The sequence below is a fragment of the Pseudomonas sp. SMN5 genome (genome assembly GCF_052041925.1).
In the GTDB taxonomy this organism is placed as follows: domain Bacteria; phylum Pseudomonadota; class Gammaproteobacteria; order Pseudomonadales; family Pseudomonadaceae; genus Aquipseudomonas.
In genome coordinates this window covers 55,889-98,875 of the sequence record NZ_JBKGGX010000023.1, presented here as the reverse complement: position 1 = coordinate 98,875, position 42,987 = coordinate 55,889, and the positions used below count along the sequence as shown (strand labels likewise).

The following is a 42,987-nucleotide window of genomic DNA, read 5'->3' as shown; positions in this document are numbered from 1 at the left end:
CAGGGCGGAACCATAAGCAGCCGTTACCGCAGCAATGGATATGTACTCCGTCAACAGCACCAAGAAGAGCGGTGTGTCAGCATTCAAGCCCCGCCAGATACCCCCACGGATAAACCCCCCGCTCATGCCCATCACTGAACACCAACTGAACCCCATACCCCTGGCCATTGACCGCAACCACCCGGATCCGCGGAACAACCTGCACCGTCATCCCCCGCAGGCGAAACGCCCGGCATTGCGAGCAAGGGCACTGACGGCGCAGTTCAGCGTGCCCCAGCCGCTGTTCGCGGCCATCGGGCCAGGCCAGGCGCAGTTGCCCTTTATCCTGGGAATTACCCAGCGCCAACGGACTCATTGCAACTGGCCCAAGGCAATGCGCACAGCCTTGCGCACTTCGGGGTCGCCATCGTCCTGGGCAGCCTGCAAGGCCACCACAGCATTTCGATCATTCAGCTCACCTAACGCCAGCGCCGCTTCCTTGCGCAAATTGCTGATGCGATGCCCCAGGGTTTCGATCAAGGCCGCCAGCGCCGGGACGTAGCGCAAGCGACCGAGACTGCGGGTGGCCCGCAGGCGCACCTGCCAATAATCATCGGCCAACGCTTCGATCAGGGCCGGGCCGGCCTCGGCGTGACCGACCTTGCCCAGCGTGGTGGCGGCCTCTTCGCGCACCGCCCAGGCGGGATCGCACAGGGCCTGGCGCAGGGCCGGCAGGACTTGCGCATCCGACGCCAGGCCAAGGGCACCGGTGGCCGCACGCCGCACCTCGGTGTCCGGATCATCGCTGGCGAGTCGCGCCAGGGCTGGCAGCGCGTCAAGGTGCTTGAGCCAGCCCAGCACGCCCACGGCCTCGCGACGCACGCCCGCATCGCTGTCGGCCAGGGCAGCGAGTGCGGCCGGCGCTGCATCGGCCAGGCGCAACTCACGCAAGGCCCGGAACGCCGCCACCCGCACGTTGACGTCCCCGTGGGCGACCCACGGCAGGATCACCTTCCCCGCCGCCTCGCTCTTGAGCAGGCTCAGGCTCTGCGCCGCAGCGGCCTGTACCGTCGCCGACGGATCGGTCAGGGCCTGGCACAGGGCCTCAACCACCGGTGCATCTTCCCAGGCTTCGAGCAAGCGCGCGGCTTCGGCCCGCACCTCGGCACCAGGGTCTTGAGCCAGGCGATCCATCAGCCACAGCAGGCCTTCGGGCTCTTCCAGGTCGGCCAGTTCGATCAAGGCGATGCGTCGCACGCCAGGGTCCTCGTCCGTCAGGCGCGGTTGCAGGGCGAGGATGTCATCGTTGTCGGTGTCTTCGAATAGAGAGGTCATAGGGCAAATCGCGGCAAGGAGGTTTCAGGGAGCCCGAGGGGATTGAGGCGCGGCAATTGCCGGCCTTCTTCATGGCGCAGCAACTCGAGGCAGTGACGTTTCAAGCGAGAAAACTCGGGACTGGTCACCAGTTCGGTGGTCCGTGGACGAGCAAAATCCAGGCGCAGGTCCTCGATGATCCGGCCGGGTCGTGGGCTCATCACCAACAGTCGATCGGCCAGGAACAGCGCTTCGTCGATGTCATGGGTGACGAACACCACGGTGGTGCGAATGCGCGTCCAGATGTCCAGCAGCAGTTCCTGCATGTTCAAGCGGGTCAAGGCATCCAACGCGCCAAACGGTTCGTCCATCAGCAACAGGCGTGGGCGGTTGACCAGTACCCGGGCGATCTCGACCCGTTGCTGCATGCCCCCCGAGAGCTGGTCCGGCCAGTGCCCGGAAAAGCCTTCCAGGCCCACCAGGGCAAGGATTTCATCGGCGGCCCGATGCCGCTCGGCCTTGCCCAGGCCACGCATTTTCAAGCCGAAGGCGACGTTGTCGCGCACGGTGCGCCACGGGAAAAGCGTGTGCTGCTGGAACACCATGCCGCGCTGGGGCGACGGACCGGACACCGCCGTCCCGTCGACATTCAACGTGCCGGTGCGCGGTTGCAGATGCCCCGCCAACGCGCCCAGCAATGTGGATTTCCCGCAACCGGACGGCCCCAGGACGCAGACGAATTGACCGGCCTCGATCTGGCAATCCAGGCCCTGCACGGCTTCGAACGCCTGGGCGCCCTGGCCCAGGACAATGGACAACTGACGGATATCGATCCGTCCTTCTGGCGCTTGCATCACGCTCATCAGGCTTTTCCTCGTGGTCGATGCCAGGGCGTGAACAGCCCGCCGAGGCGTTTGATCAACAGGCTGCTGCCCATGCCCAATACGCCGATCAGCAACATGCCGACCACGATGTCGGGGTAGTTCTGCACGGTGTAGGACGCCCAGGTGTAGTAGCCGATGCCGTACTGGCCGGCGATCATTTCCGCCGTCACCAGGCAGAACCAAGAGGTGCCCATGCCAATCGCCAGGCCGGTGATGATGCTCGGCGCGGCGCCCGGCAAAATCACTTCCTGCAGGATTGCCCGGCGTCCGGCCCCCAGGCTTTTCGCCGAAGCGATCAAGCGCCGGTCCACCCCTTCGACGCCGTGCACGGTGTTGAGCAGGATCGGAAACAGCGCACCGGTAAAAGTGATGAACACCATCGACAGTTCCGACGATGGAAACATCAGGATCGCCAAAGGAATCCAGGCCACCGCCGGGATCGGCCGCAGCACTTCCAGCGGCGGCAACAGCAGGTCTTCGGCCCATTTCGAGCGGCCGATGGCCAGCCCCAGCGCCACGCCAATTAACAACGCCGCGCCATAACCGGCGAAGACCCGGCCCAGGCTGCTGCCCAGGTGCCGGCCAAGGCTACCCGACTCCCCCAGGCCGAACGCAGCCTGGATTACCGCCAGAGGCGTCGGGACGTTGGCAAAGGTCACCAGGCCCAGGTCCCAGTGATGAGTGGCGGCGAGCTGCCAGAACAGCAGGCAGAGCACCAGGGAAGCGGCTCGCAGGAGCCAGCGAAAATAAGATCGGGACACAACTTTTTCCTCTGTGCGTACCCCTGTGGGAGCGAGCTTGCTCGCGATAGCGTCAGGTCAGTTGAAGTTCATGTGACTGACGTACCGCTATCGCGAGCAAGCTCGCTCCCACAGGTCATTGGCCAGGCTTATCGGGTAGCAACCGATTGGGCCGTGGCTTCACTGAAATCCAAAACCTTACCGCCCTGGGCCGTGGCAAATTGCTGGGCCTGGCCCTTCAACAGAAAGGCGCTGAGCTGGCCCTTGGCATCGCTGGCAAACCAAGCCTGCTCGGCCAGCAGCTTGATCCCGCTGTCACTGGCCTGGGCATAGACGGCGCGGATACCCTTGCCTTCCTGCTTGAGGCTCGCCAACGCGGCAAAGGCCGATTGCGCCGAGGCGTAATGGCGGACTTTCGGCTCGCCTCGCACCCAGATCTCGGCCACGCGCCGCAAATCGGTGATCGCCTGGCCCGTCGCGGCATCAGTAGTTCTCAGCGGTGTCTGGGCGTAATCCGCCAGTTGCGCGTTGTAATCCAGGTGCGAGGCCTTGAACGCGGCACGGATGTACTGGTCATCAATGAAAGTGTTGAGATCCAGGCCGCGATCAGCTTTTTTCAGCAGCTTGAGGGTGTCGATGGCAGTGCCGACGGCTTGCCGGTATTCCGGCTTCCAGGTCAGGTCGCGGGTCTGCACGCCCAACGGGCCGTGGAACAGGTAATTGACCTCGGCATCCACCCCGGTGACCTGGGCGATCAGCTCGCTGTATTTCTCAGGCTCAGCGGCCAGCAACTGGTTGGCCTCGATGCTCGCTCGCAGGTAGGCGACGACGATTTCCGGGTACCTGCGGGCATAGGCCTGATCCACCAGCGCGCCATGGAACGTCGGCGCGCCGGCCTGGGCGCCGTCGTAGATCTTGCGGGCAAACCCACGGCTGGGGAACAACTCGGCGAACGGCACGAAGTCGGCATGGGCGTCGATCTTGCCCGCTTGCAGCGCCGAGCCGGCCACCTCCGGCGGTTGGGCGATGATGTTCACGTCCTTGAGCGGGTCCCAGCCCTGGGCCGCGACGGCGCGCAGCAACATACCGTGAGCGGTGGAAGCGAACGGCACGGAAATGGTCTTGCCCTTGAGCTCGGCCAGGGACTGCACACCCGAGGCGCTGGGCACCACGATGCCGTTGCCGCTGCCCTGGGTGCTGCCCGACAGCACACTGATGAACAGGCTGTGCTTGCCGGCGGCTTCAAACGCCACGCCGTTGAACGAGCCGGGGAAATCGGCCATGGCGCCGAAGTCGAGTTTGCCGGCGACCATCTCGTTGGTCAGCGGTGCGCCGCTGGTGAAGTTCTTCCACTGCACATCATATTGGGCGTTCTTGTAGGCGCCGTCATGGGGCAGGTATTTGTCCAGCAGGCCCAACTCACGAATCAACAACCCGCCGGCGGCGCAGTTGATGGTGGTGTCCTGGGTGCCGATGGCGATACGGATGGTTTCTGCCTGGGCAGGCAAGGTCAATGAAGCCAGTACCAGACCGGCGAATGCTGCACGCAACAACATGGGTGTGTCCCCTCGAATCATTATTGGGAGGTTCGTCTCCGCCACGATCAGGGCGTGGTGGGAAACGAGGGGTGTCTTCTGGATCGGGCGTCCGGGGGTGGCCGGATGGCTTTTGGGTGTCAGGTCTGACGCTATCGCGAGCAAGCTCGCTCCCACAGGTTTGTGGGTGTAACGATAACCGCGACTCGACTCGATCCACTGTGGGAGCGAGTCTGCTCGCGATGAGCGGTGTCTCGGTCAACGCAACAAGTAAGGAATCTCCACCTTCACCGCCCCCGTCGGGCAGTCCTTTTCACAGGGCATGCAGTACCAGCATTCATCGAACGTCATGTAGGCTTTCTGGGTCGCCGGGTTGATTGCCAGCAGGTCCATGGGGCAGACGTCGACGCAGACGGTGCAGCCTTTGTCGGCGATGCATTTGTCCTCGTCCACCGTGACCGGGGCGTTGGAGCGAAAGAATATTTCCTGGGGTTGATAGGCCATGGGCGTTCTCTCTGGATGGACGGTTCACGCCGCGTCGGCACCGACCCGCAGCCGGTCGTAGGCCTGCAGTTCGTCGGCATCGAGGGCGATGATGTAGGGCTCGACGGCTTTCTTGAATGAGGTCATCGCGCCGTCATCGCCTTTCTTCAGGTGGCAATGGCAGAACCACTCGCTGTCGTTGCGTTGCGGATGGTCGACCCGATAGTGGTACAGCCCCCAACGGCTTTCGGCGCGGAACAGCGAGGCACGGGCGGCCATTTCGGCGCAGTCGCGGATCACGCTGACTTCCATGGCGCGCATCAACTCATGGGCGTTGTGAGCCTTGATCTGATCCAGGTCGCGCTGGATATCGTCGAAGCGTTGCAGGCCGATCTGCATCTTCCTGGTGACCTTCGGCGGCTGCAGGTAATCGTTGACGAAACGGCGCAGCTTGTATTCCACCTGGGCCGGCGGCAGGCCGTGCTCACGCTCCAGCGGCGCAAAGACTCGGTTCCGTTCCCGTTCGATCTGCCCGGCATCCAGCGTCGAAAAATCCTTCCCGGCGACAAAGTCCGCCGCGTTGTTGCCAGCGAACCAGCCATAGGTGAACGCCCCGAGCATGTAGTTGTGCGGCACCGCCGCCATGTCGCCGGCCGAGTACAAGCCCTTGACCGAGGTTTCCGCCCGCTCGTTGACCCACACCCCCGACGCCGAATGGCCGCTGCAGAAGCCGATCTCGGAGATGTGCATTTCCACCATCTGCGTGCGGTAGTCGGTACCGCGATTGGCGTGGAATTGGCCGCGACTGGGGCGCTCGTTGCTGTGCAGGATTTGCTCGATGTTCTGGATGGTTTCCTCGGCCAGGTGATCGAGTTTGAGGAACACCGGGCCGTTGCCGCCTTCGAGCTCCTGGTGGAACTCCCACATCATCTGCCCGCTCCAGTAGTCGCATTCGATGAAGCGCTCGCCCTTGTTGTTGGCGGTGTAGCCGCCCAACGGGCCGGTGACATAGGCGCAGGCCGGGCCGTTGTAATCCTTGATCAACGGGTTGATCTGGAAGCACTCCAGGTTCGCCAGCTCGGCGCCGGCGTGGTAAGCCATGGCATAGCCATCGCCGGCATTGGTGGGGTTCTCGTAAGTGCCCATCAGGTAGCCGGAGGCCGGCAAACCCAAGCGCCCCGCGGCGCCGCAGCAGAGGATCACGGCCTTGGCCTTGATCACCTGGAAATCGGCGGTGCGGCAGTCGAAGCCCATCACCCCGTTCACCGCGCCCCCTTCGTCGGTCAGCAATCGGGTGCAGACCAGCCGGTTGGTGATGCTCACCCGCGCTCGCTTCAACTGGCGATACAAGACCTTCTTGATGTCGTGCCCTTCCGGCATCGGCAGCACGTAGGCGCCCATGTGATGGACTTTTTTCACTGCGTAGTCGCCGGTCTCGTCCTTCTCGAACTTCACACCCCAGCGGTCCAATTGCTCAATGGTTTCGAAACTGTGGGTGGCGTAGGCGTACACCGCCGCCTGATTGACGATGCCGTCGTTGGCGATGGTGATTTCCTTGGTGTACTGCTCGGCGGTCGAGTGGCCGGGGATGATGGCGTTGTTCAAGCCGTCCATGCCCATGCTGATGGCGCCGCTGCGCTTGACGTTGGCCTTGTCCACCAGCAGCACGCGCAAATCACGGTTGCGCTCCTTGGCCTTGATCGCCGCCATGGGCCCGGCGGTGCCGCCGCCAATGACCACAATGTCGTACTCCTGCTCCAGCGTCGTTCGGGTCATGCGTGCGTCCCTTTCTGTCGGTCGATTCGCAAGCGGTACTGGAAGGCATCGCCGCGGTAGTAAAGGTGTTCGAAGTCCAGCGGCTGGCCGCTGGCGTCATGGGTCAGGCGTTCGATGCGCATGATCGGCGAGCCCGCCTCGACCTCCAGCGCCTGGACCAGGTCGCTGTCGGCCAGCACCGCATCGATTGCCAGGTCGGCGTGGCCCAGGGTCAAGTCACAGTCGTTTTCCAGGATCAGGAAAATGTCCCGGGTCACCAGGTCGGCTTTTTCCAGTCGCTCGCCGAGGGCCTTGGGCAGGTAGGTGATTTCCAGGGAAATCGGCTCGCGATTGATCAGCCGCACCCGCTTGATCTGCGCCACGGTTTCCCCTTCGGCGACGTTCAGGCGTTCGGCCACCCGCTTGTCAGCGGCGATGAATTTGAAACTGTGCAGGCGGTTGATCACCTCGAAGCCACGTCCGGTCATGGATTCGGCCAAGCCCTGAAGCGTGCTGACGTTCTGGAACGTCTTGGGCTTGGCGACGAACGTGCCCTTGCCGTGGATCTTGAATATCAGCCCTTCCTTTTGCAGATCGCCCAGGGCCTGGCGCACGGTGATACGGCTGACGCGAAACAGCGCGCCCAACTCGCTTTCCGAAGGCATCTGGCTGCCCTGGGGGTATTCGCCATCGAGAATGCGAGCCCGCAGCACGTCTCGCAGTTGGGTGTGCAGCGGCACGCTGCTGAGGGAAAGAATGTTGTCAGACATGACGCCTTATCACTTGTCATAACGAGTTATGACGTGATCTTAGGAAACCCGCCCCAGGCCTGAGAAATACCGTTTGGACATATCCTTAGAGCCGCGCCTCGACGCCCTCATTACGAAACGCACTGGGGCTCATGCCGGTCCAGCGCCGGAACGCCCGGCGAAAGCTGCGCACATCGCTGTAGCCGACTTCTTCGGTAATGCGTTCGATGGACAGCTCGGGGTTGGCCAGCAGATTGAGGGTCCGGCCACGGCGCACCTGTTCCAGCAAGGCCTCGAAGGTCAGGTTGTGTTCGGTCAGGCGCCGGCGCAGGGTGCGACTGCTCATGTTGAGGTCGGCGGCGATTTTCTCGATGTGGCTGCCACGGGTCAGGTCCCGGGCAATCGCCCGTTCCACAGCCTGAATCAGGTCGATCTTCTGGTGAACCTCGACCGCCTCCTGCTCCAGCAGGGCCAAGGCCTGGCGCAGGGCCAGGGGGTGGTGATTGGGCAGGCGCACGTCCAGCCAGCGGACATCGATCAGCATGCGGTTGTGCCGGCAGCCAAAGCGCACGTCCGGCCCGAGTATCCGCTGGTACTCCTGGGCATAGGACGGCGCGGCATGCATGAACTCCACCGCCTGGGGTTTGAATTCGGGGCCCGCCAGAGCCCGGCCATAGACCATCAGGCTGGCGAAGAACTCTTCCACGGCGAACACCTGAACCTCGGCAAAAGGCAGGCGGCAGGTAGCCTCGACCATGATCCGGTCAGTGGCTTGCTCGACACTGGTCACGGCGATGCCACCGGTGGTGTGCTGATAGCGAACCCCGAGGGCGAAGGCATCGCGCAGGGTTTCGCAGAGCGACAAGACATGCCCCAGCAGGCCCAGGGTGCCAAGGACGTTGCGATCGCCGACCCACAGCCCCAGCCCGCGATCGGGCAACAGCTTGAGCGCCCGCTGAATCATGATCACCGCCTGGCGGTAGGAAATCCGCTGGGCAGGATCCTGCAGGTCCTCAAGGCCGAATCCCAGGCCACGACACAAGCTGGCGGCATCGAAGCCTTTGTCCTTCACCACCTCGGCCAATGTCTGCAACAAGAACGGCGATACCAGCGCCAGTTCATAGGTGGGGTCGATGACTTTCATTTGCATGGCGGGTCCCGGAGCACGTTAGGTGGCGTTTTTGTAACCGGTTGTTTCATGAACGTTAGCATGCGCCAATGCAATGGGGGACACAAAATCTGGCCGCCCAAGTCCCCTGCGTGGCCGCCAATACCCTGCCCTGGTGGCGGCGAACGGCTTATTTCTATGGCTCGGACTTTCGGTGTATCGCCAACAATAATAATGAGCCCCCACATGAACCCGATCCGCACGACACTCGCCTTGCAACTGACCCTGGGCCTGGCTTTGAGCCATGCGCTACCGGCTCTCGCCACTGAATCCGGCGTGGACAACATCGGCCCCGGCACCGACGGTTTCTTCGTGTTGCCGCTGGAGGTCGACAGCCTTCCGGACAACATGGTCGCCTTCAACCTCTACTACAACCATTACAAGGCGCGCAAATTCAACATCAGCTCGCTGGGCGGGGAACTGCCGAATGTGGAAATCGAATCCACGGCAGTGGTGCCGCGCATCGACTACCTGAGCCCGTTGCGGGTGGCCGGTGGCCGAGTAGGGATTTACATCGCCCAGCCCTGGATCAAGCAGGAAGTCTCGGTGTTCGGCCTGCATGACACCCGCGAGGGCATGGGCGACACCACGATCTCGCCGATTGTGCTCTGGGACATGGGCAAGAACCTGACCCTGGCCGCCGCCGTGGAAATCACCGTACCGACTGGCGAATACGACGCGGATCGCCTGGCCAACACCAGCAACAATTTCTACACCTACAAGCCGCTGTTCTCCTTCACCTGGCTGCCCTCGGAGAGGACCGAGGTGTCGATGAAAAGCACCTACAGTTTCAACCACGAGAACAAGGACACCGATTACCGCTCGGGGCAGATTTTCCACTTCGATTATTCGGCCAGTTACCGACTGACCGACAACCTGCGCCTGGGTCTCAACGGCTACTACCTCAAGCAGACCACCGACGACAAACAGCACGGCCGCACCGTGCAGTTCGCCGGGCAGGATGTGGACGACGGCGTACGCGGCCAGGTCTTCGCCATTGGCCCGGCGCTGCACCTGACCTTTCTCAAATACGCCAGCGCCGAGATCCGCTGGGCCAAGGAATTCGACGTGGAAAACCGCCCGGAAGGCGAGATGCTCTGGGCCAAGATCAGTATTCCGTTTGCGTTCTAAAGCCCGACCAAACACCCGTGGCGAGGGAGCTTGCTCCCGCTCGGCCGGTCCGACGCCTCGGGCGCAGCCGTCGTGAAATCTGCCAACCGTTTATTCCAGATACACGGTGTCGTGTGGTTTTGGGGCTGCTGCGCAGCCCAGCGGGAGCAAGCTCCCTCGCCACGGGTTTTGCGTACGGCGCGGCTGAATCAGCTATAAACCGGCCAGCGCTCGACAATCCTGCCCGCACGCACCGCCAGCAGATCACCAAACTGCAGCAACACCGACTCAGTCTGGGTCGGCCGCAGGAACACCTGGTCCTCCAGCCCCAGCCCCACAGCTTCGGAGCCGTTGACCATTTCCTGGTTGGAACTGCGGCCATAAAGGTTGTTGCTCTTCAAGCCGGGTGGGGATTCGAAGTCGGCCATCCAGTTGCCGCCATAGATGAAAAACGTGGCGCGCTGGTTCACGTCCCACCAGGACAGGATCCGTGACTTTTCGTCCAACGCCGGGATATTCACCGCGCCGGTGCGCTTGAGTACCGGCGTGGCGATGTACGCTGCCGGCACGTGTTCGCTCAGCGACGGTAGGTCGTAGTGGCTGGGCTTGAGCATGGCCGTGCCCACCGAGACTTCGGTGCTGAGGTTTTCCTGTTCATGCAGGCGATAACTGGGGCTACCGGCGGTGTTGAGCGTCAGGCTCGGATGCCACAGGTCGGGATAGCGCACGCGCAGGAAGTCGACCCGGGCGTTATAGATCGCCATGACTCGCGCCAACAAAGTTTGCGGTGTCGCCAACAACTCGGGCACGCCCATGCCCACGAACGGGTCGTAGCCCATGAACCCGGCAAACTCCAACTGAGCCGGATGAGCACGGATCAATTTGAGCATTGCGTCCAGGGCCGCCTCATCGGCCACCCCGCCGCGGTGCAGGCCCACGTCCAGTTCGATATTGACTCGCAGACGCGTGCCCAGCCCCAGGGCCAGGGCGCGGTATTGCTCCAGCCGTTCGGGCGTATCCAACAACCATTGCAATTGCCGTGACGGATCGAACGGCCCCTTGTGCTGCTGATAAAACAGCTCGGCGGAACGCACCGGCAGCGGTTTGCCGAGCAGAATATCGGCCTTGGGGAACTGCACCGCGTCGTGGTTGAGAAACGGCTGATGGAATGACATCAGTCGCCCCGTCTCCGCCCGCTGGCCGATGTAGTCGAGCAACCTGGGCGACGGCAGTGATTTTTCCACCAGTCGCAGTTGCTTGCCGCCGCGCCGGACCGACGCCTTGACCACATCGATGTTGTGATCGAGGCGATCCAGGTCCACCAGCATCACCGGACGCATCGGCCCGTTGGCCTTGAGTTCGCGGTTCAGCTGGCTGAAGTATTCAGTGTACGACCCGCCCCGATCCTGCGGTCGCAGCCAGGCACCGACGCCGGCCAGCACCACCCCGGTGCCCAGCGCGCCCTTGAGAAAACCGCGGCGATTGAAGCCCATCAGCTCACCCCCAGAATCGATGAAAGATGCCCGTTGAGGAACTTGCCGGTGGGGTCCAGCGCCTGGCGCACCTGGGCGAACTCGTTCCAGCGCGGGTACAAGGCCTGGAGCGCCTTGGCGTTGAGGCTATGCAATTTGCCCCAATGGGGACGGCCCTGGTATTTCCAGAAGATCGGCTCGACGGCGGCAAAAAAGTTGTGATGATCCATCTGGTAATGCTGGTGCACCGAGATCGAGCAACTGTCCCGCCCTTCGAACATGCTCAGGGCAATGTCGTCGGCCTTCACATAGCGGTATTCGATGGGAAACCAGGTGCGCAGGTCCTTGTCGCGGATCAGCGCGAGAATTTCGCGCAGGCACGCCGGGCCCTGTTCGGCCGGCACCGAATACTCCATCTCGTTGAAGCGCACAGTGCGGGCGTTGGCATAGATGTCGTGAGAGTCACCGACCCGGTCATCGAAATCGGCCACCAGTCGCATGCTGTTGAGCAACATCCGCCGGGTCGCCGGAAAGTCGCTGCCGTACTTATCGAGCTTCTCGATCAAGGTAACGAACTCGTTGCCGCCCTCCTCCTCGGGGCTGATGGGCGGCGTGGCCGGGTCGGTGGTTTCGTTCAGGGCAATCGACAACGCATAGTCGGAGTGAGTCACCACCTGCATTTCCCAGTGTTGGTTATCGCGGGTGTTGGTTTGCACCTCCTCCAGCAGCTCTTCGGTCTTCGCCACCCATTGCCGCTCACGCAAGCGGTAGGCCGGGCGATTCTGCAGGCGCACCCGGGTCACCAAGCCCAGGGCACCCAGGGACACCCGGGCGGCCCTGAAGACTTCGGGATGACGCTGGGCATCGCAATCGAGCACCTCGCCACTGGCCGTCACCAGCTGCAGGCCAACCACTTGGGAAGCGTAGGAGCCGAACGCCTTGCCGGTGCCATGGGTGGACGTGGCAATGGCGCCGGCCAGGGTCTGGTAATCGACATCGGCCATGTTCGGCAGCGCTTGGCCGATTGCCTTGAGTGCCGGTCCCATGCGGGACATTGGCGTACCGCCACCGAACTCGGCTTGCAGGCTGGCGACGTCGTGATCCAGCAGACCGCTGAAAAAACTCAGCGACAACAAGGTTCCGTCAGTGGGCACCAACGCGCTGAAGGAATGCCCGGAGCCCACTGGCCGAATCCGCCCCTCGGCGCGGCGCACCACCTGCACCAGTTCATCCAGATCCTTCGGCGCCAGGCGTGCCGCCGGCAGGCAGCTTTGCCCGCCGGACCAGTTGCGCCAGGGGATCAGGCGCGGCGCGCGCATGAGGTCGGCCAGCGCGCTGTGGCTATCCAGGGCCGCGAAGGCCGCGACAACGCCAGCCTGCTGGAGCAAGCGGCGGCGTGAGTAATCCATCGTCATGCCATAGTCCCCCGGATGGTCATTGGAAATGCTCGCCGGACATGAACGCGATCAGCGCCAGGAACTGCTCTTCGGAACAATGCATGCACAGGCCCATCGGCGGCATACCGTTGTAGCCGTTGATCGCGTGGTCCAGCAGGGTCTCGGCGCCCTGGGCCACCCGCGGCGCCCAGGCGTTGGTGTCGCCGGTCAGCGGCGCACCGGCGGCCGGGTTGGCATGGCAGAGTTTGCAACTGCTGTCGTAGACCTCAGCCAGCGCCGCGTCGGCGGGCATGGCCGTGAACACCGTCGGCGCGGGGGCCTTGGCCTCTTCACCACAGCCGCTGAGCAAGACGCCGAGCAGCACGATGGAGACCGTGCGAAACCAGGTTGGATGGGTGAATACCGGCATGGGTCCCTCTTGGCGGCGCTCAAGGCGCGGCCTTCTTGTTGTGGGTCGGACAGTTCCCACGTTAAGGCACGCCGGCGTGGCGGCTGAGGGCATTGGGGGCCAGAAAAGGGGGCTTGGGCGGCCAGGACCTACACACCGCACATCCTGTGGCGAGGGAGCTTGCTCCCGCTCGGCTGCGAAGCAGACGCCGTCCGGTCTGTGGATGATGGTTATTGGGGCTGCTGCGCAGCCCAGCGGGAGCGAGCTCCCTCGCCACAGGGGATCAGCTCTGGTCCAAAAGGTGGCGCGGCTAGGGCAACAATACCCCCTGCTCCCGCTCGCACAACTGCACCACATAATCCCACAACACCCGCAACCGCACGGACTTGTGTAATTCGCGGCGGGTGCTGATCCAGTAGCTGCGGCGGATGGTTTCGTCCGGCAGCAAGGGCACCAGCGTCGGGTCGCCGCCGGCCATGAAACAAGGCAACACAGCAATGCCCAGGCCTGAGCGGGCGGCCTGTTGCTGGGCGATCACGCTGGTGCTGTGGAACACCACCCGAGGCTTGCGGCAAAAGCTGTTGAGGAACATCAGTTCCTGGCTGAACAGCAAGTCATCGACGTAGCCGATCCAGGCATGGCGGGCCAGATCCTCGCGGCTGCGCAACGGCGGTGAGCGGTCCAGATAGGCCTGGCTGGCGTACAGCGCCAGGCTGTAGTCGGTGAGCTTGCGGGTCACCAGCAGATCGGCCGCCGGGCGTTCGAGGTGGATGCTGATTTCCGCTTCGCGGTTGAGGATGCTGACAAAGCGCGGCACTGCCACCAACTCCACTTCCAGTCCCGGATAACGCTGGAACAACCCATCCATGCGGCTGGCGAGGAACATGATGCCCAACCCCTCGGTGACGCCCAGGCGGATCTTGCCCAGGGGCGCGCTGGACTGCGTGATGTCTTCCTGGGCCAGCAACGCCACGTTTTCCATGGCCTCGGCATGCTTGAGCAGCCTTTCACCGGCCGGGGTCAGTTCATAGCCCTGGGCATGCTGGACAAACAATGCGGTACCCAGGCTCGTTTCAATGGCCTCGATGTGCCGGGCCACTGTGGCATGTGTCGTGTTCAAGCGCCGGGCAGCAGTCAGCAGGCGGCCGCTGCGTTGCAGTTCGAGAAAATAACGCAGGTCATTCCAGTCGAACATCGGGCGTTCCTTGAGCAGCGCTGTTTATAAACACACAGCCGTTGCGCAAAAACTAACATTCTTTTAACGAAAACTAACAACTAGGATGTTCCGACAAGAACAAAAAATGAGGTCGCGAATGCAACCTGTCGTCGATGAATACGATTACGTGATCGTGGGCGCCGGCCCTGCCGGGTGCCTGCTGGCGAACCGGCTTTCGGCCGACCCGCAACAGCGGGTGTTGCTGCTCGAAGCCGGTGGGCGCGATAACTATCCGTGGATTCACATCCCGGTCGGCTACCTGTTCTGCATCGGCAACCCACGCACCGACTGGTGCTTCAAGACCCAGGCGCAACCCGGCCTGCAAGGGCGCGCTCTGAGTTACCCGCGCGGCAAGGTGCTGGGCGGCTGCTCCTCTATCAACGGCATGATCTACATGCGCGGCCAGGCGGCCGATTACGACGGCTGGGCCGCGCAGGGCAATCCAGGCTGGAGCTGGAAGGACGTGTTGCCGTTGTTTCGCCAGAGCGAAAACCATTTCGCCGGGGAGTCGGAACTCCACGGTGCCGCCGGCGAATGGCGGGTCGAACGCCAACGCCTGTCCTGGCCGATTCTCGATGCGTTCCGCGACGCCGCCGAGCAGAGCGGCATCCCCAACGTCGACGATTTCAACGGCGGTGACAACGAGGGCTGCGGCTACTTCCAGGTCAACCAGAGGGCCGGCGTGCGCTGGAATGCCGCCAAAGCCTTTCTCAAACCGATTCGCCAGCGTGCCAACCTCACGGTGCTGACCGAAGTCGAGGTCGACCGGGTGTTGTTGCGCGACGACCGGGCCCACGCCGTCAGCGCCCGCTGGCAAGGCAAAGGCATGACCTTCAAGGCCCGCAAGGAAATCGTCCTGTGCGCTGGCGCCGTTGGCTCGCCCGGCATCCTCCAGCGCTCGGGGATCGGCCCCCGTGGTCTGCTGCAACGCTTGGGGATAGGCGTGACGCATGAACTGCCGGGCGTGGGCGGCAACCTGCAGGATCACCTGCAACTGCGGCTGATCTATCAATTGGAAAATGCCCGCACCCTGAACCAGATCGCCGGCACCCTGTGGGGCAAGATGGGCATGGGTTTGCGCTACCTTTACGACCGCAGCGGCCCACTGTCCATGGCCCCCAGCCAACTGGGCGCGTTTGCCCGCTCGGGTCCGGAACAGACTTCGGCCAACCTCGAATACCACGTGCAACCGTTGTCCCTGGAGCGTTTCGGCGAGCCGTTGCACAGCTTCCCGGCGTTCACCGCGTCGGTCTGCGATTTACGCCCGCAAAGCCGTGGACGGGTGGACATCGGCTCGGCCGACCCGCAGACAGCGCCAGTGATCCAGCCCAATTACCTGAGCCATCCCGAGGATCTGCGGGTCGCCGCCGATGCGATCCGCCTGACGCGCCGGATCGTTGCGTCCCCGGCACTGAGCCGTTTCAAACCGGTGGAGTACCTGCCGGGAGCGAGCCTGCAAACCGAGGAAGAGCTGCACCAGGCCGCAGGCCGCATCGGCACGACCATCTTCCACCCGGTCGGTACCTGCCGCATGGGCCAGGATCGCGACGCCGTGGTGGATGCGCAACTGCGCGTGCACGGCATCAAGGGCCTGCGCATCGCCGACGCCTCGATCATGCCGAACATCACCTCGGGCAACACCTGCTCGCCGACGCTGATGATTGCCGAAAAGGCAGCGCAGATGATGCGCGAGCCACAGACCCGGAGCGCCGCCATCGAAAAGGAAACCGCCTCAGTCTAAAGAACCACATTATCCCCTGTGGGAGCGAGCCTGCTCGCGATAGCGCCGGCACATCCAGCATCCAGGGTGACAGACAGACCGCTATCGCGAGCAGGCTCGCTCCCACAGGGCCTGCATGAATTCAAGGAATGCAACACGCAACAAACGCCCACACCGGCGTCGACAGTGGAACAACAAAAACAATCACTGTGAGGGATACCGCTATGTCGGAACATGTTCAGCCCCTGGAAGCCACGCTCAGCGCCGGCACCAGCCGGGACACCCAGAAAGTCATCTTCGCCTCGTCCCTGGGGACGGTCTTCGAGTGGTATGACTTTTTCCTCTACGGCGCCCTCGCGGCGGTCATCAGCAAGCAGTTCTTCGCCGGGGTCAACGACACCACGGCGTTCATCTTCGCCCTGATGGCGTTCGCCGCCGGCTTCATCGTGCGACCGTTCGGCGCGCTGGTGTTCGGCCGGTTGGGGGACATGATCGGGCGCAAGTACACCTTCCTCGCGACCATCGTGCTGATGGGTCTGGCGACGTTCTGCGTCGGCCTGCTGCCCAACTACGCCAGCATCGGCATCGCGGCGCCGATCATCCTGGTGGTACTGCGCATGCTCCAGGGCCTGGCCCTGGGCGGCGAGTATGGCGGCGCGGCGACCTACGTCGCCGAACACGCGCCGATGGGCAAGCGCGGTTTCCACACCAGCTGGATTCAATCGACCGCCACCCTCGGGCTGCTGCTTTCGCTGCTGGTGGTCCTGGGCTGCCGTTACTTCACCGGCGATCAGTTCGAAGTCTGGGGTTGGCGCATTCCGTTCCTGCTGTCGATCCTGCTGCTGGGTATCTCCACCTGGATTCGCCTGAGCCTGCACGAATCGCCGGCCTTCCTGAAAATGAAAGAAGACGGCAAATGCTGCAAGGCGCCAATCCGTGAATCGTTCGGCCAATGGGAAAACCTCAAGGTGGTGCTGATCGCGCTGTTCAGCATCAATGCCGGGCAAGCCGTGACCTTCTATGCCGCGCAGTTCTACGTGCTGTTTTTCCTCACCCAATTCCTGAAAATGGACCCCGCCCTGGCCAACAGCCTGCTGATCGTCAGCGTGGTGATCGGCGCACCGTTCTTCATCTTCTTCGGCTGGCTGTCGGACAAGGTCGGGCGCAAGCCGGTGCTGATGATCGGCCTGCTGTTGGCGACTGCGTTGTATTTCCCGATCTTCAAGACGCTGGCCCACTATGCCAACCCGGCCATCGACCTGGCGAGCCGACAGGCACCGATCACCGTGACCGCCGACCCGGCCACCTGCACCTTCCAGTTCGACCCGGTGGGTAAAGCGCGTTTCGACAGCCCCTGCGACAAGGTCAAGACGTTTCTGGTCAAGCAAGGCCTGCCCTACAACAGCGTCGCGGCGCCGGCCGGCAGCAATGTTCAAGTCAGCATCGGCGACGTGAAAATCGACGGTTACGACGAAGCCGCCCTGCGCGGCGCCGTGACCTTGGCAGGCTACCCGCAACAGGCCGATGCCCAGCAGATCAACCGGCCGATGATCGTGGTCCTGATCGTGGCGCTGATCATCATCTCCGCGATGTGCTATGGCCCGCTGGCGGCGTTGATGGTCGAACTGTTCCCGACCCGGATCCGCTACACCTCCATGTCCCTGCCCTATCACATCGGCAACGGCTGGTTTGGCGGCTTCTTGCCTACGGTGTCCTTCGCCCTGGTGGTTTATACCGGGGACATTTTCTATGGGCTGTGGTACCCGGTGGTGATTACCGGGGTGAGCCTGGTGGTGGGGATGCTGTGCTTGCGCGAAACCCGCAATGTGGATTTGGACAAGAACTGAAGACCTGCACCCTGTGGCGAGGGAGCTTGCTCCCGCTTGAGTGCGCAGCGCTCACAAAAAAAGCGGGCCGCTACGCCCGAGGCGTCGGACCGTCCCAGCGGGAGCAAGCTCCCTCGCCACAATAGGTTCGCTCGTCGCAGGGGTATTCATCAATGCACCTGCCGGTTCTTCACCGTGCTCTCCACCAGGTCGAGCATCTGCCCCAGCGCCCATGGCTTGGCGATAAACGAGGCGTGGTGCTTGATCCCGGCGCTTTCCGGCGTTTCGTAGCCGGACATGATCAGCAAGGGGATCTGCGGCCAGCGGTCCCCGGTCAGATTGGCCAGGTCCGCGCCGTCCATGTTGCCCGGCATGGTGATATCGGTGAGCAGCAAATCCACATAGTCGGCGCTCTGCTCAAGAAAGGTCAGCGCCGAGTCGGCGCTTTCCCGAGGTTCGACGACAAACCCCTCGTCCTCCAGGATCTCGCACAGGAACTCCAGGATGGTCGGATCGTCTTCCACAACTAGAATCAAACGGGTGGACGCCTGTCCGTTGCCCTTCGGCATCAAATTCATGAAAGTGACTCTCCTTGACTCATTAACTTTGCGGTTTCAGCCGCTCTGCAAGTTATGAGCGACGCCTCTGCAAGAAATTCAGTCTGCGTGAAAATACCCCGCCGAACGTCATCCCAGCAGGGTCTGGCAACGCTTTGTCTGTATATCCATACAGATAAAGCTTGCTCCCGGGACGATCCCTGACCATGCTACCGCCCCATGAAATCTGTTCAGGAAGAGGCGTCATGCGGCTGTACCTGTGTGAAAAACCGTCCCAGGCCAAGGACATCGCTGCCGTGCTCGGCGCCACGCGCCGTGGCGACGGTTGCTGGCTGGGGGCGAACGTCACAGTGACCTGGTGCATCGGCCACTTGCTGGAAACCGCTCCGCCCGACGCCTACGACGCGCGTTACAAACGCTGGGTATTGGCCGACCTGCCCATCGTCCCGGCGCAATGGAAAATGACCGTCAAGCCCAAGACCGCCAGCCAGTACAAGGCGGTCAAGCGCCTGCTGGGCGAGGCCAGGGAACTGGTGATCGCCACCGACGCCGACCGTGAAGGCGAGATGATCGCCCGCGAGTTGGTGGAGCATTGCCGCTATCGGGGACCGATCCAGCGGCTCTGGCTGTCGGCCCTGGACGAAGCGTCGATCCGCAAAGCCCTGGCGGCGCTCAAGCCGGGGGCGGAAACGTTCAACCTGTACCACTCCGCCCTGGGCCGCTCCCGGGCCGACTGGCTGATCGGCATGAATATGAGCCGCCTGTTCACGCTGCTCGGGCGCCAGTCAGGTTATCAAGGCGTGCTGCCGGTGGGTCGCGTGCAGACACCGACGTTACGCCTGGTGGTGGATCGCGACCGCAGCATCGCCGATTTCGTGCCGGTGGCCTATTGGGCCATCGACGTGCAGCTCAGTCACGACGGCACCGCGTTCACCGCCCAGTGGCGCGCCGACCCGGATGCCTGTGACGACCAGGAGCGTTGCCTGAACCAGGCTTTGGCGCGGGAAGCTGCCCAAGCCATGGGCAACGCCGGCAGTGCCCGGACCCTGAAAGTACGCACCGAGCGCCTGCGCGAAGTCGCGCCGTTGCCGTTCGACCTGGGCACTCTGCAGGAGGTCTGCTCGAAAAAGCTCGGCCTCGGCGCCCAGGAGACCCTCGACATCGCGCAATCGCTCTACGAAACCTACAAGCTGATCACCTACCCGCGCAGCGATTGTGGCTTCCTGCCTATGAGCCAACACAGTGAAGCGCCGGCCATTATCTCTGCCCTCACCCAGGCCGACCCGAGCCTCGCGCCACTACGCGACCATCTACAACCGCAGCGCAAATCCCGAGCCTGGAACGATGCCAAGGTCAGCGCCCACCACGGGATCATCCCCACGGCGGCGGCCAGGAACCTCGACAAACTCGCCGGCAAGCAGCGCGCTGTCTACACGCTGATCCGCGCACGCTACCTGGCGCAATTCCTGCCCGACCACGAGTACGACCGGACCCAGGCCGACTTCGACTGTGCCGGCCAGGCGTTGCGTGCAGTGGGCAAGCAAATCGTCGAGCCCGGTTGGAAACGCGCCCTGCCCGAAGCCCTGATGCCGGCCCGAGGCCGTGAAGCCCCCGCGCCACAGACGCTCCCGGCACTGACCGAGGGCCTGGACTGCACGGTCGACGAGGTGAAGCCCAAGGATCTATGGACGCAGCCGCCCAAGCCGTTCACCGAAGGTGATTTGATCAAGGCAATGAAAAACGTTGCCAGACTGGTGGAGGACCCGCTGCTCAAGCAAAAGCTCAAGGAGACCACCGGCATCGGCACCGAAGCGACCCGGGCGTCGATCATCCAGGGCCTGCTCGATCGCGGTTACCTGGTGAGAAACGGCAAGGCGCTGTCCGCCACTGCGGCGGCCTTCAGCCTGATCGACGCCGTGCCCCGGGCCATCGCGGACCCAGGCACCACGGCCATCTGGGAGCAGGCCCTGGACATGGTGCAAAGCGGCGAAATGAGCCTGGAAGAATTCGTCACCCGGCAAGCTGCCTGGATGAGCAAGCACATCGCCCGTTGCCAAGGCATGAGCCTGACCATCACCGGCCCCGCCAGCCCTGCGGGCCGTGGCGCAACGCCCTGGAAAAACAAACGCAAGCCGACCAAGCGCAAAGCCGGTGGCGCACCGCGCAAGGCGACAAAAGCCAAGGCAACCTGAGCGATCTCACCTGGTGTCCGGACCAGACAGGCTCCCGTGGCGAGGGAGCTTGCTCCCGCTGGGCTGCGCAGCAGCCCCTGCTCCAAGCCACATCAAGACCCGAACATGCAGATTCATCAGGGCCGCTCCGCGGCCGAGCGGGAGCAAGCTCCCTCGCCACAGTGATCGGCTGAAGATGGGTTTTCATACCCAAACCGTTTTGTCCGACAATATGTAGTGACCAAAAATAATCACTACAAAACCGTTGACGCCTCCGATTTGCCCTTGCATGATGCAGACGTCTCCCCGATCGGGAGTACAGGTAACCGTTTGAGCAAGCTCGTCTGACCGCCGAGCTGTTTTTTGGATAAGGGACTGCCCACAAGGCAGATTGAAGGTGCTGACCTGGCCTGACCGTCCGGTAACAACGACGAGAAACGTCGGCGAAGATCCTCATGACGCAGGTGGTCGACCCTCGGACGTTGACGCTGGCTGAAAGAATCTTCGCTGTTTCTCATCGTTGTCGCGCGTTTGCGTAGCAACCCTTCGATAACACTACACAACCGATGCACGCGCCCGCCGAAGTTTGACGGACAGCTGCTGACGACCTGGTTTCGGTACCAGGTGGGTACTTACCCAATAGCGAAGTTTTTGCGAACCACCAGACAGATCAACCAAATGGTCAAGGGGCTTACACATGAATCTGAATAATCAACCATCTATTGATGAACTGGCTCGCATGTTCGCAGCGCACAAGGACACTCTCGACAGCCATATCCTGTGGATCAGCAAGACCGGCCAGGTTCATATGGATTGCCTGTCGCCCTTCACCCATGAAGAAGAGTTCGACAAGAACACTCAAGACCTGTGTGCCCGGCTGAAGATGTACCGCCGCGGCCAGGGCTACGTGGGCAAGAAGGCTGCGGCCGACAAAGATTTCATCGGGCGCGTGTTGCAAACGCTGACCCAGGCCTGGCAATCGTTGCAAGGCACTTCGCAAGTGCAGGTCATCGACCGCTTCTGCTGATTGCACATGAATGAAAAAAGGGCCCGTTCCTCAACCAGGAACGGGCCCTTTTCATTCAAGCAAAGCGGTCTAGAACACTGACCAGCCGATCCGCTGGCTGAGCAGCTCCAGGGCCGCCATCCCTGCCAGGGAGTTACCCGCCGCGTTGAGCTCAGGCGACCAGACGCACACCGTGAACTGCCCCGGCACCACCGCGACAATCCCTCCCCCTACTCCACTCTTGCCGGGCAGGCCGACCCGATAGGCGAAATTGCCCGCCTCATCGTACAGCCCGCTGGTGGCCATGATGGAGTTGACCTGCTGGGTTTGCCGGGCACTGAGGATCTGTTCGCCGCTGTGCTTGCAGAACCCGTCGTTTGCCAGGAAGCAGAAAGCCCGGGCCAGGTCGATGCAGTTCATGCGCAAGGCGCAGTGGCTGAAATAGCTGCGCAGTACCGCTTCGACGTCATTGTGAAAGTTGCCGAACGACTGCATCAGGTAAGCCATCGCCGCGTTTCGGGCGCGGTGCTGGTATTCCGACTCGGCGACCTTGCCATCGACCATCACCTGGGGATTACCCGACAGGCGCCGCACAAAATCGCGCATGGACAACGCCGGCGCAGCGAAGCGCGACTGATTGATATCGCAGATCACCAGGGCACCGGCATTGATGAACGGATTGCGCGGCCGGCCGCGTTCGAACTCCAGCTGCACCAGGGAATTGAACGGCTGGCCGGACGGTTCATGGCCGAGGCGCTCCCAAATAGCTTCGCCGGAATGCTCGATGGCCTGCACCAGGCTGAACACCTTGGAAATACTCTGCACCGAAAACGGTGTTTCGGCGTCACCTGCGCAATACATTTCGCCGTCGTTGCTATACACGGCAATGCCCAACTGGTTGGGCGACACGGTGCCCAGGGCCGGAATGTAATCGGCCACCTTGCCCTGGCCGATCAGGGGGCGAACCGCATCGAGAATCTCGTTCAACAGTGCTTGCATAGGTGCGGGGGTCCAGTCATTCCCCGTTCGAGTGCGGGGATACAGACGCTAGACGCTGGAGGACGCAGTCAAAGCACACTGAATTGAATCGACACTCATTTGTGGTGAAAGAGCTTGTTGTGGCGAGGGAGCTTGCTCCCGCTCGGTTGCGCAGCAACCGCAAAAGCTTAAGGTCTGCTTCGCAGCCCAGCGGGAGCAAGCTCCCTCGCCACAGGGGGTCTGTGTACATCGTGAGTCTTGCGCAAATCCAACGGTCTATAGTTCAAAGGATGAGCCTGCAGGAGTACACGATGCGTCAGATCATGCAGAAAGAGCCCTGGTGGGCTTCGCCACCCCGGCCCGGGCAGGACGAAAGCGAGTTGGAATGGGGCTGGCTGGTGATCTACAGCGAAGGCGAGCCACGCTTCGAATTCATCAAGGAACGCCCGTCGGACGAGCAGATCCGCCAGCGCAAGGGCTGCCGTGTGACCCTCGCAGCGGATTGAGCGAGCGTTTCACGGCTCGATGTCCGGCAACACCACCGTTCGGTTGGCCAGCTCCGTCTCCACCAGATTGCCTTCGATCTCGTCGTCCAGGTAGTACACCGGCGCCATCACCCCGCTGAGAGGATGCTTGAGAGACTTGAACCAGGCCTCGTCGAACGCGGCGCTCAGGCTCTTGCGGATCTGGGCTTCCATTTCCGGCCGCTCGCCTTCGTGGATGATCGCGCGGATCCCGGCCACACCCACGGAAATCACTGCCCCTGCCACCTTGCCGGCCACGGCCGCCGCGGCACCGGTTGCGCCTCGCGTGGCGAACTGCGCCTGGATCTTCTCGCTGGTGTCTTGCGCGACCTTGGCGATCACCGCCTCCGACGGGCCTGCGCCGGTGGGGGCGGCTTTGTTGACGTGGTCGATCAACGCGGCGTAGGCCGGCAAGGTATCGAGCGGTTGGGTGTGAGCCACTTCATACAAGGACGCATTGCGCGCTGCCGGCGGACCGAGGTTGATCGCAGCAATGCCATGCAGGCGGCGACTCATCAGCTCGGTCGGTATCCCATGGCGTTGAGCAATCACCTGGACCTGCTGGTCGAGCAGGCGCAGGTAATATTGCGTCGCGCTGGCCCTGATCGCCTCGGGATCAATCTCGAGCGCCACGGGCGCCAGGACCTTGTCGCGATATTGCTCCTGCAGATAAACCGCCAGGCGCCTGGCCGAGGTGTCCGCTTCGCCTTCGGCACTGGCGGAATACCAGCCGACCTTCATCGCCAGCCATTCCTGGGTCCAATAGCTGCTGAACCAAGGGATAAATTCGGCCTCGGTGCGCTCGTACACCAATACCCGCCAATGCTCCATCGACCCGCGAGCATAGACGCCGGCTTGTTCGAGAGCATTTTTCGAGGCAGCGATGATCTGCCGGTCGACCTGCCGCCAGGTTTCCTGGGGAATCGCCAGCGTAGCGCCCGACTGGCCGCGCGGCGTCGTGGCGCACCCCGCCAGAACGATCAACACCGCCAGCACCAGCGAACGCAGCACGATTGCACCACCCCGGGTTCAGCTCATCCACCAGGTTGAGTATAGGTGCTGCAAAAGCATCACTTCCCACAGGGGATCCGGGGTGGACCATGGCTTTGTGATCAACGAAAAAATCAGTGTGGGAGCGAGCCTGCTCGCGATTGCGGTGCGCCAGTCAACATCAGTGTGGCGGGCATATGGCAATCGCGAGCAAGCTCGCTCCCACAGGGTCTTGCGTTGTTGCTTGCTTAAGAGGTTCCCAGCCCTCCGGACAGGTCCGTGCCCGAGCGCGCTTGAGGGCTAGGTGTCGGGTCGTCGCGATGCTCGGTAGTCTTGCTCACCGTGTCGCGCACCGTTTCATAGCCCTGCCGCGCCGTGCGCTTGGCCTTGTCGGCCAGGTCGGCACTGGTACGGCCCATCACCCGCTGCTCGGTGGAGGAAGTGGGCAATGCCGCACCCAGCATGGCGCCCAGGGCGATGCCGGCCGCAGCCATCATCAGCGGCTGCTCCTTGAGCAAGCGGCTGAACTGATCGCCCAGCTCCTGGGAAGTCTGGGCCACGCGCTCACCGGTATGCCGGGTACTGTGCCGGGCGTGACTGGCACTCGCGCCCAGGCCGTCGGCCAGATGCGAAGCCTTGTCCTTGAGTTGATGAAAGCCGTCACGCAAGGAATCGGTGGTGTCGTGCAGATGCTCCCTGGCGCTGCCCAGACCACTGGCAAGCCCCTCGCCCCAGCCCGTGGAATCCTGGTCTGGCCCGACGCGGTAGCCGACCCGTGGCGGATGGTTCTGGCCGAGCATCAGCCAGCACAGCCCGACGGTGGTCAGCACGGTGGGCACCGGGTTATTGCGCACGGTAGTGCCCAGGTTGCCGAAGAACTGCGAGCCGTTGCCTTTGACCAGGGTCAGCGCCTGATCGAGCATCTGCCCTGGGGTGAACTTGCTGCCCAACGCATCGACGATGTGGCTGATGTGAGCCCGCTGTTCGTCGATCTCGCGCTCGATGGTTTCCGGGCTCTTTTCGGATTCGGTTTTGAATTCATCCTTCATGAGACTTTCCTCCGCAGGGCTTCCTGGTCTTTGTTCAATGCGTCGAGCGTGCGATCAGGCTTGAAGTGGGACGGTTCGAATTGCTTCTTGCCCGACTGGACCATGACGAAACCGATGATCATGACCACCACGCCAACGATCAGCGCTGCGAGCCAAGGCTGCATGATCGTGCTCAAGCCGTAGACCACGGCCATCAGCAGGATAATGAAGCCGGCGAGCAGCACGATGGCGCCGCCGGCCACCGCCGCGATGCCGGCTTTGAGGGTATTGAGGCTGGCCTGGAACTCAGCCTTGGCCAGCGCCAGCTCTTTGGTGAACAGCGAGGGCACTTCCTGGGTCAGCTGCTTGAGCAGTCCCATCACCGAAGCATCGTTGTCGGATGCAGTGGCGCCGATAGGACGCTGGATCTCAGGGTCTGGTCGATTCATTACAGTTCTCCTCGAGTATTGGCCGAACCCGGCAGCGAGCCGGTGGCAGCATCGCTGGGATGGTCCTGGACGCTGGGCGATGTGGGCGTGACGCCGGTGGCCAGGCCACTGGACTTCTCGGAACCTGCGCCGATGGGATCGGGAGTCGGTTCGAAAGGTCCACGTGCGGCGAACCCTCCGGAAGGCGGGTTGGAATGACCGGCGGCCGGGTCTTCGACTTCAGCGGCGACCGGCGAGCTGCCGGCCTTGAGGAACCGCGAGAGCCCGAAGCCCACTGCCACGCTGCCGGCCAGAAACAGCCCGGGGTTTTCTCGTGCCAGCCGGGAACCGTCGTGCAGCATCTGCTCGGCGCTCATATTGCGCAGCTTGCTGGCCAGGCCGGTCATCGAGTCGGCCATGTCCGCCAGGTAATGGGACAGGCCCAGAGTATCGTTGGCTTCGAATTCGGACATCGCCGACTTGGCGCCGCGAGCCAGCGCATCGATCTGGTCCGCCGCCGTGTCGCGGTACTGGCCAAAGTGTGCGTCGGCCTGTTCGCGGGCACTGCCGATGGCTTCGTTGACGTCTTCTTTGATGTGATTCAGGGGGTCCTCGGGCCGGGTCTGGCCTGAGGCGCGGTTGTGTCGCTCGGGGTTGTTGTCCGGGATAGTCATGTCTGTCTACGCCTGCGTGATGGGAAAAAAACCAACACGGGCAATCACCGCAGCGATGCCCGACTACGTGTTTCTCAGTACAAGTGACGGGGCGCGGCGCAGGGGAGTTCAAACGGATTCGGCCGGTGGACGCTGTGCGGTTGGCATCGCCACCTGAGCGCGTGCGGACCAAAAAAAAGATCGGGCGCAGGCGCATTGGCCAGGCCCGATCAAGGGATACCTGAATCACTCGTGGCGAGCAAGCTTGTGTGGCGAGGGAGCTTGCTCCCGCTCGGTTGCGCAGCAACCGCAAAGAAAGCGGAGGTCTGCTTCGCAGCCCAGCGGGAGCAAGCTCCCTCGCCACAGAAGCTTCCCCACCAGAGCAAGCTTCCCCGCCACAGCATGCTCCTTGTCAAGAAGCTCGCGTGGCGCTGCTCATCCCAACGCTGTATCCAGAAACATCATCACCGCAAACCCCATCATCAATCCCAAGGTGGCCGGAGTCTCATGGCCATTGCGGTGGGTTTCGGGGATCACTTCATGGGACACCACGAAGATCATCGCCCCGGCCGCCAGGCCCAGGCTGATGGGATAGGCCACGGCCACGCCCGAGGACATGCCTAGGCCAATCACCGCCCCCAATGGCTCCATCAAACCCGAACCCACGGCAATCAGCGCGGCGCGCAAGGTGCTGATCCCGGTCACCCGCAGCGCCATGGCGATGGCGAGTCCCTCGGGAATGTCCTGGATGGCAATCGCCGTGGTCAGCGGCAGGCCGACCTTGAAATCGCCATCGGCAAAACTGACACCGATGGCCATGCCTTCCGGCAAGTTGTGCAAAGTGATCGCCAGCACGAACAACCACACCCGGTTGATCCGCTCGGCCTGTGGGCCACGCCGCCCGCTCAGCTCATGTTCGTGGGGCACGAAGCGGTCGAGGCCGATCATCAGCGCAACACCCAGTGCCAGCCCGACCACGACGACAAACGCGGCCAGCAATTGGTTGCCACAGATGACCTGGGCCGCGGCGATGCCCGGCAGGATCAACGAGAAGGAACTGGCCGCGAGCATCATGCCGGCGGCAAACCCCAGCATGATGTCCTGGGTGCGCGACGAGATGTCCCGCAGCACCACCGCCATCACCGCGCCCAACGCCGTGGCGGCGAAACCGGAGGTTCCACCCAGCACCGCGTAGCCCAGGTTGTGTCGGTCGGTGCCCACCAGGGCGTTGTAGCCGCTGTACAGCAACAGCACCGCGACCACCGCCAACCCAAGCCAGAAACTCAACCCCAGCAACGGATTGTTCTGCACCGGGTCCAGCCAGGTACGCCAGGAGGATCGGATCCGGGAAGTGGGCTGGTCCATCGAATGTCCTTAGTGTCTAGCCTTGCCAGGGTCGATCGTCCTCGCCGCAGCGCAAACGATCAACCGAAATGATCAGGCGAGGAAGCCCTGCTCCCTCGCCGTTATATTGCGATTACAGTTTGTCACCTTGCATCCCTGAACCCAAGTCGGCACCGGTCATGGGATCGCTTTCCGGGTTGGACATCGTCCGCGCCTTCATGTCCATCAGCAGCGCTTCGTCTTTTTCACTCAGCTGCACGCTGGCCATGCCATCGCCGCCGTCCACCGCCGGCGTTGGGTTTTCGACAAACTCCCAATCGTCGCCCTGATTCCATGGACCGCGTACCGTCGGCTCGCCCTGGGACATGTTGAAGTACACGTTGGTGAACTCCGGCATGCCAGGTAGCTTACCTTGGGGGAAGTTCGGCTGGATCGAGTGCAGGGCTTTTTCGAACGACATCTGGTGAGCGATTTCGCGGGTCATCAAGAAGCCCAGCGCTTCCTTCACGCCCGGGTCGTCGGTGAGGTTCATCAGCCGCTCGTAGACGATTTTGGCCCGCGCCTCGGCGGCAATATTGGAACGCATGTCAGCGGTAGGTTCGCCAATGGTGTCGACATAGGCTGCGGTCCAAGGCACACCGGCGGAATTGATCAGGGGCGCACCGGCACCATAGAGCAGGCTGGTGACGTGGGAATCGTTGCCGGCACCGTTGATGTCCCGGTACAACTGCCCTTCCTTGTCCACGCCTTCGGCCATCTTGCCCTTGGCACCCTTGTTCAGCATCACGATGATCGAACCGATGATCTCCAGGTGGCTGAGCTCTTCGGTAGCAATGTCCATCAGCAAATCCTTGCGACCTGGATCATCCTCGGCCAAGGCCTGGGTGAAGTAGCGCGACGCCGCCGCAAGTTCGCCCTGCGGACCACCGAACTGTTCCAGCAACAGGTTGGCAAGGCCCGGATTGGGCTCAGCGACTCGAACGGTGTACTGCAGTCGTTTGTTATGTAGAAACATGATCAAGCTCCTCATTCGGGACACGGCTCATGAGCACGCCGTTATTAGCAGGCCCATAAAGGTCTGAAGAAGTAATAGGAATAAAATTTATCTTTTCTTCAATAAACGAGACGAACGGCCACCTCTATAGAAGCGTATAAAGCTGCGCCCATTGAATATTGAAGCGATTAACGAAGCGGCCTGAAAACTATAAATCGTTGAAGTGATTCATTTATCAAGACCGAAACAGGCCCCAGGCCAAATGCCTGGGACCCGTAATTCAGCGATCAGGATTTACGCCCGCCGCCATTGCTGTTCTCGCCACCCTTCCTACCGGCTTCGGAGGCTTTCTCCCGGTCGTTGGCAAAGTTGCCACCCGAGGCCTGGCCACCCTTCTTGCCTGCCTCGGAAGCGCGTTCAGGATCATTGGCAAAATTGCCACCGGAGGCTTGCCCGCCCTTGCGGCCGGCCTCTGCGGCACGTTGCGGGTCATTGGCAAAGTTACCGCCCGAAGCCTGGCCGCCCTTGCGCCCTGCCTCGGATGCGCGTTGCGGGTCATTGGCGAAATTGCCACCCGATGCCTGGCCGCCTTTCTTACCGGCTTCCGATGCTTTCTCACGATCGTTAGCGAAATTGCCAGGGTTGTTATTGCCTGTGTTAGCCATTTCATTCACCTCGTTAGTTGCTGTTTCGCGAACCAGTTGGCTCGTAGTATTCGGAAAACCCGGCGCCGCCAAGGTTTTAACAAACTGCACCAGGCGGCGACGAACGGTCAGCACTTTTTAGTTCAGCTTATTTATGACAAAGGCCAACGCCTTGCATGACAACAAGCTATCAAACCAGCGCTAACCTTAACTTATTAAAACCGGAAGTATCGTGAAGACGGGTCGGCCCAAGACACGGCAATACCTCGGCTAGCCGATTGCCGTGCCAGGGGCAAACCCGTTTCCACGATATAACCAGTGCGTGTCTTTCCACGCTGTCTGCCAAAGGTCGAATGACGCCGGCACCCCATTGCACCGGTCTCGTCACCCCGGCCTCGCGCCGTTCCAGGAAGCCAAAACTCGCGGGCTGCCGGTGTTATCCTGCACCACCGCACTGACCGGCTTGCGGTGTCCGGATACCCTGTCACCGATATCCGGATCAAGAGACGTGCTTATTCAGGGAGAAATCGGGTCGCTGGCCGGAAAGGTTTCTTCCAGGGCGTCATCCAGCTGATTATTGGTGATGTCCCGCTCGTCGACCTTGCCACTGGCCTCGCAGTGGCAGTCGGGAGCAGGACAGGGTTCGCCATTGGGATGTTGCTCAGCGCAGGCCTGGCTGCAATACGCCTCACCGTCATGATTGAACACCCGCTGCGGATCGACATCGCAATGGCAGTCGGGGCAGCCACATTTCAATTCACTCATGTTCGTTCTCCGCTTGACGTAGATGCCTCACGACCCCACCAGCAACTGGACTTCCAGATTGGCCGCCGCGACGCCGTGATTGGCCACATACACCTCGGCGGTCCAGCCTTTGGTCCGGTTGCGATAGGACTGGGTGCCCAGCGCCGTACCGCTGTCCCACTCGATGAGGTCACCGATGTCGATGTCATTGGCCGAACCCAGTTCGAATACCGTATGACTGTCCTCCCGGGCCACGTACACCCCCACCATTGCGCTCTGGCGATTGATGGCTCGTACTTCACCGATGGTCTGTTTCATAGGCTCACTCAACGCTTGGCTTCGGTGTGCGGGTTGGCCGACCGCTCAAGGAATGCCTGGGTAATCTGGGGCAAGTGCTCGCGCAGCCAGTCGGCCATGGCGATTTCCTGCGGCAGGATCTGCTCGCACGCCCGTTGCGTCTCGGTATCGCCAGCCACCTTCGCCGCTTCAATCAGCACCGTGTAGGAGGCGATTTCCAGGTTCTCGAACACATAGCCACTCATGGCGCCCTTCACCACTTCGTCGCTCATGGTCATGCCGCCCACCGCCTGACCGAAAGCCATGAGCTTGCCGGCCATGTCCTTGAGCATCGAGGTGCTGCCGCCCAGGCGCTGAATGCATTGCTCCACCAGCTTCTGCTGGCCGAGGGTCTCCTGCAGATGCTCTTCGATCCGGGCCTTGAGGACCGGATAATGTTCCAGGCGTTCGGCTTGGGCCTTGAGCATTTTTTCCGCTTGTTGCTCCATGGCATGGGCATCGTTGAGCCAGTCCAGCAGGTTCTCTTTAGGCGTCGCCATTTCCATCTCCTTACGCTTGGTTGTCACTGCAGCGCAGCGACGATTCTGAAGTACCGCACATAGAGGTGGATGGCGCAGGGCCGGGGAAAGTTTGAAGCAACCACAGGCCAGGGCGACGAAAGGCATCGCCACCGCCATGCGGCGCGATCAGGATGCTAATCTCATCGACTCCAGGCCAATGGAGACTTGCAGATGCCCGACGATTTTCACCCCGGTCCGCTCGATCAACTGCTGGAACAGATGGCCGGGCGCCGCTTCCTGGTGCTCACCGGTGCAGGCATCAGCACACCGTCGGGCATCCCCGATTACCGGGACAGCGAGGGGGTACGCCGGGGACGGCAGCCCATGATGTACCAGGAATTTCTCGCCAGCCCCGAAGCGCGCCGGCGCTATTGGGCACGAGCCATGCTGGGCTGGCCACGGGTGCGCCAGGCCCGACCCAACGCGGCTCACGAAGCCCTGGCCGAGTTGCAGGCACGCCAGCGCATCAGCGGCCTGATCACGCAGAACGTCGACGCGTTGCATGACCAGGCCGGCAGTCAGGCTGTGATCGAGCTTCACGGCAGCCTGCATCGGGTGTTGTGCCTGGACTGCGCCGAGCGCAGTGATCGGCAACAGATCCAGCAATTGATGGAAGCGCACAATCCTTACCTGACGGGGGTCGACGCAATCCAGGCCCCCGACGGCGATACACTGCTGGACCCGGCGTTCGAAGCGCGCTTCGAAGTACCCCACTGCCCTCAGTGCAACGGCGATCGATTGAAACCCGACGTGGTGTTCTTCGGTGAAAACGTCGCCGCCGCTACCGCTGCCCGCGCCACCCAGGCAGTGGCGCAAGCCGAAGGCTTGCTGGTGGTGGGCTCGTCGCTGATGGCGTACTCGGCGTTTCGCCTGTGCCGGGCGATCAAGGACCAAGGCAAGCCGCTGCTGGCGATCAACCAAGGCAAGACCCGGGCCGATGAGTTGCTCGATCTGAAAGTCGAGGAGCCTTGCGAGCGGGTGTTGCCGTTGCTCGTCGGAGGCCAAACCCGATGATCACCGCAGATCCCCTGTGGGAGCGAGCTTGCTCGCTCCTACAAGGGATGGGGTTCAACCTGCCGCCAATTGCACGCCCAATTGCTGATCCTTGAACGTGTCGAACAACGCCTGCGCCGCCGCCGACAGTTCATGCCCCGGCTTGGTCAATACGCCAATGGCGCGTTCGATCACCGGATCGCTCAGGGTGATGCAACGGGCGCCCAGCTCATGCATCTGCCCGACACACAGCGCCGGCACCGCGCTCACGCCGAGCCCGCTGGCAACCATTCGCCCGACCGTCGCCAACTGATGGCTCTCGAATTCCACCGGCAGCTTCATGCCGCGGGCTTGCAGGTGCTCTTCCAGCATCACCCGTACGGTGGACGGTCGCTGCAAGGTAATGAATGGCTGTTCCAACAATGTGTGCCACTGGATGTCCGCCAGCCTGGCCAGCGGTGAATCGACCGGCACCACTGCGACGAAACGGTCCAGGTACAGCGGCGTGAAAGCCAGGGATGAACCCTGCAACGGCTCGAACGCCACCCCCAGTTCGACGTGACGGTCGCGGACCATCTCCAATACTTGTTCGTTGATCACGTCATTGACCGTGACGTTGACATTCGGGTACCGGGCGCGGAAGGTCTTGAGGATCGGCGGCAGCAGGTTACCGGCGAACGACGGCATCGCCGCCAGCGTCACCCGCCCTCGTTGCAAGGTGAAGCGCTGGCGCATTTCGTCTTCGGCGTTGTCCCAGTCGGCGATCAGCCGTCGGGCCAACGGCAAGAGAGATTCACCTTCGGGGGTCAGCGCCACGTTACGGGTGTTGCGACTGAACAGGCGGCCACCCAGACCTTCTTCCAGCGCCTTGATCGTCAGGCTCAAGGCCGACTGGGACAGATGCAATCGTTCGCAGGCCACGGCGAAACTCAGGCTCTGGGCCACGGCCAGGAAAGCGCGGATTTGCTTGAGGGTCATGGGGGTCGCTTCGCTCCAGTGGCTAGCTGTAGGTTTCGAGCCGCAAGTGAACGGCGGAAACTATTGAGTTTTATCAATCAATCCAACCTAAAAATCAACTTAACAAATATATGACTTGGCGCAACACTGCATCTCATTGCGACCCCATCAAGAATAAAAGAGGTGTCTATGGCAGGTTTCGACAAACGCGTGAGCTCTTATGAAGAAGCGCTCGAGGGCTTGAAGGACGGCATGACCGTCATTGCTGGCGGCTTCGGCCTGTGCGGCATTCCGGAAAACCTGATCGCCGAGATCAAGCGCAAGGGCATCCGCGACCTGACCGTGGTCTCCAACAACTGCGGCGTCGATGGCTTCGGCCTCGGCGTGCTGCTGGAAGACCGGCAGATCCGCAAGGTGATCGCTTCCTACGTGGGCGAGAATGCACTCTTCGAGCAGCAGTTGCTCAGCGGCGAAATCGAAGTCCAGCTCACCCCCCAAGGCACCCTCGCGGAGAAAATGCGCGCCGGCGGCGCAGGCATCCCGGCGTTCTTCACCGCCACCGGCGTCGGCACGCCCGTGGCCGAAGGCAAGGAAGTGCGTGAATTCCATGGCCGCCAATACCTGATGGAAGAGTCCATTACCGGCGACTTCGCCATCGTCAAAGGCTGGAAGGCCGACCACTTCGGCAACGTGGTCTATCGCCACACCGCCCAGAACTTCAACCCGCTGGCGGCCACGGCGGGCAAGATCACCGTGGTGGAGGTCGAGGAAATCGTCGAGCCCGGCGAGCTGGACCCGACACAGATCCATACCCCCGGCATCTACGTCGACCGGATCATCTGCGGCACGTTCGAAAAGCGCATCGAACAGCGCACTGTGCGCAAGTGATCCCCAGCCCCCGGCCCGAATGAAGGAATAACGACATGGCACTTTCCCGCGAACAAATGGCTCAACGCGTCGCCCGCGAAATGCAGGACGGCTACTACGTGAACCTGGGCATCGGCATCCCGACCCTGGTCGCCAACTACATCCCCGAAGGCATGGAAGTCATGCTGCAATCGGAAAACGGCCTGCTCGGCATGGGCGCCTTCCCCACCGAAGCGGAGGTCGACGCCGACATGATCAATGCCGGCAAGCAGACCGTCACCGCGCGCATCGGCGCCTCGATCTTTTCTTCGGCCGAATCGTTCGCCATGATCCGTGGCGGCCACATCGACCTGACCGTGCTGGGCGCATTCGAAGTCGATGTGCAAGGCAACATTGCGTCGTGGATGATCCCTGGCAAACTGGTCAAGGGCATGGGCGGCGCGATGGACCTGGTGGCCGGTGCCGAAAACATCATCGTTACCATGACTCACGCATCCAAGGACGGTGAGTCGAAACTGCTGCCGCGTTGCAGCCTGCCGCTGACCGGCGCCGGATGCATCAAGCGCGTGCTGACCGACCTGGCCTACCTGGAAATCCAGGACGGCGCCTTCATCCTGAAAGAACGTGCCCCGGGCGTCAGCGTCGAGGAAATCGTCGCCAAGACCGCCGGCAAGTTGATCGTGCCGGACCACGTCCCTGAAATGCAGTTCGCTGCCCAGTGAGGAGAGATTCGATGCAAGAAGTCGTGATTGTCGCCGCCACCCGTACCGCCATCGGCAGTTTCCAGGGTTCGCTGGCTTCCATTCCCGCACCGGAGCTCGGTGCGGCGGTGATTCGTCGCCTGCTGGAGCAGACCGGCCTGGCCGGCGAGCAGGTCGATGAGGTGATTCTCGGTCAGGTGCTCACTGCCGGCTCGGGCCAGAACCCGGCTCGCCAGGCGTCGATCCTCGCCGGCCTGCCCCACGCCGTTCCGGCACTGACCCTGAACAAGGTCTGCGGCTCGGGCCTCAAGGCGCTGCACCTCGGCGCCCAGGCGATCCGCTGCGGCGACGCCGAGGTGATCATCGCCGGCGGCATGGAGAACATGAGCCTGGCTCCCTACGTGTTGCCGGCTGCGCGCACCGGCCTGCGCATGGGCCACGCAAAGATGATCGACAGCATGATCACCGATGGCCTGTGGGATGCCTTCAACGATTACCACATGGGCATCACCGCCGAGAACCTGGTGGATAAATACAGCATCAGCCGCGAGGAGCAGGATGCCTTCGCTGCCGCTTCCCAGCAGAAAGCCGTCGCCGCCATCGAAGGCGGCCGGTTCGCCGATGAGATCACGCCAATCCTGATTCCTCAGCGCAAGGGCGATCCGGTGGCCTTCGCCACCGACGAACAACCGCGCGCCGGGACCACCGCCGAATCCCTGGGCAAGCTCAAGCCTGCCTTCAAGAAGGATGGCAGCGTCACCGCAGGCAATGCATCCTCGCTCAACGATGGCGCCGCCGCCGTGATCCTCATGAGCGCGGAAAAAGCCAAGGCCCTGGGCCTGCCGGTGCTGGCGAAGATCAGCGCCTACGCCAACGCTGGCGTCGATCCGGCGATCATGGGCATAGGCCCGGTCTCGGCCACCCGCCGCTGCCTGGACAAGGCCGGCTGGTCGTTGGAGCAACTAGACCTGATCGAAGCCAACGAAGCCTTTGCCGCCCAGTCACTGGCAGTGGCGAAGGAACTGAAGTGGGACATGGACAAGGTCAACGTCAACGGCGGCGCCATCGCCCTGGGCCACCCTATTGGCGCTTCAGGCTGCCGCGTGCTGGTATCGCTGCTGCATGAGATGATCAAGCGCGACGCCAAGAAAGGCCTCGCGACCCTGTGCATTGGCGGCGGCCAGGGCGTGGCGCTGGCGCTGGAACGCGCATAGCCCGCAACGGGTTCAACGGTGGTCGCGCGGTCCCACGAATGGCCGCACAGCCACTGGCAACATCACCGGCACAACTTCGGTTGTGCCGGTTTTTTTTGCCTGTCTGTTTATCGGGAAACTTCACGGGCCTATCGCGAGCAGGCTCGCTCCCACAAGGGATCGGTGGTGGCTGCAAAGCGCAGGACACATCACAGATCCCTGTGGGAGCGAGCCTGCTCGCGATGCGGTGAGTCAGGCGATGAGGCCGTCAGGACCTGGCGCCAAACCGGTCGCGGCTGTTGGTCAGGTGCAGCCACATGGCGGCGCGGGCGGCGTCGGGGTCCTGGCGCTTGATGGCGTTGAAGATGGCCTCGTGTTCAAGATTGGCCAGTTGCGCCAGTTTGCCCAGGTCCGCCTGGCCGCGCTCAGCGACGTTGACCCGGGTCCGGGGGATCATCGCACTGCCCAGGTGCTGCATGATCTCGACAAAACAGGTGTTGTCCGTGGCTTCGGCAATCAGCAGGTGAAAACGCCGGTCGGCTTCGACGCAGCTGTCGTTGTTGCTCAGCAGCCGCTGGTAGTCGTCCAACGCCTGGCGCATCTGCTGTAGCTGGTGCTCGCTACGCCGCTGGGCGGCCAGGGCGGCCGCCTGGGTTTCCAGGCCCATGCGCAACTCCAGGATCCCGCGTACCCCCGCCGCCGTATCAACGTTGAGCCGCAGCCCCGGCTCACCGGTCTGCTCCAGCACAAAGGTGCCGATGCCGTGGCGGGTTTCCACCAGGCCCGAAGCCTGCAACTTGGAAATCGCCTCGCGCACCACCGTTCGGCTGACGCCGTGCTCCTGCACGATAGCGCCTTCCGATGGCAATTTTTCACCCGGTTTCAGCTGCCCCAACAAGATGCTCTGGCTCAGCTTCGCCACCAGGTCGTGGGCCAGGTTAGGAGTACGCTTGCGCCGAGGCGCGTCGGTGTCTTGCATGCCAGGGTTCCTCGAAAACAGGCCTGGCGATGCTACCACCAGTAGGCCCGCCCGTAACGAACAATGAACACTCAACTTGTATGACAACACACAGTTCATCAGAGATACGACCCGCGTATAGCAACTCCTCCACGCCGGTTACGCTGCATAAAACGCTTTAAAACAGCCGCGCATAACTGAATAGATACGGCATAAAAAGCGCCCTACGGCAATCCAAACGTGATCAGAAACTTCTTGTCATCTAAAAAAATCGAGTTGTATGATGTCTATCAACATCGGCACCTGCACGATGCCCCGCATAAAAATAACGAGTGGGAGAAATCCAGTGAACACATCCAGCCTCCAGGCGAATGCCGGCGCGGATCCGGTGCTGCTGTCGGCCATTGCCAAGGTCAAGCGCCACATCCTGCCGCTGTTCGTCATCATGTTTATCGTCAACTACATCGACCGAGTGAACATCGGCTTCGTGCGCTCGCACATGGAGCATGACCTGGGCATTGGCGCTGCCGCCTACGGCTTTGGTGCCGGCCTGTTCTTCATCGGTTATGCGCTGTTCGAAGTACCCTCCAATATCTTGCTGCAACGAATCGGCGCACGGATCTGGCTCACCCGCATCATGCTCACCTGGGGCCTGGTGGCCGCCGGCATGGCGTTCATCCAGAACGAAACCCACTTCTACATCCTGCGTTTCCTACTGGGCGTGGCCGAAGCCGGTTTCTTCCCCGGGGTGATCTATTACTTCACCCGTTGGTTGCCCGGCGCCGAGCGTGGCAAAGCCATCGCCATTTTCCTCAGTGGCTCGGCCGTCGCCTCGCTGATCTCCGGCCCGCTGTCCGGCCTGCTGCTGCAAATCAACGGCCTGGGCATGCACGGCTGGCAGTGGATGTACTTCATCGAAGGGATGTTCTCGGTGTGCCTGTGCGTCTTCGTCTGGTTCTGGCTGGACTCCAAGCCCCACGACGCCAAATGGCTCAACCGCGAGGAACAGGACGCGCTGGTCAATGCCATCGACGATGAACAGCGCGCTCGTGAAGCCGCCACGCCGATCAAGCTTTCCATCGGCCAATTGCTCAAGGATCGCCAGATCATCCTGTTCTGCCTGATCTATTTCTTCATTCAACTGACCATCTATGCCGCCACCTTCTGGCTGCCGAGCATCATCAAGAAAATGGGCGAGCTCAGCGACCTCCAGGTCGGGATGTTCAACTCCATTCCCTGGCTACTGTCGATTGTCGGCATGTACGCCTTCGCCTCGCTGTCGGCGAAGTGGAAATTCCAGCAGGCCTGGGTCGCCACTGCCCTGCTGATCGCCGCGGCCGGAATGTTCATCTCCACCACCGGCGGCCCGGTCTTCGCCTTCGTCGCCATCTGCTTCGCGGCGCTGGGCTTCAAGTCGGCCTCGTCGCTGTTCTGGCCGATTCCCCAGGCCTACCTGGACGCACGGATCGCCGCCGGGGTGATCGCACTGATCAACTCCGTGGGCAACCTTGGCGGGTTCGTCGCGCCGACCACATTCGGCCTGCTGGAACAGCACACCGGTTCGATCCAGGGCGGGCTCTATGGCCTGGCAGCAACCTCGATCATCGCCGCGATCATCGTCTTCGCCGCACGCAACACGCCCAAGCCCAAATCCGCAACGACGCCGGCCACCCCTGCCACCAGCCACGTCTGATCATCGATTCGTCCAAGGATAAGTGCACATGAATCCACAAGAAGCCAGCAAAGCCCCGATCATCACCAGCATGCAGATCGTGCCCGTGGCCGGTCATGACGGCATGCTGCTGAACCTCAGCGGCGCCCATGGCCCGTTCTTCACTCGCAACATCGTGATCCTGAAAGACAACGCCGGCCGTACCGGCGTGGGCGAAGTGCCCGGTGGCGAACGCATTCGCCAGACGCTTGAGGATGCCCGCGCCCTGGTGGTCGGCAGCCCCATCGGCACCTACCAGAAGATCCTCAACAGCGTGCGCCACGCGTTCGCCGACCGCGATGCCGGGGGCCGCGGCCTGCAGACATTCGACCTGCGCATCACTATCCACGCGGTCACCGGGCTGGAAGCGGCCCTGCTGGACCTGCTCGGGCAACACCTGGACGTACCGGTCGCCGCCCTGCTCGGTGAAGGCCAGCAGCGCGATGAAGTGAAAATGCTCGGCTATCTGTTCTATGTGGGTGATCGCCAACAGACCGACCTGCCCTACCGCAGCGAGCCGGATGCCGACAACGACTGGTTCCGCGTACGCCACGAAAAAGCCCTGGACGCCGACGCCGTGGTGCGCCTGGCCGAAGCTGCCCATGCGCATTACGGTTTCCAGGACTTCAAGCTTAAGGGCGGCGTGCTCAAGGGCGACGAAGAAATCGAAGCCGTCACGGCCCTGGCCGAGCGTTTCCCCCAGGCGCGCATCACCCTGGATCCGAACGGCGCCTGGTCACTCAAGGAAGCGATCCGCTTGTGCCGCGACCAACACAAGGTCCTGGCCTATGCCGAGGACCCTTGCGGCGCGGAAAACGGTTACTCCGGGCGTGAGGTGATGGCTGAATTCCGCCGCGCCACGGGCCTGAAAACCGCCACCAACATGATCGCCACCGACTGGCGCGAGATGGGCCATGCGATCACCTTGCAGTCAGTGGACATCCCACTGGCCGATCCGCATTTCTGGACCATGCAGGGCTCGGTGCGGGTGGCGCAGATGTGCAACGAATGGGGCCTGACCTGGGGTTCTCATTCCAACAACCACTTCGACATTTCGCTGGCAATGTTCACCCACGTGGCCGCCGCCGCACCGGGCGACATCACCGCGATTGACACCCATTGGATCTGGCAGGACGGCCAGCGACTGACCAAGGCGCCGCTGCAAATCCGCAATGGTTGCGTGCAGGTGCCTAAGAAACCGGGGTTGGGGATCGAGCTGGACACCGACCAACTGGCCAAGGCCCATGAGCTGTACAAAGGTATGGGCCTGGGGGCGCGGGACGATTCGGTGGCGATGCAGTACCTGATTCCGGGTTGGACCTTTAACAACAAACAGCCTTGCCTGGTGCGCTGAGGGATACGGCAATGCCCGCTGTGTGGCCGCGGGCTTGCTCGCTAAAGCCTCGGATCAGCCAACCCAAGAGCAGCTGAAAGTCCGCCTGAGCAAGAAGCCCGCACAATTGGAGTGAGGTCCGACCGCAGAACCAGGCCAGCTGTAAGGCCGCCATCGCGAGCAGGCTCGCTCCCACAGTTGAGTTGGGGTACAACCGGGAGAGCCAGGGCGGCCGTCAGGCCGTCTTCGCGAGCAAGCCCGCTCCCACAGTTTGAGTTGGGGTACAACCGGGAGAGCCAGGGCGGCCGTCAGGCCGTCTTCGCGAGCAAGCTCGCTCCCACAGTTTGTATTGGGGTACTCCAGGAGAGCCGGGTCGGCTGTCAGATCACCTCGCGGGCAAGCTTTGCTCCCACAGATGAGTCCAGACACAACCGGAAGAAAAAGGCCGGCCGTCAGGCGGCCTCGCCTTTGCTTTGCTTTGCTTTGCTTTGCTTTGCTTTTGATCTTGGACGCCCCATCAACCACAAGGGCCGAACGCAGGCATTGCGTCGTGGGCAACCCGGCATGGATGCCGGGTTAGCCGCGCAGGGCCATGGAGGGCCCATCGCGGCGGGCCCACGGAGCAATGCCGGAGTGAGGGAACACCGAGCCTTGGCGAGGTGCCCAGTGGTGGGGCGAGGCGCTTTTGGTTACTTTTGGCGCCCTTTCAAAAGTAACCCGCCGTAAGGGCGGAACCCTAAGCAGCCATTACCGCAGCAACGGATATGCCCCCAATCAACAATCCCAGGCTTAATTAAGGCCGCCATCGCGAGCAGGCTCGCTCCCACAGAAAAATCCCCACAGAGTCTGTGAGAACCTGCAACTTAGCCCTCAGGCCGCAGGATCAGCACCGCCAACGGCGGCAGATTCAGCTCAAGCGACAGAGCCTGCCCATGGCTGGGCACGGCTTCGGTGGAAGCTCCGCCGCCATTGCCATAGTTGGATCCCGCATAAGTGTCGGCATCACTGTTGAGCAACTCCACCCAACGCCCGGCAAACGGCACGCCTACCCGATACGCCTCACGAGGTACCGGCGTGAAGTTGGCCACCACCAGCACCGGCCGCCCCTCCTTGCTCCAGCGCAGCCACGCATAGACGCTGTTCATTGCATCGTCGCCAATCAACCACTGGAAACCCTGCGGCGCATCATCCTGATCATGCAGCGCCGGCTCCTCGCGATACAGCCGGTTCAGGTCGCTCACCAGTTTTTGCACCCCACGGTGCTCGGCGTATTGGGTCAGGTACCAATCCAGCTGCTGATCGTGATTCCACTCGCGCCATTGACCGAACTCGCAGCCCATGAACAGCAGCTTCTTGCCCGGATGGCCCCACATGAAGCTGAGATAGGCTCGCAGGTTGGCGAATTTCTGCCAGCGATCACCGGGCATCTTGTCGATCAGCGAGCGTTTGCCGTGGACCACTTCGTCGTGGGAAATCGGCAGCACGAACCGTTCGGACCAGGCGTACACCAGGCCGAAACTCAGCTCGTTGTGATGATGGGCGCGGTACACCGGGTCTTGCTGGATGTAGTGCAGCGAATCGTGCATCCAGCCCATGTTCCATTTGTAGGCAAAGCCCAGCCCGCCCTGCTGCGTGCTCTGGCTGACGCCCGGCCATGCCGTGGACTCTTCGGCGATGACCAGCGCGCCAGGGGTTTCCAGCGCCACCACGTCGTTGAGGTGCCGCAGGAAATCGATGGCTTCCAGGTTCTCGCGCCCGCCGTGCCGGTTAGGCACCCATTCGCCGGCCTTGCGCGAATAGTCGCGGTACAACATCGAGGCAACCGCGTCGACACGCAGGCCGTCGATGTGAAAATGCTTCAACCAGTGCAACGCCGACGCCAGCATGAACCCATGGACTTCGGTGCGTCCCAGGTTGTAGATCAGGGTGTCCCAATCCTGGTGGAAGCCTTCCAGTGGGTTGCCATACTCGTATAACGCGGTGCCGTCGAACTGGGCCAGGCCGTGGGTGTCGGTGGGAAAATGCGCCGGCACCCAGTCGAGGATCACACCGATGTTCGCCTGGTGGCAGGCATTGACGAACGCGGCGAAATCGTCCGGCGAACCGTAACGCGCCGTCGGGGCGAACTGCGACAGGGGTTGGTAGCCCCAGGAGCCGCCAAACGGATGCTCCATGATCGGCATCAGTTCGATGTGAGTGAAGCCCAGCTCCTTGACGTAAGGGATCAGCCGTTCGGCCAGTTCATGCCAGTTGTATTGGCGTGACACCTCCCCCGCCTCGTCGATTTCGCATTGCCAGGATCCGGCATGCAACTCGTAGATCGACAATGGCGCACCCGGCAGCTGGCGCTCGCGCCGATGCTGCATCCATTCATCGTCCTGCCATTGGATCTTCAGCGGCGTGGCGACCCTGGACGCGGTGTCCGGCGGCATCTGGCTGGCCAGCGCCACCGGGTCGGCCTTGAGCGGCAGAATCCCGTGGGCGCCGAGGATTTCATACTTGTAGGCCTCCCCCGCGCCGAGGCGCGGGATGAACAACTCCCAGACCCCGGATGGATAACGGATGCGCATCGGATGGCGACGTCCGTCCCAGACGTTGAAGTCGCCGACCACCGAGACCCGTCGCGCATTCGGCGCCCATACGGCAAAACGCACACCCTCGATGCCATCCACCGTCGTCAGTTGCGCACCGAGGCACGAGCTGAGATCGCGATGATTGCCCTCGGCGAACAGGTAAAGATCCATCTCCCCCAGCAGCGGCCCGAAGCTGTACGGGTCTTCGGCGACTTGTTCGCCACCGGCCCATCGGGTGCGCAGCCGATAGGCCTGGGTGTGGTCGAAATGCCCGACGAACAGGCCCGGGGTTTCGCTCAGTTGCAGCTCACCGAGTACTTCGTCGCTGTCAAGGGCCAGTACCTGCACGCTCAGCGCGCCGGGCAGATAGGCCCGGATAAATTGCCCGCCTGCACCGTCGCCATGGGGGCCCAGGATGGAAAACGGGTCGTGATGTTCGGCGCGCACCAGCGCGTCGATGTCACGGGGCGACGGCAGCAGTGAAGCTTTAGCCTGCCCTTGTGGTTCTTTGTTCGAGACACTCATGATTCTCTCCACTAAATCGGTCCGGCTAAGTCGGAAAAGGGTTCCAGCCCACTCAATAATCCGTACAGACCGTGCAACGGCACGGGCAGCCAGGCGGGGCGATTCTCGGCTTCATAGGCCACTTCATAGGCCGCCTTCTCCAGGCCGAACAACGCCAGTGCGGCGTCTTCGCCTTCAGCATCCTTCCACTCATGGGCAAGACTAGCTGCCGCCTGCCGATATGCCTGGACAAATGCCTGGCGGGCCTCTGCCAGGTAACGATCGGCCACCCGTTGCCGGGCCGCATCGGCGTCGGCGGTGCTGTCGACGGTGTGCAAGTGAATCGCCATCGCCGCCGCGTAATCAAAGGAACGCAACACGCCGCTGACGTCCTTGTAAGGGCTGTGCTTGCCTCGGCGTTCATTCAGTGGCCGTGCCGGCTCGCCTTCGAAGTCGATCAGGTAGGCATCGCCCTTGATCACCAGCACCTGCCCCAGGTGCAGGTCGCCGTGGACACGGATGCGCAAGCCACCGACAGCCTTG

General features: G+C 62.3%; 41 protein-coding genes (1 of these 41 running past the window's edge). 12 read left to right on the top strand and 29 right to left on the bottom strand.

Annotated elements, in window-relative coordinates; genetic code table 11:
• Positions 1-76: 76 nt before the first annotated feature.
• The 9 genes from ACLEJR_RS21365 to ACLEJR_RS21325 all read right to left on the bottom strand — a co-directional run bounded on the left by ACLEJR_RS21365 (position 77) and on the right by ACLEJR_RS21325 (position 8,589).
• A complete protein-coding gene (locus tag ACLEJR_RS21365) occupies positions 77-355 on the bottom strand; it encodes a DUF971 domain-containing protein (RefSeq protein WP_440816269.1) in 279 nt (92 codons plus the stop codon).
• Positions 352-1,314 carry a HEAT repeat domain-containing protein gene (locus ACLEJR_RS21360; protein ID WP_440816267.1) on the bottom strand — a complete coding sequence of 321 codons (963 nt, stop codon included), beginning with the start codon at positions 1,312-1,314 and terminating at the stop codon, positions 352-354. Before ACLEJR_RS21360 ends, ACLEJR_RS21365 begins: the two co-directional genes overlap by 4 nt.
• Complete coding sequence (locus tag ACLEJR_RS21355) at positions 1,311-2,156, bottom strand: ABC transporter ATP-binding protein (RefSeq protein ID WP_440816264.1); 846 nt, start codon at positions 2,154-2,156, stop codon at positions 1,311-1,313. Before ACLEJR_RS21355 ends, ACLEJR_RS21360 begins: the two co-directional genes overlap by 4 nt.
• Positions 2,156-2,938, bottom strand: a complete 783-nt coding sequence (locus tag ACLEJR_RS21350) for an ABC transporter permease (RefSeq protein WP_440798351.1) — start codon at positions 2,936-2,938, stop codon at positions 2,156-2,158. The genes ACLEJR_RS21355 and ACLEJR_RS21350 overlap by 1 nt, the downstream gene beginning before the upstream one ends.
• Positions 2,939-3,066: 128 nt before the next feature.
• A complete protein-coding gene (locus tag ACLEJR_RS21345) occupies positions 3,067-4,473 on the bottom strand; it encodes an ABC transporter substrate-binding protein (RefSeq protein ID WP_440816261.1) in 1,407 nt (468 codons plus the stop codon).
• A gap of 237 nt (positions 4,474-4,710) precedes the next feature.
• The gene (locus tag ACLEJR_RS21340) at positions 4,711-4,956 is read right to left on the bottom strand and encodes a 4Fe-4S dicluster domain-containing protein (protein ID WP_440816258.1); all 246 of its coding nucleotides are present in this window, start codon (positions 4,954-4,956) and stop codon (positions 4,711-4,713) included.
• 24 nt (positions 4,957-4,980) lie between these two features.
• Positions 4,981-6,711 (bottom strand): fumarate reductase/succinate dehydrogenase flavoprotein subunit, encoded by a 1,731-nt coding sequence (locus ACLEJR_RS21335; protein ID WP_440816255.1) that lies wholly within the window; start codon positions 6,709-6,711, stop codon positions 4,981-4,983.
• On the bottom strand, positions 6,708-7,460 hold the full coding sequence (locus tag ACLEJR_RS21330) for a GntR family transcriptional regulator (protein WP_440798345.1): 753 nt from the start codon (positions 7,458-7,460) through the stop codon (positions 6,708-6,710). Before ACLEJR_RS21330 ends, ACLEJR_RS21335 begins: the two co-directional genes overlap by 4 nt.
• Positions 7,461-7,545: 85 nt before the next feature.
• Complete coding sequence (locus ACLEJR_RS21325; protein WP_440816252.1) at positions 7,546-8,589, bottom strand: AraC family transcriptional regulator; 1,044 nt, start codon at positions 8,587-8,589, stop codon at positions 7,546-7,548.
• 204 nt (positions 8,590-8,793) lie between these two features.
• Between ACLEJR_RS21325 and ACLEJR_RS21320 the strand changes: the two genes are divergently transcribed.
• Positions 8,794-9,738, top strand: coding sequence for a SphA family protein (locus tag ACLEJR_RS21320; RefSeq protein ID WP_440798341.1), 945 nt, complete (start codon positions 8,794-8,796; stop codon positions 9,736-9,738).
• A gap of 188 nt (positions 9,739-9,926) precedes the next feature.
• On the opposite strand, the gene ACLEJR_RS21315 is transcribed toward ACLEJR_RS21320, so the two are convergent.
• The 4 genes from ACLEJR_RS21315 to ACLEJR_RS21300 all read right to left on the bottom strand — a co-directional run bounded on the left by ACLEJR_RS21315 (position 9,927) and on the right by ACLEJR_RS21300 (position 14,169).
• Positions 9,927-11,210, bottom strand: coding sequence for a DSD1 family PLP-dependent enzyme (locus ACLEJR_RS21315; protein WP_440816249.1), 1,284 nt, complete (start codon positions 11,208-11,210; stop codon positions 9,927-9,929).
• Positions 11,210-12,508 carry a D-arabinono-1,4-lactone oxidase gene (locus ACLEJR_RS21310; RefSeq protein WP_440816282.1) on the bottom strand — a complete coding sequence of 433 codons (1,299 nt, stop codon included), beginning with the start codon at positions 12,506-12,508 and terminating at the stop codon, positions 11,210-11,212. The genes ACLEJR_RS21315 and ACLEJR_RS21310 overlap by 1 nt, the downstream gene beginning before the upstream one ends.
• A 115-nt stretch (positions 12,509-12,623) precedes the next feature.
• Positions 12,624-12,995: a c-type cytochrome gene (locus ACLEJR_RS21305; RefSeq protein WP_440816247.1), complete on the bottom strand. Its 372-nt coding sequence runs from the start codon at positions 12,993-12,995 to the stop codon at positions 12,624-12,626.
• 289 nt (positions 12,996-13,284) lie between these two features.
• Positions 13,285-14,169: a LysR family transcriptional regulator gene (locus tag ACLEJR_RS21300; RefSeq protein ID WP_440798335.1), complete on the bottom strand. Its 885-nt coding sequence runs from the start codon at positions 14,167-14,169 to the stop codon at positions 13,285-13,287.
• Between the two features lie 118 nt (positions 14,170-14,287).
• On the opposite strand from ACLEJR_RS21300, the gene ACLEJR_RS21295 reads away from it, so the two are divergent.
• Positions 14,288-15,931 (top strand): GMC family oxidoreductase, encoded by a 1,644-nt coding sequence (locus tag ACLEJR_RS21295; protein WP_440816245.1) that lies wholly within the window; start codon positions 14,288-14,290, stop codon positions 15,929-15,931.
• Between the two features lie 203 nt (positions 15,932-16,134).
• Positions 16,135-17,757, top strand: a complete 1,623-nt coding sequence (locus tag ACLEJR_RS21290; RefSeq protein ID WP_440816242.1) for an MFS transporter — start codon at positions 16,135-16,137, stop codon at positions 17,755-17,757.
• Positions 17,758-17,906: 149 nt separating this feature from the next.
• On the opposite strand, the gene ACLEJR_RS21285 is transcribed toward ACLEJR_RS21290, so the two are convergent.
• Positions 17,907-18,314 carry a response regulator gene (locus ACLEJR_RS21285; protein WP_440798329.1) on the bottom strand — a complete coding sequence of 136 codons (408 nt, stop codon included), beginning with the start codon at positions 18,312-18,314 and terminating at the stop codon, positions 17,907-17,909.
• A gap of 224 nt (positions 18,315-18,538) precedes the next feature.
• Here ACLEJR_RS21285 and ACLEJR_RS21280 point away from each other — a divergent pair, with 224 nt between their 5' ends.
• Positions 18,539-20,485, top strand: coding sequence for a DNA topoisomerase III (locus ACLEJR_RS21280; RefSeq protein WP_440816239.1), 1,947 nt, complete (start codon positions 18,539-18,541; stop codon positions 20,483-20,485).
• A gap of 676 nt (positions 20,486-21,161) precedes the next feature.
• Entirely contained in the window at positions 21,162-21,491 is a 330-nt protein-coding gene (locus ACLEJR_RS21275; protein WP_440798325.1) for a hypothetical protein, read from the top strand.
• A 69-nt stretch (positions 21,492-21,560) separates the two neighbouring features.
• Here the strand turns inward: ACLEJR_RS21275 and glsB are convergent, their stop codons facing one another.
• Positions 21,561-22,469: a glutaminase B gene (glsB, locus tag ACLEJR_RS21270; RefSeq protein ID WP_245138265.1), complete on the bottom strand. Its 909-nt coding sequence runs from the start codon at positions 22,467-22,469 to the stop codon at positions 21,561-21,563.
• A gap of 290 nt (positions 22,470-22,759) precedes the next feature.
• Between glsB and ACLEJR_RS21265 the strand changes: the two genes are divergently transcribed.
• Positions 22,760-22,954, top strand: a complete 195-nt coding sequence (locus ACLEJR_RS21265; protein WP_440798322.1) for a hypothetical protein — start codon at positions 22,760-22,762, stop codon at positions 22,952-22,954.
• Between the two features lie 9 nt (positions 22,955-22,963).
• Here ACLEJR_RS21265 and ACLEJR_RS21260 read toward each other — a convergent pair whose 3' ends face one another.
• The 10 genes from ACLEJR_RS21260 to ACLEJR_RS21215 all read right to left on the bottom strand — a co-directional run bounded on the left by ACLEJR_RS21260 (position 22,964) and on the right by ACLEJR_RS21215 (position 30,633).
• Positions 22,964-23,983: a hypothetical protein gene (locus ACLEJR_RS21260; RefSeq protein WP_440816235.1), complete on the bottom strand. Its 1,020-nt coding sequence runs from the start codon at positions 23,981-23,983 to the stop codon at positions 22,964-22,966.
• Between the two features lie 227 nt (positions 23,984-24,210).
• Entirely contained in the window at positions 24,211-25,011 is an 801-nt protein-coding gene (locus ACLEJR_RS21255; protein ID WP_440816232.1) for a DUF3618 domain-containing protein, read from the bottom strand.
• Positions 25,008-25,439, bottom strand: coding sequence for a phage holin family protein (locus ACLEJR_RS21250; protein ID WP_440798317.1), 432 nt, complete (start codon positions 25,437-25,439; stop codon positions 25,008-25,010). Before ACLEJR_RS21250 ends, ACLEJR_RS21255 begins: the two co-directional genes overlap by 4 nt.
• Positions 25,439-26,092 carry a hypothetical protein gene (locus ACLEJR_RS21245; RefSeq protein ID WP_440798315.1) on the bottom strand — a complete coding sequence of 218 codons (654 nt, stop codon included), beginning with the start codon at positions 26,090-26,092 and terminating at the stop codon, positions 25,439-25,441. The genes ACLEJR_RS21250 and ACLEJR_RS21245 overlap by 1 nt, the downstream gene beginning before the upstream one ends.
• A gap of 414 nt (positions 26,093-26,506) precedes the next feature.
• Positions 26,507-27,436 (bottom strand): ZIP family metal transporter, encoded by a 930-nt coding sequence (locus ACLEJR_RS21240; RefSeq protein WP_440798314.1) that lies wholly within the window; start codon positions 27,434-27,436, stop codon positions 26,507-26,509.
• Between the two features lie 112 nt (positions 27,437-27,548).
• On the bottom strand, positions 27,549-28,430 hold the full coding sequence (locus tag ACLEJR_RS21235) for a manganese catalase family protein (RefSeq protein WP_440798312.1): 882 nt from the start codon (positions 28,428-28,430) through the stop codon (positions 27,549-27,551).
• A gap of 266 nt (positions 28,431-28,696) precedes the next feature.
• Positions 28,697-29,074: a general stress protein gene (locus ACLEJR_RS21230; RefSeq protein ID WP_440798403.1), complete on the bottom strand. Its 378-nt coding sequence runs from the start codon at positions 29,072-29,074 to the stop codon at positions 28,697-28,699.
• A gap of 495 nt (positions 29,075-29,569) precedes the next feature.
• The gene (locus ACLEJR_RS21225) at positions 29,570-29,818 is read right to left on the bottom strand and encodes a metallothionein (protein WP_440798310.1); all 249 of its coding nucleotides are present in this window, start codon (positions 29,816-29,818) and stop codon (positions 29,570-29,572) included.
• A 27-nt stretch (positions 29,819-29,845) separates the two neighbouring features.
• The gene (locus ACLEJR_RS21220) at positions 29,846-30,115 is read right to left on the bottom strand and encodes a hypothetical protein (protein WP_440798308.1); all 270 of its coding nucleotides are present in this window, start codon (positions 30,113-30,115) and stop codon (positions 29,846-29,848) included.
• An 8-nt stretch (positions 30,116-30,123) separates the two neighbouring features.
• Positions 30,124-30,633, bottom strand: coding sequence for a ferritin-like domain-containing protein (locus ACLEJR_RS21215; protein ID WP_440798306.1), 510 nt, complete (start codon positions 30,631-30,633; stop codon positions 30,124-30,126).
• A gap of 192 nt (positions 30,634-30,825) precedes the next feature.
• Here ACLEJR_RS21215 and ACLEJR_RS21210 point away from each other — a divergent pair, with 192 nt between their 5' ends.
• Positions 30,826-31,668 (top strand): NAD-dependent protein deacetylase, encoded by an 843-nt coding sequence (locus ACLEJR_RS21210; protein WP_440816229.1) that lies wholly within the window; start codon positions 30,826-30,828, stop codon positions 31,666-31,668.
• Positions 31,669-31,722: 54 nt separating this feature from the next.
• Here the strand turns inward: ACLEJR_RS21210 and ACLEJR_RS21205 are convergent, their stop codons facing one another.
• Positions 31,723-32,625 carry a LysR family transcriptional regulator gene (locus tag ACLEJR_RS21205; RefSeq protein ID WP_440816227.1) on the bottom strand — a complete coding sequence of 301 codons (903 nt, stop codon included), beginning with the start codon at positions 32,623-32,625 and terminating at the stop codon, positions 31,723-31,725.
• 168 nt (positions 32,626-32,793) lie between these two features.
• Between ACLEJR_RS21205 and ACLEJR_RS21200 the strand changes: the two genes are divergently transcribed.
• The 3 genes from ACLEJR_RS21200 to ACLEJR_RS21190 are packed head-to-tail and all read left to right on the top strand — an operon-like array spanning position 32,794 to position 35,386.
• Positions 32,794-33,492 carry a CoA transferase subunit A gene (locus ACLEJR_RS21200; RefSeq protein ID WP_440798301.1) on the top strand — a complete coding sequence of 233 codons (699 nt, stop codon included), beginning with the start codon at positions 32,794-32,796 and terminating at the stop codon, positions 33,490-33,492.
• A gap of 35 nt (positions 33,493-33,527) precedes the next feature.
• Entirely contained in the window at positions 33,528-34,193 is a 666-nt protein-coding gene (locus tag ACLEJR_RS21195; protein WP_092327245.1) for a CoA transferase subunit B, read from the top strand.
• Positions 34,194-34,204: 11 nt separating this feature from the next.
• Positions 34,205-35,386 carry an acetyl-CoA C-acetyltransferase gene (locus tag ACLEJR_RS21190; RefSeq protein ID WP_440798299.1) on the top strand — a complete coding sequence of 394 codons (1,182 nt, stop codon included), beginning with the start codon at positions 34,205-34,207 and terminating at the stop codon, positions 35,384-35,386.
• 247 nt (positions 35,387-35,633) lie between these two features.
• On the opposite strand, the gene ACLEJR_RS21185 is transcribed toward ACLEJR_RS21190, so the two are convergent.
• Positions 35,634-36,344 carry a FadR/GntR family transcriptional regulator gene (locus tag ACLEJR_RS21185; RefSeq protein WP_440798297.1) on the bottom strand — a complete coding sequence of 237 codons (711 nt, stop codon included), beginning with the start codon at positions 36,342-36,344 and terminating at the stop codon, positions 35,634-35,636.
• 289 nt (positions 36,345-36,633) lie between these two features.
• Between ACLEJR_RS21185 and ACLEJR_RS21180 the strand changes: the two genes are divergently transcribed.
• Together ACLEJR_RS21180 and gudD are read left to right on the top strand one after the other, a co-directional pair.
• On the top strand, positions 36,634-38,016 hold the full coding sequence (locus ACLEJR_RS21180; RefSeq protein WP_440816279.1) for an MFS transporter: 1,383 nt from the start codon (positions 36,634-36,636) through the stop codon (positions 38,014-38,016).
• Positions 38,017-38,044: 28 nt separating this feature from the next.
• Complete coding sequence (gene gudD, locus ACLEJR_RS21175; protein WP_440816225.1) at positions 38,045-39,388, top strand: glucarate dehydratase; 1,344 nt, start codon at positions 38,045-38,047, stop codon at positions 39,386-39,388.
• 842 nt (positions 39,389-40,230) lie between these two features.
• Here the strand turns inward: gudD and glgB are convergent.
• Together glgB and treS are read right to left on the bottom strand one after the other, a co-directional pair.
• Entirely contained in the window at positions 40,231-42,465 is a 2,235-nt protein-coding gene (gene glgB / locus ACLEJR_RS21170; RefSeq protein WP_440816222.1) for a 1,4-alpha-glucan branching protein GlgB, read from the bottom strand.
• Between the two features lie 11 nt (positions 42,466-42,476).
• Positions 42,477-42,987, bottom strand: partial view of a maltose alpha-D-glucosyltransferase gene (gene treS, locus ACLEJR_RS21165; protein WP_440816220.1) — the end only. It continues 2,834 nt past the right edge of the window; the window shows 511 of its 3,345 coding nt (coding positions 2,835-3,345); its start codon lies beyond the right edge, outside the window; it ends in the stop codon at positions 42,477-42,479.

What these genes read in the sequence shown, in the direction of transcription:
- ACLEJR_RS21355 (WP_440816264.1), bottom strand. Translation starts at nt 2,156, where the DNA reads ATGAGCGTGATGCAAGCGCCAGAAGGACGGATCGATATCCGTCAGTTG.
- ACLEJR_RS21185 (WP_440798297.1), bottom strand. Translation starts at nt 36,344, where the DNA reads ATGCAAGACACCGACGCGCCTCGGCGCAAGCGTACTCCTAACCTGGCC.
- ACLEJR_RS21360 (WP_440816267.1), bottom strand. Translation starts at nt 1,314, where the DNA reads ATGACCTCTCTATTCGAAGACACCGACAACGATGACATCCTCGCCCTG.
- ACLEJR_RS21280 (WP_440816239.1), top strand. Translation starts at nt 18,539, where the DNA reads ATGCGGCTGTACCTGTGTGAAAAACCGTCCCAGGCCAAGGACATCGCT.
- ACLEJR_RS21200 (WP_440798301.1), top strand. Translation starts at nt 32,794, where the DNA reads ATGGCAGGTTTCGACAAACGCGTGAGCTCTTATGAAGAAGCGCTCGAG.
- ACLEJR_RS21215 (WP_440798306.1), bottom strand. Translation starts at nt 30,633, where the DNA reads ATGGCGACGCCTAAAGAGAACCTGCTGGACTGGCTCAACGATGCCCAT.
- ACLEJR_RS21235 (WP_440798312.1), bottom strand. Translation starts at nt 28,430, where the DNA reads ATGTTTCTACATAACAAACGACTGCAGTACACCGTTCGAGTCGCTGAG.
- ACLEJR_RS21245 (WP_440798315.1), bottom strand. Translation starts at nt 26,092, where the DNA reads ATGACTATCCCGGACAACAACCCCGAGCGACACAACCGCGCCTCAGGC.
- ACLEJR_RS21230 (WP_440798403.1), bottom strand. Translation starts at nt 29,074, where the DNA reads ATGGCTAACACAGGCAATAACAACCCTGGCAATTTCGCTAACGATCGT.
- ACLEJR_RS21190 (WP_440798299.1), top strand. Translation starts at nt 34,205, where the DNA reads ATGCAAGAAGTCGTGATTGTCGCCGCCACCCGTACCGCCATCGGCAGT.
- ACLEJR_RS21310 (WP_440816282.1), bottom strand. Translation starts at nt 12,508, where the DNA reads ATGCGCGCGCCGCGCCTGATCCCCTGGCGCAACTGGTCCGGCGGGCAA.
- ACLEJR_RS21195 (WP_092327245.1), top strand. Translation starts at nt 33,528, where the DNA reads ATGGCACTTTCCCGCGAACAAATGGCTCAACGCGTCGCCCGCGAAATG.
- ACLEJR_RS21290 (WP_440816242.1), top strand. Translation starts at nt 16,135, where the DNA reads ATGTCGGAACATGTTCAGCCCCTGGAAGCCACGCTCAGCGCCGGCACC.
- ACLEJR_RS21315 (WP_440816249.1), bottom strand. Translation starts at nt 11,210, where the DNA reads ATGGGCTTCAATCGCCGCGGTTTTCTCAAGGGCGCGCTGGGCACCGGG.
- ACLEJR_RS21250 (WP_440798317.1), bottom strand. Translation starts at nt 25,439, where the DNA reads ATGAATCGACCAGACCCTGAGATCCAGCGTCCTATCGGCGCCACTGCA.
- ACLEJR_RS21180 (WP_440816279.1), top strand. Translation starts at nt 36,634, where the DNA reads ATGCCCCGCATAAAAATAACGAGTGGGAGAAATCCAGTGAACACATCC.
- gudD (WP_440816225.1), top strand. Translation starts at nt 38,045, where the DNA reads ATGAATCCACAAGAAGCCAGCAAAGCCCCGATCATCACCAGCATGCAG.
- ACLEJR_RS21320 (WP_440798341.1), top strand. Translation starts at nt 8,794, where the DNA reads ATGAACCCGATCCGCACGACACTCGCCTTGCAACTGACCCTGGGCCTG.
- ACLEJR_RS21305 (WP_440816247.1), bottom strand. Translation starts at nt 12,995, where the DNA reads ATGCCGGTATTCACCCATCCAACCTGGTTTCGCACGGTCTCCATCGTG.
- glsB (WP_245138265.1), bottom strand. Translation starts at nt 22,469, where the DNA reads ATGCAAGCACTGTTGAACGAGATTCTCGATGCGGTTCGCCCCCTGATC.
- ACLEJR_RS21340 (WP_440816258.1), bottom strand. Translation starts at nt 4,956, where the DNA reads ATGGCCTATCAACCCCAGGAAATATTCTTTCGCTCCAACGCCCCGGTC.
- ACLEJR_RS21255 (WP_440816232.1), bottom strand. Translation starts at nt 25,011, where the DNA reads ATGAAGGATGAATTCAAAACCGAATCCGAAAAGAGCCCGGAAACCATC.
- ACLEJR_RS21300 (WP_440798335.1), bottom strand. Translation starts at nt 14,169, where the DNA reads ATGTTCGACTGGAATGACCTGCGTTATTTTCTCGAACTGCAACGCAGC.
- glgB (WP_440816222.1), bottom strand. Translation starts at nt 42,465, where the DNA reads ATGAGTGTCTCGAACAAAGAACCACAAGGGCAGGCTAAAGCTTCACTG.
- ACLEJR_RS21365 (WP_440816269.1), bottom strand. Translation starts at nt 355, where the DNA reads ATGAGTCCGTTGGCGCTGGGTAATTCCCAGGATAAAGGGCAACTGCGC.
- ACLEJR_RS21295 (WP_440816245.1), top strand. Translation starts at nt 14,288, where the DNA reads ATGCAACCTGTCGTCGATGAATACGATTACGTGATCGTGGGCGCCGGC.
- ACLEJR_RS21205 (WP_440816227.1), bottom strand. Translation starts at nt 32,625, where the DNA reads ATGACCCTCAAGCAAATCCGCGCTTTCCTGGCCGTGGCCCAGAGCCTG.
- ACLEJR_RS21330 (WP_440798345.1), bottom strand. Translation starts at nt 7,460, where the DNA reads ATGTCTGACAACATTCTTTCCCTCAGCAGCGTGCCGCTGCACACCCAA.
- ACLEJR_RS21275 (WP_440798325.1), top strand. Translation starts at nt 21,162, where the DNA reads ATGAATCTGAATAATCAACCATCTATTGATGAACTGGCTCGCATGTTC.
- ACLEJR_RS21285 (WP_440798329.1), bottom strand. Translation starts at nt 18,314, where the DNA reads ATGAATTTGATGCCGAAGGGCAACGGACAGGCGTCCACCCGTTTGATT.
- ACLEJR_RS21225 (WP_440798310.1), bottom strand. Translation starts at nt 29,818, where the DNA reads ATGAGTGAATTGAAATGTGGCTGCCCCGACTGCCATTGCGATGTCGAT.
- ACLEJR_RS21325 (WP_440816252.1), bottom strand. Translation starts at nt 8,589, where the DNA reads ATGCAAATGAAAGTCATCGACCCCACCTATGAACTGGCGCTGGTATCG.
- ACLEJR_RS21335 (WP_440816255.1), bottom strand. Translation starts at nt 6,711, where the DNA reads ATGACCCGAACGACGCTGGAGCAGGAGTACGACATTGTGGTCATTGGC.
- ACLEJR_RS21220 (WP_440798308.1), bottom strand. Translation starts at nt 30,115, where the DNA reads ATGAAACAGACCATCGGTGAAGTACGAGCCATCAATCGCCAGAGCGCA.
- ACLEJR_RS21240 (WP_440798314.1), bottom strand. Translation starts at nt 27,436, where the DNA reads ATGGACCAGCCCACTTCCCGGATCCGATCCTCCTGGCGTACCTGGCTG.
- ACLEJR_RS21210 (WP_440816229.1), top strand. Translation starts at nt 30,826, where the DNA reads ATGCCCGACGATTTTCACCCCGGTCCGCTCGATCAACTGCTGGAACAG.
- ACLEJR_RS21265 (WP_440798322.1), top strand. Translation starts at nt 22,760, where the DNA reads ATGCGTCAGATCATGCAGAAAGAGCCCTGGTGGGCTTCGCCACCCCGG.
- ACLEJR_RS21345 (WP_440816261.1), bottom strand. Translation starts at nt 4,473, where the DNA reads ATGTTGTTGCGTGCAGCATTCGCCGGTCTGGTACTGGCTTCATTGACC.